Here is a 56371-nt window from a genome sequence, read left to right as displayed (position 1 = left end):
GCTCGCGGAATACGGCGAGCTGGGGGCGTACGGGGTGGTTTCGGTGAACAGGTCATCGACACCGTGCAGGTCGCCATACACTTCGTCGGTGGAAATGTGGTGGAAGCGGAACGCGCTTTTCTCGGGCTCGGCCAGTTTCGACCAGTAGCCACGGGCGGCTTCCAGCAGGCTGTAGGTGCCGACGATATTGGTCTGGATAAAATCCGACGGGCCGTCGATGGAGCGGTCCACATGGGACTCCGCTGCCAGGTGCATGATCGCATGGGGCTGGAAGCGGGCCAGCACCGCACTGACGGTGGCCTGGTCGACGATATCGGCCTGGACGAATTCATAACGGCTGTCGGTGGCGACGCTGGTCAGCGACTCCAGGTTGCCTGCATAGGTGAGCTTATCGAGGTTTAGCACCTCGTGCTCGGTATTGAGGATCAGGTGCCGAATCAGGGCGGAGCCAATAAAACCGGCACCGCCGGTGACTAGAATACGCATATCGGTGTGCCTTTATCCTTAGACGACGTTTGAGCAATGGAGCATAGCTTGTGGGCAGGCGCGGATCGGTGCAAGTGTGATCGCCTTTTGTGTGAATGCGCACAGCCTGCCTATTATCCGTGCACTTGCGTATCGACGTCACCAATGGCGATATAGGCACCCTATAAAAATTTCAGGGAGTCGTCGCATGTTGCTCGCCACGTTGATTCACCGCGCCAGTTTGCCCAGCCCGAATGTCTCGGTGCAGCAGGCGCTGAACCTGCTTGAAGAGCATTATGGCCTCTCTGGAACGCTGCAGGCACTGGGCAGCCAGCAGGACCTCAATTACCGCGTCGACAGCGATAAAGGCCGCTTTGTCCTGAAAATCTGTCATGGCGATTACGCCACGCTGGAGTTGCAGGCCCAGCATGCGGGCCTGGCTCACCTGGAGGGGCGTGCCGGCCTGCGGGTGCCGCGGGTGATTGCCGCGCGCAACGGCCAGGACCTGCTGTCCCTGGTGCTGGATGGCACGCCTGTGCACGTGCGTTTGCTGGAATACATCGAAGGCCAGTCGCTGACCGCTCTCAAGCACCTGGGCCGCGAGGTGGTGGCGGGCCTGGGGCGACTCTGCGGGGAAATGGACCTGGCCCTGGCCGACTTCCAGCACCCGGGCCTGGCGCGCACCCTGCAGTGGGATCCCCGGCATGCCGACGCGCTGATCGCGCATCTGCTGCCGGTGCTCGGGGATGCGAGCCGGCAAGCGCAGGTTCGCGAGGCCGGCGCGCAGGCCCGGCGACACCTGCAACCCCTGGTCGAGGCCTTGCCGGTGCAGGCCATTCACCTGGATATCACCGACGATAACGTGGTCTGGCGGCGTGACGCCCAGCGTCACTGGCAGCTGCAGGGCGTGATCGACTTCGGCGATCTGGTCCGGACCTGGCGCATCGCCGACCTGTCGGTGACCTGCGCGGCGCTGCTGCACCATGCCGAAGGCGATCCGTTGGTGATTCTGCCGGCGGTCCAGGCCTACCACGCGGTCAACCCGTTGCAGCGTGAAGAACTGCTGGCGCTCTGGCCGTTGATCGTGGCGCGGGCGGCGGTGCTGGTACTCAGCGGCGAACAGCAGGTCGGCATCGACCCGGGCAATACCTACAGCCGCGACAACCTGGCCCACGAATGGGAAATTTTCCAGGTGGCCACCTCGGTGCCGTTCGAACTGATGGAGGCGGCGATACTCACGGCCGTCGGCGAGCGCCTGGCGCCGATTGCCGACGAAGGCTTCGCCCCCTTGCTGCCGGGGCTGGTGGGTCGCCAGTTCGCGCTGATCGACCTGGGCGTGCTCAGTCCGCATTTCGAGGCGGGGAACTGGGAGCAGAGCGGCATCGACGAACGCCTGCTGGCCGAGGCGGCTGCGGCCCATGGCCTGGCGGCCAGCCGCTACGGACAATATCGCTTGTCCCGCACCCGGCCCGACAGCGCCGACGAGCCGGATACCTTTCCCTTGCACGTGGCCTTGCAGGTGCCGGCGGGTACCATCGTGGAGTCGCCGTTCGCCGGAACCCTGCGGGTCATGGCCGACGGCGCCCTGTTATTGGCCAGCGGGCAACTGAGTGTACGGCTCTGGGGCGTGAAAGCGTCCCTCAAGCCTGGCGCTGCCGTGGTCAAGGGGCAGGTGCTGGGCGAGGCCGAAGGCGCCCTGCGGGTGCAACTGTGCCGGTACGCCGAGCTCATCCCGCCGCTGTTCTGCACACCGTCGCGGGCCGCCGCCTGGCAGGCGTTGTGCCCGTCGCCGGCGACCTTGCTGGGACTGGCCTGCGATGCCGAGCCCGAACTGGACTCGGCGGACCTGCTGGCCCGCCGTGACGCCAGCTTCGCCCGCACGCAAAAGCACTACTACGTCGACCCGCCGCGCATCGAGCGCGGCTGGCGCAACCACCTGATCGACATGCAGGGCCGTTCCTACCTGGACATGCTCAACAACGTTGCGGTGCTGGGCCATGGCCATCCGCGCATGGCGGCCGAGGCGGCGCGGCAGTGGTCGCTGCTCAACACCAACTCGCGTTTTCACTATGCCGCCGTGGCCGAGTTTTCCGAGCGGCTGCTGGCCCTGGCGCCGGACTCCATGGACCGGGTGTTCCTGGTCAACAGCGGCACCGAGGCCAACGACCTGGCGATCCGCCTGGCCTGGGCCTACAGCGGCGGACGCGACATGCTCAGCGTGCTGGAGGCCTATCACGGCTGGTCGGTGGCGGCCGATGCGGTGTCGACCTCGATTGCCGACAACCCCAAGGCCCTGAGCAGCCGCCCGGACTGGGTGCACCCGGTGACCGCGCCGAATACCTATCGCGGGGCGTTCCGGGGCAGCGCCAGTGCGCCGGACTACGTGCGCAGCGTGGAGCACAACCTGGCCCGGCTGGCGGAAGAGAACCGCCAGCTGGCGGGCTTTATCTGCGAACCGGTGTATGGCAACGCCGGCGGCATCTCGCTGCCGCCGGGCTACTTGCAGCAGGTGTATGCGCTGGTCCGGGCCCGAGGCGGCGTGTGCATCGCCGATGAAGTCCAGGTCGGCTATGGACGCATGGGCAAGTTCTTCTGGGGCTTCGAGGAGCAAGGCGTGGTGCCGGACATCATCACCATGGCCAAGGGCATGGGCAACGGCCAGCCGCTGGGCGCGGTGATCACCCGCCGGGAGATCGCCGAGGCGCTGGAGGCCGAGGGCTATTTCTTCTCGTCCTCCGGCGGCAGTCCGGTCAGTTGCCGTATCGGTATCGCCGTGCTCGACGTGATGGCCGAGGAGAAGCTCTGGGAAAACGCCCAGGTGGTCGGCGGCTATTTCAAGGCGCGCCTGGAAGCGCTGATCGACCGGTATCCGCTGGTGGGGGCGGTGCACGGCTCCGGTTTCTACCTCGGCGCGGAACTGATCCGCGACCGCGAAACCCTGGAGCCGGCGACCGAGGAGACCGCGCTGCTGTGCGATCGTCTGCGCGAGCTGGGAATCTTCATGCAACCGACCGGCGACTACCTCAACATCCTCAAGATCAAGCCGCCGATGTGCACCACCCGCCGCAGCGTGGATTTCTTTGTCGATATGCTGTCCAAGGTGCTGGACGAAGGACTGTAAAACTCGATTCTTATCGGCAAAATAAACATAATAAATATCTATTTTTTACGTTTAACCTTTAAAAGCCGATTTTTATCGGCTATAAGGTCGCCATCGCCCCGGCCGGAGCCACTTCGCCCGGCCATTCTCAAGCTGTCATCGGGCGACGCCTAGAATCGACCTACAGCATTCGCCCAGGAGATGATCCATGAGTCGTATCGTTACCGTCGCCGCCACCCAGATGGCCTGTTCCTGGGACCTTGAAGCCAACCTCGAGACCGCCGAGAAGCTGGTGCGCGAAGCGGCTGCCAAGGGCGCGCAGATCATCCTGATCCAGGAACTGTTCGAAACCCCGTACTTCTGCCAGAAGCCGAACCCGGACTACCTGCAACTGGCCACCCCGGTGGAAGACAACGTCGCCATCAAGCACTTCCAGAAAGTCGCCAGGGAACTGCAAGTGGTGCTGCCGATCAGCTTCTTCGAACTGGCCGGCCGTGCGCGTTTCAACAGCATCGCGATCATCGACGCCGATGGCAGCAACCTCGGGATTTATCGTAAAAGCCACATCCCGGACGGCCCCGGCTACCACGAAAAGTACTACTTCAACCCGGGCGACACCGGTTTCAAGGTGTGGAACACCCGCTACGCGAAGATCGGCGTGGGCATCTGCTGGGACCAGTGGTTCCCCGAGTGCGCCCGCAGCATGGCCCTGCAGGGGGCGGAAATCCTGTTCTACCCGACCGCCATCGGCAGCGAACCGCATGACCGGACCATCTCGTCCCGCGACCACTGGCAGCGCGTGCAACAAGGCCACGCCGGCGCCAACCTGATGCCGCTGATCGCCAGCAACCGCATCGGCAACGAAGAGCAGGACGGCTACGACATCACCTTCTACGGCTCGTCCTTCATCGCCAACCAGTTCGGCGAGAAAGTCCAGGAACTCAACGAAACCGAGGAAGGGATCCTGGTCCATCGCTTCGACCTCGACGAACTGGAACACACCCGCAGTGCCTGGGGTTCGTTCCGCGACCGCCGGCCGAACCTGTACGGCGCACTGAAAACCCTCGACGGTTCCCTGGAGTCCTGATCGCCATGACCATTTTGAACAGCACGCCGCGCGCAGACGGCTTCCATATGCCCGCCGAGTGGGCGCCACAGACCCAGGCCTGGATGATCTGGCCCGAGCGCCCGGACAACTGGCGCCTGGGCGGCAAGCCGGCGCAAGCGGCCCATGCCGCCGTGGCCCGGGCCATTGCCCGTTTCGAACCGGTGACGGTGGCGGTGTCCGCCGCGCAGTACGAAAACGCCCGGGCCCGCCTGGACGTGCCGAATATCCGCCTGGTGGAAATGTCCAACGACGATGCCTGGGTGCGTGACACCGGTCCGACCTTTGTCATCAACGACCAGGGCGAAGTGCGCGGTGTCGATTGGGGCTTCAATGCCTGGGGCGGTTTCGACGGTGGCCTCTATGCACCGTGGAACCGTGACGAGCAAGTGGCCGGCAAGATCCTCGAAATCGAGCGCTGCCCGCGTTACCAGACCGAAGGCTTCGTGCTCGAAGGCGGCTCGATCCATGTCGATGGCGAAGGCACGGTGATCACCACCGAGGAGTGCCTGCTCAATCGCAACCGCAACCCGCACCTGACCCGCGAAGCCATCGAGCAGGTACTCGCCGAGCACCTGGCGGTGGACAAGGTGATCTGGCTGCCGGATGGCCTGTTCAACGACGAAACCGACGGCCATGTGGATAACTTCTGTTGCTACGTGCGCCCGGGCGAAGTCCTGCTGGCCTGGACCGACGATCCGGAGAACCCGAACTACCCACGTTGCCAGGCGGCCATGAAGGTGCTGGAAAGCAGCCGTGACGCCAAGGGGCGCCCTTTTGTGGTGCACAAAATGCCGATTCCGGGGCCGTTGTATGCCACCGAAGAGGAGTGCGCAGGGGTGGACGCTGTGGCGGGCAGCCAGGAACGCAACCCATCGGTGCGGCTGGCCGGCTCCTATGTGAACTTCCTGATCGTCAACGGTGGCATCATCGCGCCGAGCTTCGATGACCCGCTGGACAGTGTGGCCAAGGAGATCCTGCAGAGCGTTTTCCCACAGCATGAAGTGGTCATGGTGCCAGGGCGCGAGTTGTTACTGGGCGGCGGTAATATCCATTGCCTTACACAACAACAACCTGCGCCCCACAAAGGTTGAGTGAAGTTGTAACAAAAGATGTGTCGCTACAAATGATGGCACTTTTGCATCGGTGTTGAGCGATCCCTTATCAAACCCGCAGCCCTTATGGACTGCGGGTTTTTTTTGGTTTTTCGGGCGGTGAACTGGCACTTTGGCATAGCTCTTGTATCGGGTTCATCTATATGACGAAGCGTCTTTGTACAGTGCGACGTTCTGTCATAAACCTTGAGTAAGTTAGCCGCTCATGAACCAGGAGAGCGCCAGATGAACGTAGCCAGTGAGCGGGTTTCGCACCCTCTGTCGGTGACGAGCGAGTCGCTTCAAATCCTGGCCCAATGGTTGAAAAGCAATGGAACGCGTACGACCCGTGGTCAGGATCCTCGTCGGATGATTACCGACCGTTACCCCGCGGGCCTGTTCAGCGAAGCTGAACTGGAGGCCTTGCTCGGGGTTCTGCAGGGGTAAAAGGACTTTGGACAAAAACGCCGTTGACCGAAGAGATTCGGGCAACGGCGTTTTTTTTGGGGGCGATTTCTGCGGGGCAGGGGGCGGCAGGCCCCGGGTTCGCTGATTCGACCGATTTATGCAACAAACCAGGAGCCATTCTGGCGTTTTTCGAGGGAGCACGGGCGACTAGTCTGAAGGCATCGATTCATGATCCCTTCCGGAGACTTCCATGGCTGCCTCAACCGTCCTTCACTATATCTACGATCCGCTGTGCGGCTGGTGTTATGGCGCCAAACCGCTGATCCAGGCCGCCCGCCAGGTGCTGCCCGTGGTCCTGCATGGCGGGGGAATGATGGCGGGTAACAACCGCCAGTTCGTGTCCTCGAACCTGCGCGACTACGTCATGCCCCACGACCGACGAATTGCCGAGTACACCGGCCAGCCGTTTGGCCAGGCCTATTTCGAGGGGTTGTTGCGTGATTCGTCGGCGATCTTCGATTCCACGCCACCCACCCGCGCGGTCCTTGCCGCCGAACAGTTGCAAGGGCGCGGGCTGGAGCTGCTCGGGCGACTGCAGACGGCGCACTACGTCGAGGGACGGCGCCTGGCCGATGTGGAGGTCCTGCTGGCGCTGGCCGTTGAGCTGGGCTTCGAACCTGAAGCGTTCAAGGCCGCCTTTGAACTGAACAGCGATGCGCTGGCGGCGGACCACTTCAAGCAAAGCCGCGCCTTGTTGTCCCGGGTCGGCGGCCAGGGCTTCCCGACCCTGGCGCTGGAGCAGGATGGCCGTTTCAGTCTGATCGATATCGGTCCCTACCTGGGCAAGCCCGAAGTCTTCGTCGCCTGGCTCAGCCAATCGGTGTCCCCCGCTAGCCACGACGCCGTGGGACCGTCCTGTGGTCTGGATGGCTGTTCGCCCTGAAAAAGGCCGAACCATGGGGCGCTTCGATATCGCCTGGCGACAAAGGGCGGTCGCTGGTGGATATGCCTTTTTTCGAGATTGACCCGCTAATTGCTTCTATTCTCTGATGTTTCACGAAATTGACATAATAGTCGTGTCGCGGATAGGATTCGCCCCACGCCTGTGGCTACACGCCATACACCTAAAATAATAAAAGGCCCGCTGCGATCCTTGCAGGCGGGCCTTTTTGCTTTTGCGTAAAGCACCCATACACAACGTTTCAGCTCGAAGCCGCAGGGCGTTTCATCCAGCGATTTAAGGAAAAAAACATGTTGAATAAACGGATCGGTCTGCTCGCATTGGGCATTCTCGGCGCTACCCAGGCCATGGCCAGTGATCAATCGGACTCCAAGGGTTTCGTTGATGACAGCCACCTGAACGTCCTGCTGCGTAACGCCTACATCAATCGTGATTACAAAAACGGCAACCCGGACAAGATCGAATGGGGCCAGGCGGCCATCGGTACTTTCCAGTCCGGCTTCACCCAAGGCACCGTAGGTGTGGGCGTTGATGCTTTCGGCCTGTACGCCCTGCGTCTGGACGGTGGCCGCGGCGAAACCGGCGCGCAAGGCATCGACTTCTTCAAGAAGGACAACAACGGCAACCCTGCCAAGGACCTGGCCAAGGGCGGCGCCGCGGTGAAATTCCGCCTGTCCAACACCGTGCTGACCTACGGTGACCAGATGCCGGCCCTGCCGCTGCTGAACTACGACAACTCCCGCCTGCTGCCGGAAAGCTACACCGGTACCTTGATCACCTCCAAGGAGATCGAAGGCCTGGAGCTGAACGCCGGTCACTTCACCGCCGAGTCGCGCAAGAGCGCCGAAGGTCGTGACAGCGGTGGCCTGAAAGGCATCGACATCCTGGGTGGTAGCTACCAGTTCACCAAGCAGTTCAAGGCGGCGCTGTATGCCTCCGACGTCGACGAGGTGCTGAAGAAACAGTACCTGAACCTGAACTATGTGTTCCCGATCGCGTCCGACCAGTCCCTGACCCTGGACTTCAACGGCTACCGTACCCAGCTGGACCGGGGCTACGCGCTGGAGCAGAACGCCCAAGGTCGTGACAACCGGATCTGGAGCCTGGCCGCTACCTATGCACTGGGCGCTCACTCCTTCACCGTTGCGCACCAGAGCAGCACCGGTTCCAGCTTGCTGGGCTATCCGTACGGCGGCTACCAGAAGGGTCAGGATCGCGTCGGTGACGGCGGCAACACCATCAACCTGGCGAACTCCTACTGGTCGGACTTCAACGCTGCCGACGAGCGTTCCTGGCAGCTGGGCTACGGCCTGGACTTCGGCGCCTTCGGCGTTCCGGGCCTGACCTACAACGTGGCCTACGTGCGTGGCGACAACATCACCACTTCGACCAGCACCGGCGGTACCGAGCGCGAGTTCTTCAACCAGGTCAAGTACGTGGTCCAGAGCGGCCCGGCGAAAGACCTGAGCGTGAAGCTGCGTAGCTCGATCCTGCGTGTCTCGAATAAATCCAGCGAGTACAACGTGAGCGGCAACGAAGTGCGTGTGTACGTCGACTACCCGATCAACGTGTTCTGATCGAGCGACACCGCTGTAGCCACCTGATCCCAGGTGAAAAAACGCCCCGACTGGTTCGGGGCGTTTTTGTTTTCCGGGATTGTTGACGACCCACCACCCCGGAAACATTGCGTTTCGTGCATAAGGTACTAGCTTTATGCCTGCACGGATTGCAGCTGTTGGATACCCATGCCCTTGTGCCTGTTTCCCGCCTCTTTCCTGCGCCCAACCCACGACGTTCACGGTTGATCCACAGGAGCAACACCATGACAGGCATGCACAAGGGCAGGTCCCGTTATCCGTATTCACTGGGGCTGCTGGCCCTGGCGGTGATGGGGTCTGCCACCGCGGCACAGGCAGTGGAAGCCTCCAGGCTGTTCAGCAACCCGCCCTCCCTGGAACAACAGGCACCGACCGCCAAGGTCGTGGAAGGCACGCTGTTGCTCAAATCCAACGCCGCCGTCGAAGCCCCCCAGGCCCATGTCGGGCGTGAACGGCAGTTGGACCTGACCATCAAATACACCCAGAACCAGATTCTCGACCCGGCCACCGGCAAGGGCTTTCCGGTATCGCTGCGCAGTTACGTCGGTACCGACGTCAACCCCAAGACGCCTTTCATCGCACCGACCATCGACGTCACCCCGGGCGACACCGTGCGCATCACCCTCAACAACCAGTTGCCCGCCGACCCCAGTTGCACCGCCCACGACAGCAAGCCGGACGTACCGCACTGCTTCAACGGCACCAACCTGCATTCCCACGGGTTGTGGGTCAGCCCCACGGGTAACAGCGACAATGTGCTGCTGTCGATCAACCCCGGCGTCAGCTTCCAGTACGAATACAACATCCCGGCCGACCACCCGGCGGGCACCTTCTGGTACCACCCGCATCGCCATGGTTCCACCGCGATCCAGGTCGCCAGCGGCATGGCCGGCGCGCTGATCATTCATGGCGACCGCAAGCCGACCCGCGACGCCAATGGCGATATCGACACCCTGCTCAAGGGCGCCGACGGCAAGCCCTTCAAGGAGCGCTTGTTGGTGTTCCAGCAGATTCCCTACGCGTGCAAGGACGCCGCCGGCAACTTCCGCTACAAGATCGTCGAGGGCAAGAAAGTCATCGACTGGACCTGCAACAAGGGTGAAGTGGGGGTCGTCGAGTCGTTCGATCAACTGCAGCCTTCCAGCTGGTCCCAGTCAGGGCGCTACACCAGCGTCAACGGCCTGGTGCAGCCGATCTTCGATGGCGCGCAGCCCGGCCAGGTCGAGCGCTGGCGCCTGGTCCACGCGGGGATCCGCGACACCATCCGGCCACTGTTCCGCAAACTCAAGGACAGCGCGAAGTCGGACAGCGACAAGGGCATCACGGCCCTGGCCTCGGCCAACTTCATTGAACAGCAATGCACGGGTGAGCCGGTCAACTATCAGGTGATCGCCTCCGACGGCCTGACCATGGAGCAGGCCCAGAGTCGTCAGGTCATCACCATGCAGCCGGGTTATCGCAACGACCTGCTGATCGTCTTTCCCGAGCCCGGTCGCTACTGCGTAACCGATGAGCCCTCCACGGCTTCGGGCGGTGTCAGCCAGCAGGCCAGCGGTCGTCAACTGCTCGGTTTTGTCGATGTGGGGCCCGGGGCGAAAGTGGCGGACACCAAGGCGCGCCTGACCCAGGAACTGGTGGCTGCCGCCGAACGCAACATGCCGGCGGACATCAAGGCCACCGTGATAGCCGACCTGAAGAAGGACCTGCGGCTGGACAAGTTCATCCCCCACCCGAGTATTGCCGCCAGCGAAATCAAGGGTGAACAGAAACTGGTGTTCCTGATCGATACCAAGGACCCGAACAACGTCAAGTTCGCCGTGGGCACCACCAAGGAAAATGCCGTGCCCTATCAGCCGGGGGTGATCGACCGCCATCTGAAGCTGGGCGACGCCGAAACCTGGATCCTGCAATCGGCCTTTGCCAGTCACCCGTTCCATATTCACGTCAACCCGTTCCAGATCGAGAAAATCATCGGCCCGGATGGCGTCGATCTCAGCGAGCCCGGCGCGGTGGACAAGACCGACAATAACGACGCGCAATACGCCGGCATGAAAGGCGTGTGGAAAGACACGCTGTTCGTCAAAGGCAAAGTCGATGGCAGCGGCGTCTACACCCTGTATGTGCGTACCCGCTACCAGCGCTACATCGGCGAGTTCGTGCTGCACTGCCACATCCTCGACCACGAGGACCAGGGCATGATGCAGAACGTGAGCATCGAACTGCCGGATGGGGTGGGGGGGACGACGATGGGGGCACATCACTGAGGCTATCCTGACGGCTATAGGCCCGCAAATCCCGGCGGGCCTGTAGCCGTGCGCTCACCCGAGGCGGCCCTAAGGCTGCAAGCGCCGCACCACCCAGCCATCGGGCGTGCGGTCGTATCGCAGCCGTTCGTGCAGCCGGTCCTGGCCGTTGCCCCAGAATTCCACTGACTCCAGCCGCAACTCGAATACGCAGTAACCTTCGGGGCGCGGCAAGGGGCCTTGGCGGCCCGACAACGCCTTGGCCCTGGCGCGCAGCGCTTCGACATCGCTCAGGTCTTCGCTCTGGCGGGACACCGCCGACATCGGGTGGGTCACATGGGGACGTCCTCGCCACGCGGCATCGGCGCGGGCATCGCTGAGTCGTTCGGCACGACCATTGAGCACGATCTGCTGGCTGGTCTCGCGCCAGTACAGCACACCAGATGCCCAGGGGTTCTCGGCCAGTTCGCGACCTTTCTGGCTGCCGGCATGGGTGCTGAACACCAGCCCGGTGTCCGACACTTCGCCGATCACCACGACCCGGGTCGAAGGCCGTCCGCGGGCATCCGCCGTTGCCAGTGCCAGGGCCTTGGACTCGCGCACGCCATAGCGGCGGGCGCGTTCCAGCCAGTTGTTCAGCACGACAAAGGGATTGGCGGGCGGCGTGGCGAACTCCGGAAACGGGGCCTCGATGGTGCCTGTAAGGGATTCCGACAGCAGGTGTGCGCTCATTGGGAGCCTCCGATGGCCTGGGTATTCATATGAAAGTGGTGCCTTGGGCGAAGGCCACGCCATTGCCCGACACCTGCACCGTGGTGACCGTCTCGCCATAGCCCTCGGCCCTGGCGAACATCCGCGACGGGCGACCGATTTCCACACCCTGGAGGATTTCGATCTGTTGGCCGTAGTCGACCTGGGCATGGCGGATCAGGTGAATCGCCAAGGGCCCCGCGGCCGAGCCGGTGGCCGCGTCCTCGACCACCCCATAGGCCGGCGAGAACATCCTGCTGCGCCAGTGCCGGCCGGAACCGGCGAAGCAGTTGATGGCCATGTCATGAAAATTCCCCAACGCGCGATGATCGGGGCGCAACGCCGACAGCGCCGCGACACTTTCCAGGCCGACGAACACATGTCGCGGACCGTTGCGGTAGATCTCCACCGGAAAGGTCGAGCCGCCGATCCCCAGGGCCCGGAGCAGTTGCGGCGTGCGCTCGAACGTCTCCCAGGTCGGAATCGGCTGCTGCATGCTGCAGGCCACTACCCGGCCATTCTGGCGTTCCAGCTCGAAGGGGATGGTGCCCATCGCGGTTTCCAGCTCCAGCCGGTCCTTGTCGGTTTCGGCGCCCAGGGCAATGGCGGTGCCCAGCAGCGGATGGCCGGCGAACGGCAGTTCGTTGACCGGGGTGAAGATCCGGATATGCGCGTCACCGCCGTGGCGCGGGGTCAGGACGAAGGTCACTTCGGACAGGTTCATCTCCCGGGCGATCTGTTGCATGCGCTGGGCGGGAAGGTCATCGCTGTCAAAGAACACCGCGACCGGGTTGCCTTCCATCGGGACGCTGGCGAAAGCGTCGATCACTACATACCTGTGCATGGTTTGCTCCATTGTGTTCAAGGGGGTCGCGGTGGGTCACGCCGACAGGGCGTGGCGCATCAGGTCGGCGATGATGCGCGGCCCTTCCTGGGTCAGCACCGACTCGGGGTGAAACTGCATGGAGGCGAAATGCGGCCCGCGCAGCGCATGGACCTCGCCGGTTTCCAGGTCGCGGCTGACCTGCACCAGCCCGAGGCCGTCGACCTCGATGCGGTCCTCGCGGCTCTGGGCGGCGAAGGTGTTGTAGAACCCCACCCGCTCGCGGGCGCCGAACAGGTCGATCTGCTTCTGCACGCCCTGGTTGGGGATGGCCCGGCGCTGTAGGTCCAGGCCCAGGCAGCGGCTGAGCACCTGGTGACTCAGGCACACGGCGAGGAACGGCCGTTGCTCGTCCAGCAGCGAACGGATGGCCACGTGCAGGTGGTCGATCTTCGGTTGCTCGATCGCAGTCGGATTGCCTGGCCCCGGACCCATGATGACGATGTCGTAGCCGTCGAAGGCATAGGCGTCGTTGTAGTTGTGCACACTCACCGCGAGCCCGAGGGCGCGCAGTTGCATGGCGATCATCGAGGTGAAGGTGTCCTCGGCATCGACGATCAGTACGCGACGTCCCGACAGATCCGCCTGCGACTGCTGGCGTTCCAGGGCATCGCTCAGCCAGAAGTCGGCGATCAGCGTATTGCGACTGGCCAGGGCGGCGCGCACCTGGATATTCGAACCGAAACGGGCGGGCGCCTGGTTCTTCAACGCCGCGATCAACCCGGCAGCCTTGGCCCGGGTTTCGGCGGCCTCGGCCTGGGGATCGGAATGACGGACGATGGTCGAGCCGACGCTGATCTTCAACCGGCCTTCGCGGTCGATATCGGCGGTGCGGATCAGAATCGCCGAATCCAGCGTGCGCTCGCCTTTTGCGTCGCTGCCGATCAAGGCGGCGATGCCGCTGTAATAGGCGCGGCCCTTGGGCTCGTGACGGCGGATCACCCGGCAGGCACTTTCCAGCGGGCTGCCGGTGACGGTGGGGGCGAACAGGGTTTCGCGCAGGATGTCGCGCACATCGCGGCGGGTGTGGCCTTCGATGAAGTACTCGGTGTGGGCCAGATGGGCCATTTCCTTGAGATAGGGGCCGAGTACATGGCCGCCGTCCTCGCAGATCCGCGCCATCATCTTCAGCTCTTCATCCACCACCATGTACAGCTCGTCGGCCTCCTTGCGGTCGGCGAGAAACTGCATCACTTCGGTGAGGTTGGGACCTGTCGGCGGATAGCGGTAGGTGCCGCTGATGGGGTTCATCACCGCCAGGCCGTCCTTGAGGCTGATATGCCGCTCGGGCGACGCGCCGACGAAAGTGCGTTCGCCGGTGTGGATGATGAAGGTCCAGTAGACGCCCTTTTCCCGTTCCAGCAGATGGCGGAAAAAGGCCAGGGCACGGGCGATTCCGTACTCGCCGATATCGGCCATGAAGGTGCGCTTGATCACGAAGTTGGCGCCTTCGCCGGCACCGATCTCGTCGGCGATCACCTGGCTGACAATCTCCGAATAGGCCGTGTCACTGAGGTCGAAGCGCTCGTTGAGCAAGGCAATGGGCACCTCGGGCAGCTTTTCCAGCAGGGTCTCGAGGCGCATCCGTGCCTGTTCGGCCACCTGGAGGGCGATCAGGGGGGCCTGGTCGTCGACCGCCTCGAAGCCGCGCTCGGCGATCTGCCGATAGGGCACGATCACCAGCGTTTCCAGCCGGGCTTCACCGGCCACGGGCTCGCGCAATTCGATCTGGGTCAGCGACGGCGGCAGCGAGACCTCGCCGAGCAGTACGTCAACCTGGCCCGGACCATTGGATTCCGGGCGGTACAACAGGGCGAAGGGGGGCGGGTCCGCACGCAGGACCTGGGTGACAAGACGCTCGGCGGCCAGGTTCATGGCAGCACCTCCTCGGTGGTGACGACCATCGCGCAACGGCTGGCGGCGTACTCCAGCGCCATCCAGTGATGCTCCTTGCTGAAATCGGCGATGGCGTCGGCCACCAGGAACGGCTGGATATCGTTCGAGTAGGCATCCACCGTGGAGATCAACACCCCGACATGGGCGTACACCCCGCAGAGGATCAACTGGTCGCGCTCATGGGCGCGCATGCGCTCCAACAGGTCCGAGTTGAAAAACGCACTGTAGCGCCACTTGGTCAGCAGCCAGTCGCCGGGCGCCGGCTTGAGCGCGTCGACCACCTCGCGGTCGGCGGGGCTGGCCTGCATGCCGGCGCCCCAGAAGTCCTTGAGCAGGCCGCGTTGGGCTTCGGTCATGCTCCCGGGCTGGGCGGTGTAGGCCACGGGAATGCCCTGGCCGGCGCACCATTGGCGGATGCGCGCGGCATTGCCGACCACCTCTTCACGCAGGGGCGCGGGCAGGGGACGGAGAAAGTAGCGCTGCATATCGTGGATCAGCAGCACGGCGCGCTGCGGATCGATCCGCCAGCGGGCCAGATTGGCCGGCAGATCGTTCGCGGTGGGCAGTGCATAGGGGGAAATCGCGGGAATACCGGTCATTGCAACAGACTCCTGTCAAAAGGTTGCATGGGAAGCGGCGGGTGGGTTCTTCCAGGCCAGCACGGTGGTGATCGCCTGCCAGGGTGTCAGCCGCGGGTCGCACAGGCTGGTGTAATGCAGGCTGACCTGGTCGAGCGCGGCGGCGTCGGAGGCGCACTCGGTGACATCGTCCGGAGTGGTCTCCAGGTGCAGGCCGCCGGCAACCCCGCCGGCTGAAAGCACCGCATGCTTGAAGGCGCTGACCTCCCGGGCGATGGTCTCGACCATGCGGGTCTTGTTGCCGCAGGGCGCGAGGATGGTGTTGCCGTGCATCGGGTCGCTCAGCCAGATGACCTTGTGCCCCGTGGCGCGGACCGCCTCCACCAGCGGCGGCAGGCGCTCGGCGACCTTCTCGGCGCCCATCCGGGCAATCAGTGTCAGGCGGCCGGGTTCGCGGGCCGGGTCCAGGCGTTCGCACAGGCTCAGCAATTGCGCGGGCGTCATGTCGGGACCGACCTTGCAGGCCACCGGGTTCAGCACCTCGGCCAGCAGGGCGACATGGGCACCGTCCACCTGGCGGGTGCGTTCGCCGATCCACGGCCAGTGGGTCGAACCGAGAAAGGTCCGGCCCTGTGCGTCGTGGCGCAGCATCGGCAGTTCATAGTCGAGCAGCAGCATCTCGTGGCTGGTCCAGACCGGCGAGCCGCCGGGCGCACCTTCGGCGAGCCGGTCCTGCCAGCCCAGGTGTTCCATGATCTCGCGGGCGGCCTGGTAGCCTTTGAGCAGACGCTGCGGGTCGGGCCGACGGCTGTCCGAATGGGGGGCGTGGCCGTTGACCATGTCGCCGCGATACGCCGGCAATTCGAGCTCGCCAATCCGCTCGCTGGGTTTGGAGCGGGGCTTGGCGTACTGGCCGGCGATCCGTCCGACCCGGATCACCGGTTGCTGGGTGACCAGGCCGAAGGTCCCGGCGAGGATCTCCAGCACCGCGGCCTTGCGGGCCACGGCGGCGGGCTGGTTGTCGTTGATGTCCTCGGCGCAGTCACCGGACTGGATAACCTTGCCGTCACCTTCGGCGACCCGCGCCAGGAGCGCTCGCAGGGCCAGGATGTCCTGTGCCCTGATCAAGGACTGGCTGTCTCTCAGGTGTTGCTGTACGTCCCTCAGGCGTGAGAGATCGCTCCACTGGGGTTGTTGCAGTGCTTCACAACCCAGAACCCGTCGCACAATCGTTTCCATGATGAGACCCCTGGCGCCTTGCCGTTTTAAGTGGGTATGCCTTCGCGTTTGATTTCGGGCACCGGGATATTCAGGGCCCGGAGCTGTTGGAACACGTTCATGAACTCGCGGTTTTGCTTGATCTTGCCGTTCTCGAGGGAGAAGGAATGGAGGAAGTGGTTCTCGTAGTAGCCGTCCGGGTAGCCGGGAAACAGGATCTGCCCGTGGCCTTCGCACTCGACCCAGAAGTGGTTCGGGTCATCGGTTTCGAAGATGCGGATGTCATACCATTCCCAGTCCGGGAAGCACTTCAGCGACCAGACCGCGTGCTCGGCCAGCTTGTCCTTGCCGCGAATGACAATCGGCGCGCCGGTGTCGGTGGTCCACAGGCCGCCGCTGCCATCTTCGGTAAACAGCTCGTGGCGGCGCAGGCGGGCCTGGCCCTTGGTGTGCATGTACTGCTCGACCACCTGGCGGTTCTTGCGGCGAAGCTCGGTGCTGTTTGCGAACCCATCGTGTTGGTCTGGATTGGACATGGTCTTGCCTCTCTTGTGGATTAAGCGGGTAGGCCGGCGCGGCGAATGGTCGGCACGGGAATGCCGAGGGCGCGCAGTTGCTGGAAGGGGTTCATGAACTCGCGGTTGCGTTTGATCCGGCCGTTCTCGAGTTCGAAGGAATGGATGTAGTGGTTCTCGCAATAGCCCTTGGGGTAGCCGGGCAGGTTGACGGTGCCGCGCCCGTCGCTTTCGACCCAGAAGTGATTCGGGTCGGCGGTTTCGAAGATCCGGATGTTGTGCCACTGCCAGTCCGGGAAGCACTGGTCCAGCCAGACGCCCAGGGCCGCCAGCATGGCGTGGCCGTGGAAGACCAGCGGGGTGGCGTTGGCGGTGTTCCAGGAGCCGCCGCTGCCGTCCTCGGTGAACAGTTCGTGTCGGCGAAGGCGCGCGGCGCCGTGGCTGTGCATGTACTGCTCGACGGTGGCGCGGTTCTTGCGCCGCAGTTCCGGGGCGTCGGCAAATCCTGTCTGGATCGCGGTAGTGGGCATGCTCATGTTCCTTTGGGCACGTTCAAGTAGCCGGGTGGTTCGGTACTGAAAGACACTTTCATGACGGCGAACTATCAAGGCGTTTTTATATAACTGACCTGTTCCTGGAGAACTGGGGTTAAGGGGTAAACGCTATGTAATAAATAATACCGTTCGGTCACAGGGTGACTGTGCGTTGCTGTTGAAGCGAACTTGTCGGAGGGGATTTATACAGGGGGGCGATTGGAAAAGTTAAGCTACCAGATTTCGTAGGTGTGAAGCCTTTACGCCCGGCTTAACCTTCGCGCGCCCTTGGGATAGGGCTCTAGACGTACGGTTTCAGCGGCAAGTGAACGGTGTCACAGTTGCAGATAGCCACTAACTAAATTTAAAAGAGGTTGCTCTATAGTTAGTTCGAATGGTTATGGTTTTTTTACGGATGCCCCCATTGACAGGATGATCAGCTGGACTAGGATGACAAGCCGATTCTCATCTTGGATAGCTAAAATGGACTTAGCACAGCTTTGGGTCTGGGATATTTATTTCTATTCGCTTTTTGCGAAAGCCATGAACATGGAGGATTTTACTGGCATCGCATTGAACGCCATCACTGATCTGAAATTCGATTTCTATGCCTATGGCATGTGTAGCCTCACGCCGTTCATGCGGCCGAAAACCCACCTCTACAGCAACTACCCGGTGGAGTGGGTGGAGCGTTACCAAACCATGAACTACGCGGTGATCGACCCCACGGTGAAGCACAGCCGGCTGTCCTCGACGCCGATCTTGTGGAGCGACGACATCTTCAAGGGCAGCCCTGGCCTGTGGTCGGAGGCCAACGACTCGCACTTGCGCCATGGGCTGGCCCAGCCGTCGTTCAACGCACGCGGTCGCGTGGGGTTGCTGAGCCTGGCGCGTAAGGACAAGAAGATCAGCGCCGAGGAGTTTACGGAACTGGCACCCATCACCAAGGCTTTTGCCGATGCGGCCTATGCCAAGTTGTCGGAACTGGAGGGCGCGTTGGTGCAGGACAATGAAGTCGCGTTTACCGAGCGGGAAAGCGAAGTCTTGCGCTGGACGGCGGATGGCAAGACGTCAGAAGAGATCGGCGTGATCATGGGCGTATGCACTGATACGGTTAATTACCATCACAAGAATATCCAGCGCAAGATCGGCGCCAGTAACCGGGTGCAGGCGGTGACCTATGCTGTTGCCCTGGGTTATATATGAGCCAGGCTCGATCTTTGTTGTGGAACAGGTTTGTCAGGCCTGTTCTGCAACAGGGTGTCTGGACTATCAGGCGATTTGTTTTAGCGCCTCGGGCACGAAGAACGCTGGCGCAAGACTGCTGAAGTGACGTTTACGCTCCGTCGGCAGTTGTATCGCGACAATCTGTTCATCCTGGTGCCGGATCATCTCGCCGAGGCGTTCATAATGGACGCCGTTTTTCCGGTAGTAGCGCTCCATGATCTTGCTGACAATCCCCACGATATATTCGGCGCCTGCGTGATGCGCGGTTTCCAGGCACTTCCAGAACAAGGGCATGGCCAACTCCGGGGTTGAGGTGGTGAAGCGCGTCATTTCCCAGATCAAGGCACTGGCCGGCACGCCTTCGGCGCAGGTGTGGCTGAACACCCCGTCGAGCAGGTTGGGCGCGGTGGTGGGAATCAGCCGGGCACAGCCGATCAGCTCGCGGGTCGGGTTGAGCGCCAGCAGGTAGCGGGCCTGGGCGTGGTCATAGGCGTCCCATTCACAACCCGGCGCATCCGGGGAAGGGGCAATTGCCAACCCAGCTTCTCGACGAACTGCTGATAGCGGTATTGGCCGAATGACAACCGCAGGCTGTCGCTCATTGAGGACAGGGTGTGCTCTTCCATGTGCATAGGGGGCTTCTCTATCGATAAAGGACGGCGGGCGTCGATTTATATAGAGCAAGCGCTGGGGGTTTGGCACCTACCAGATCTGGTAGGGGGCTACATAGCCCCCAAGGCAAAATCCGAGGGATCGAACCGATCGCTCGTGTCCATCCGAATATTTCGCAGGCTCACTGTTTCCAGGTGTGACGCGTATAGAGGTTCCGAAAAATAGCTGATCAGGACGGAGCGACGGCGCGCGCCGAGTGGGTTCAGACTGCCGGCATGCACCAGATCGGCATCAAATACCAGGATGTCGCCCGCAAAGCCTGAAAGCTGCACGGAACGGGACTCGTCATTGACGTCGAATGGCGGCTCTCCCTGCCCAGGGCGATGGCTGCCGGGAACGATACGTGTTGCGCCGTTCTCGGGGCCATAATCGTCGAAATAGGCCAGGGCGTTCACTGTGTCGCCAGGCCGTTGGGCCGACAAGTCGCGGTGCAGCTGCTGATGCCCGCCACCGGCAAGGGGCTCGCGGCCCTCCACCTGCGAGAGGAAGAACCGTTCTCCGATCAACTCACCCACCACCGCCAGCACCTCCGGCAGACGACACACAGCCTGAACCTTCGAATCAGAGTCCAACAGCGAATGACGCCAGTCCATGCCACGCGGCACCGGCCATTGGCTCGACGGCTTCACGCCCGCATCGAACGCGGCGCGAAGGTCACCCAGCCACTCGGCCGGGATTGCGCGACGGAGCACCACATAGCCGTCTCGATGGAGTTGTTCGCGGTCAGTCATAGCTTCCTCGACCAGAAAAAGGACCGGTTGATTTTCTGCTTTTGTGGGAGCTAAGCCTAGGCTGGCATCTCAGCAAAAAAATCTGCACGCCTGATAACCCCTGGTACCTAGCGGTACGTCATTGCGCCGAAAAAATCTAACTCCATCTTATTGTTTCTACGATATTTAGGGATTTATCGCCGGAGTCTTCCTGCTGCCGGCCCTGGCTTGGCCGTCGGCGAACTAAACTGGTTCTACCTCTGAGGCAGATGTCTCCAGAGAGGTCAGGAGGTGTCAGATGGCCATTAATGATACTTATCGAGAAATTGAACAGACCCTTGGTGTGGTACCGGAGTGGATCAAGCAGATGCCGGCAGGCGGAGCGAGCGGATTCTGGGGGGTGGCCCGGGACTTTTGGCTGGCAGATACCAAAATCCCTAATAAGTACAAGGAGCTGATTGGTCTGGCGGTGTCCGGGGCGACCCGCTGCAAGTATTGCGCCCTGTTCCATACCGAAGCCGCGCGCTTGTTTGGCGCGAGCGACGAGGAAATTTCCGAAGCCAGCTTGATGGGGGCGGTGACCATGATGGGCAGCACCTTTATCAACGCCCAGCAGATCGACTACGAGCAATTCCGGCAGGAAACACTGAGTATCGTCCGGTATGTCAAAGATCACTCGCAACCCAAGGCCGCATAAGCCGTTGCGCGAACCCGCCCTTCGCCAGCTGACGAAGGATCAGTTGATTGCAATCACCAGCGATGGTCCTAGGACCACCGCTCGGTGGCAAGCGGCCGTGATGCGCGCCATCGGCGAACTCATGCAGTACGGCGATACCGCCCGCGAAGAGAACCAGGACCTGCGCATTCCTTTCGCCAAGGCGCTTCATGACCTCTATGCGGGCCGCAAGTCCGACGCCGAGCTGACGGAAATGGTGTTGCTGATGCTGGAGGTGGAAACCGCCCCTTTGCTCGGCAACGAGCCCCGGGCGGGAGCGGTATCCGGGAACGATGCCCCCTGATCTACGCTGGGATGACAGGTTTTCCGTCTGTCCAAGCCCCCTGGCCCACCCTCTCTGTGAATCGGTGCCGCAGGTCTCCTGACGCGCACTATACTTTTATGAAATTTGCCCTGGGGATAGAGGCAATTTTCCAACAGGCTTGGGAGGTGGATGAGTCAGTGACGTAACGCTGCGGTTTGGCGCCGTTGCGTTCGCATGACTACAGGGCAACAGGCGCAGGATGAAGAGAAAATGGCGATAGCAATCATCTTAGTTCTAGTCGTCGTTGCCTCAGTCCTGTTCCACCTGTTCGCTCCCTGGCATCTGACTCCGGCCGCCTCCAACTGGGGATCGATAGACACCACACTGCTGATCACCCTGATCATTACCGGAATCTTTTTCATCGCCATCACGGTATTCATGGCGATCGCGGTGTTTCGATTCCGTCACCGGGCAGGTTCCCGGGCGGTCTACCAGCCGGAAAACAAGAAGCTGGAAGGGTGGCTGATCATCGTCACCTCGCTGGGCATCATCGGCATGCTGGCGCCCGGCCTGATCGTCTACAACGATTTCATCCAGGTCCCGAAAGATGCTATCGAGCTCGAAGTGGTCTCCCAGCAGTGGCAATGGTCCTTTCGCTTTCCCGGCCACGACGGGAAGTTCGGCAAGTCGGATGTCAAATGGGTCGACGCTACCAATCCCTTCGGTATTGACCGCAATGATCCCGCGGGACAGGACGATATACTCGTCCTGAACAATGAAGTCCGGCTGCCCATCAATCGGCCGGTAAAAGTCCTGCTGCGTTCCAAAGATGTCATACACAACTTCTATGTTCCGCAGATGCGCGCCAACATGGACATGGTGCCGGGCATGGTGCCTTACTTCTGGTTTACCCCGACCAAACTCGGCAAGTTCGAAGTCCTTTGCCTGGAGTACTGTGGCCTGGGTCATTACAACATGCGGGGTCATCTGATCGTCGAGGAACAGGAGGCTTTCGATCGATGGCTCGCCAGCCAACCGACGTTTGCCCAGACCCTGGCGAGCGCCGCCACGCCCAGCCGGGACAGCCTGCTGGAAAAAGGCCGGCAGCTGGTCGAAAGCCATGGCTGCCGCGCCTGCCATAGCCAGGATGGCAGCGCCAGCCTGGGCCCGAGCTGGAAGGACTTGTATGGCCGCACGGAACAGCTGGCCGATGGCAGCCGTGTTCAGGTCGACGAGACCTACCTCAAGTCGGCGATCCTCGAGCCCACGGCCAGACGGGTCCAAGGCTACCCGCCGGTGATGGTGGCCTATACTTTCACCCAAGATGAGCTGGGCGCCGTGGTGGCCTTCATCAAATCGCTGAGTGCGGCGGGGCAGAAGGAGCAAGTCCCGGCGAGCGAAGCGGCAGGCACCGGTGATGATCGGGTGGCACAGGGACAGCGGCTGGCCGGGTCGATGGGTTGCCTTGCCTGCCACAGTCTGGATGGCAGCCAGGCTGTCGGCCCAAGCTGGCAGGGCTTGTACGGCAAGATGGAAACCCTGGTGGATGGCGCTCAGGTCAAGGTCGACGAGGCCTATCTGAGGGAGTGCGTTCTCACGCCTGCTGCCAGGAGAGTCAAGGGTTATCCCCCGGTCATGCCGGTCTTTACCCCCAGTGACAAGGAACTGGATGCTCTGGTCGCCTTCATCAAGTCGAAAAGCAATGTCGACGCTGATACCGGCAAGGTGGAACCAGGCAAGTCGCCGCAATAAATAGCCGGAAACACTCCCACGCTCGTTCGGAGGATGTTTTGATGGCTTATGTGGAGCACGCGGAAACAGCGGTCCTGCACGAACCGAAGAGCTTTATCACGCGCTATATCTGGAGCCAGGACCACAAGGTCATCGCCCTCCAGTATTCCCTGACGGCCATGTTCGTGGGCGTCATCGCCCTGGTGCTGTCCGACCTGATGCGCATGCAGATCGGGTTTCCCGGCAGCCTCTCATTCATGGATGCCGGCACCTACTATCAGGCCGTGACCATGCACGGCATGATCATGGTGATCTACCTGTTGACGGCCCTGTTCCTGGGCGGCTTCGGCAACTATCTGATTCCGCTGATGGTGGGCGCCCGTGACATGGTCTTCCCCTATGTCAACATGCTCAGCTACTGGTTCTACCTGGTCTCGGTGCTGGTACTGCTCTCCAGCTTCTTCGTCACGGGCGGGCCCACCGGGGCGGGCTGGACACTCTATCCGCCGCAATCCATGACCCAGGGCACCCCGGGTTCCACAGCGGGCATCGTGTTGATGATGGTGTCGCTGGCGATCTTCATCGTGGCCGCCACCATGGGCGGGCTGAACTACGTGACCACCGTGCTGCAGGCACGCACCCACGGCATGACCTTGTTCCGCATGCCGCTCGCCGTCTGGGGCATCTTCATGGCCTCGGTCATGGCGCTGCTGGCCTTCCCCGCCTTGTTCGTCAGCGCGGTGATGGTGCTGTTCGACAAGTTGCTGGGGACGAGCTTCTTCATGCCGGGAATCATCTCGATGGGGCAGCAGCTCGCGCATCAGGGCGGTAGCCCGATACTGTTCCAGCACCTGTTCTGGTTCTTCGGCCATCCGGAGGTCTACATCGTCGCCCTCCCGGCGTTCGGCCTGGTCTCCGACCTGATCAGCACCCATGCGCGCAAGAACATTTTCGGCTACCGCATGATGGTGTGGGCCATTATCGCCATCGGCGTGTTGAGCTTCGTGGTCTGGGCGCACCACATGTACGTCAGTGGGATGAACCCGTACTTCGGCTTTTTTTTCGCGGTGACCACCTTGGTCATCGCGGTGCCGACCGCGCTGAAAGTCTACAACTGGGTGCTGACCCTATGGCATGGCGACATTCACCTGACGGTGCCGATGCTGTTTGCCCTGGCCTTTATCCTCACCTTCCTGGTCGGTGGCCTGACCGGGTTGTTTCTCGGCAACGTGATCGTGGATATCCCGCTGTCGGACACCTACTTCGTCGTGGCCCACTTCCATATGGTCATGGGCGTCGCGCCGATACTGGTGGTCTTCGGCTCGATCTATCATTGGTTTCCGAAGATCACCGGGCGCCTGCTGAACGACACCCTGGGCAAGCTGCATTTCTGGGTCACCTTCCTGGGGACCTACTGCATCTACTTCCCCATGCATTACCTGGGTTTGCTGGGTATGCCGCGCCGCTACTACAGCTATCCGAACTACGAGTTCATCCCGCAGTCGGCGCAGCAGTTGAATGCGTTCATCACCATTACCGCACTGATTGTCGGCGTGTTCCAGTTGCTGTTCCTCTTCAACCTGTTCTGGAGTGCCTTCAAGGGCAAACCGGCAGGTGGAAACCCCTGGGGCGCGGCCAGCCTGGAATGGCAGACACCGAACACCCCGCCGGTACACGGCAACTGGGGCGAGAAATTGCCGGTCGTGCATCGTTGGGCCTATGACTACAGCGTGCCCGGGATAGAGCAGGACTTCGTTCCACAGACGGTCTCCGCCGAAGCGCTGGAACAGATGAGGCAGCGCACCGCGCAGGCCAGGACGGCGGGCGAAGGACCATGAACAGGCCACTATTGAAAGACACCGCAGGCGGCGACAGCGGAGGTCGCTGGCACCAGCCCCCCGACGACACCCGGGCGCCGGATGGCATCGACCGGGCGAAAACCGCCAAAGTGGGCCTGCGGGTGTTTTTGGGTGTGGTGACCTCGCTGTTCTTTCTCTTGCTGCTGGCCTTCATTACGCGCTCACAAGTGGCGGACTGGCAGCCTCTGACCGAGCCGCTGGCGCCGCTGGCCAGTGCCAGGCCGCTCTGGCTGAACACGATCCTGCTGACGCTGGGCAGTGTCAGCCTGCAGTGGGCGCGGGTGGCCGCCCGGCGCGGTGCCTTGAATGGGGCCACCCTCGGCTTCGCCTTGGGCGGCGTTTTTGCGATCGCCTTTCTGGGGGGACAACTCTGGGTCTGGAAGCAGTTCGTCGACTGGGGCTATTTCGTCTCCGGCAATCCGGCTAACAGCTTCTTCTACCTGTTGACCGGCGTACACGGGCTGCACCTGTTGGGAGGCCTGGTGGCCTGGGGTCGAGTCGGCGCCCGGTTCCTGCGACGTGTTCCGCTGCCGCAACTGGCGCCCGTCGTGGAGCTCTGCGCCATCTACTGGCACTACCTGCTGGGCGTCTGGATCGTCCTCTTCGCCCTGCTGACCAGCACGCCGGAAACCTATGAAAACATCGCCGCATTCTGCGGTCTGAGGTGAAGCCATGGCATCGCCCCCAGCAGGTCCGGAAGACCCCGGCCTGTCCTTACCGCTGACCCCACCCGATACGCTGGTACCGGGATGGCAGGGCATCGCCAACGACTGGTCCTCGGATCGGGACGCGTTCAAGCACGTCCCCTGGGGCAAGGCGATGATGTGGATCTTCCTGCTCAGCGACACCTTCATCTTCAGCTGTTTCCTGACCGGCTACATGTCGGTACGCATCAGCACCACCGTCCCCTGGCCGAACCCCAGCCACGTGTTTGCCTTGACCATCGGCGGGGCTGAAATCCCGCTGATCCTGATCGCGATCATGACCTTCGTGCTGATCAGCAGCAGCGGCACCATGGCCATGGCGGTGAATTTCGCCTATCGCCGTGTACGCACTAAATGCGCTGCCCTGATGCTGGCGACCGCGGCCTTCGGTGTGACCTTCGTCAGCATGCAGGCGTTCGAGTGGAGCAAGCTGATTGCCGAAGGCGTTCGCCCATGGGCGAACCCCATGGGGGCCGCGCAATTTGGCGCGAGTTTTTTCATGATCACCGGTTTCCACGGGCTGCACGTGTCAGCCGGCGTCATTTACCTCTCCATCGTGGCATTCAAGGTCTTGCGCGGAGACTACGAGCGCTCCGGAAACTATCAGATCGTCGAGATAGCCGGGCTGTACTGGCACTTCGTGGACCTGGTGTGGGTGTTCATCTTCGCGTTGTTCTATTTATGGTGAGTCGGTAGAGGAGTGCTGGCGATGGCGCATGCACAAGGTCAACAACATCCACTCAGCCTGTACCTGAAGATCTGGGGATTGTTGTTCGTACTCAGTACCCTGTCCTATCTGGTCGATTATTTTCACTTCCAGGGCTACTTCAGGTGGTCGCTGATTCTGGTGCTGATGTTGTTGAAGGCCGGCCTGATCGTCTCCGTCTTCATGCACATGGCCTGGGAACGTCTGGCGATGGTCTACGCCATACTGGTGCCGCCCTTGTGCCTGCTGGTGCTGGTAGGCCTGATGGTGGCAGAGGCGGACTACGTGTTTTTCACCCGGGGAGTGTTCCTCGGGCCATGACAGGTTTCCGCCTCCGGCGTACTCGAACGGCGTCCTATATCGTTCGCTTGAACTGATGCCATCGATACAGCCAGGCCACTATCCAATGGGGGGCCGCTGGGCCGCTACCGGCCGCTTGCAGCTGTGGGTGATGTTGGATGACCCGATCCAGGGTCGACTCCTGATTGGGTTCAACATCGACGAAGAAAATATACTCGCCTTCTTTTATCCGCTCTTTCAGCTTGCGGAAGTGGGCATTGGGCACCTGGATACCAAAAAAGCCGCCTTCCCAGATAGAGAACCCCAGTATCACGATGGTCAGAAAGACGAACGGCATCCAGCCTGCCGCGGTTTCGGTCCAGCCTGCCAGATAGGCTCCCCCCAGCACCAGGGCGGCTAGCGGTACGCCAATGACTGCGCCGATCTCGCCAGAACGGACAACATCCTGCTTCATGAATGAGTTCACATCATGCAGGTGATGCTGTTCCACAGCGGCATCCCGATCGCTGAGCACATGAATCTGTTCGGTACTGATACCACTGGTTTCCAGTTCGCTTTCAACGGTTTCCAGGTCGTCGAGATTATCGCTGATGTAAAAGTGTCGGTTCATGAGTCACCTCCTACCGGCTATCCGCAGGGGTCCCCTTTTTCTGCAGTCGTTATCTGAAATTCCAGATCGTTATCCTGTCTCTCTGGATAACCTTGCACGCTCACTGTCACGCAAAAAGTATAGCACCCGCCTTTGCAAGGCCTTGGCCGCCCGGAGGCTGTAGCGGTTCCTTGTCGGTTGTCTAGAATCTAATAAGAGGTCGGGTCGTCCCCAAAGCGACTACCCCAGGAGGTTTCTCGCCATGAACACCTTAACCATCAAAAGCTGGTGCAAAGCCAGCAGCGATCAACGGTCCATCCCGATGGGGGAGATCCATTTCCACGTCAATGACGACGACCATTTGCGTATGGAGGAGGCCGAAGAACATCTGCAGCAGACCCACGAGCCTGAAGTGATGATCGATGTGGATATGACCACCATGGAGTTGATCACGCCTGAGGAATGCGGCCCGCTGTCTGATTGCCAATTGCGCGTCTATTTGAGCGCAGGCGACCAACGCGGTCAGTTCCACCTGGTCGGGCATCGGGCGAGCGACGGCAGTCTGATCTATACCAATGCGGTGATGATCGATCAGTTGGGTTGATTCCCCGGGGAAGGGGAAATGTGCTTTCGCAGGGGCAGCGGATCGAGCGCTGCTCCTTTGGTATAGGCGGCCAGCACTTCTTCGCGGGCCGCGATGCGCTGCAGATAATCGGCGACGCGGGGCAATCCGCGGATATCCACGTTCAACTGGGCGTGGATGCGCAGCCAGGGATAGATGGCCATGTCGGCAATCGAGTAGGCCGGACAGATGAAATCGCGTCCCGCCAATGCTTTTTCCACCGTGTTGAACAGGCGTTCGGTCTGTGCCTGGTAGCGGGATCTTGCGTACTGATGGTCTTCGCCATTCTGGTGAATGAAGTGATAGTTCTGCCCCGCCATCGGCCCCAGGCTGCTGATCTGCCAGGCCAGCCAGTGGAGCACCGCATAGCGTTCGGGCCCCGCCGACGGCAGGAACCGCGCGTGTGTTTCAGCCAGGTATTGAAGAATGGCACCGGACTCGGGCAGGGTCAGTGCCTGCTCGTGGTCTACCAGCAGCGGAATTTTTCCATGGGGGGTCAATCGGGCGAAATCCGGCTGGTGTTGCTCGCCCTTCGACAGGTTTATCCGTCGGATTTGATAAGGAACGCCAAGTGCCTCCAGCATGATCAGTATCTTGTGACCATTGGCCGTAGGCGCGAAATAGAGTGTGTACATGGCAGCGGCTCGCACAAGCCAGGAATGGCAGGCTGGAAGTCGGCGCGGTCGAGCCGCGCCTGCGCTCAGGCAATCGGGTAACGTTTGAACAGATCGGTCTGTTCCAGGCGCGCCGCATGGGCCTTGAGGGCCGGGAAGTCGTCGGCCTTGACGACGTCGGGAATCATCAATTGCATGAACGACCAGGCCACGGCGCTGGTGAGGGCGGCCTGATCGGGCCGCTCGCCTTGTGCCGGTTGCGTCGCCAGTTGCTTGTCCAGTTCAGCGCAGGCCGCCAGCAGTTGTCGGGTGACACGTTCAACCCAGGGCTGGTGCAGCTTCTCCGCCGGACGCAGGTTATGTTCATAGACGATCTGGACGGTTTTCTCGCACGCCGCCAGCGCCAATCCCACCGTGCACAAGGCGTTGGCCAATGCCTGCGGTTGCTGCGGCAACAGCTTGGCAGCGGGTGCGCCGAGGGTTTCGAAGTAGTCGATGATCAGCGTCGAGTCCATCAGCACGGAACCGTCGTCGAGCAACAGGCTCGGGGCCTTGACGACCGGATTGATCCTGGAGAACGCCTCGAAGGTGCTGAACACCGACAGCGGATCATGTTCGAATTTCACCCCCAAAAGATCCAGGGAAATGGCCACCCGGCGAACGTAGGGTGAATCCAGCATACCGATAAGCTTCATCCATCACTCTCCTTGGTTGATATTGATCTGCAGTGCCAATGTCCGGCGCATCAGTCCTTCTGCGGGTCAAAAACTTCACTCTCTCTTACAATAGAGAGAAGCGTCAGGCTGTAGTATCAGTATTTTTTATCGTAAACAGTAAGAATAGGTTACATGTCGAATATTCCTCCGATCACCTGTCTGCGCAGTTTCGAAGCGGTTGCAAGGCTGGGCAGCGTCACTGCTGCCGCCAAGGAACTGCATGTCACCCATTCGGCCATCAGCCAGCAGATCAAAGTGCTGGAAGAGATGATCGCGGTCACCTTGTTCGTCCGTGAGGGACGGGGCTTGCGGGTCAGCGAAGACGGGCGTTTGTACGCCTTGCAGATCCGTGAGGCGCTGGGCGGGATCGCCGAAGCCACGCGGCTGATCAAGACCCAGCCCAAATCCACGGAGCTGGTGGTCGCTGTCCTGCCATCGTTCGGGTTCAGTTGGCTGGTGCCACGCCTGCCCCGGTTCCAGCGCTTGCAACCGCACATCAGCATTCGCCTGCAGGCGAGTCTGGCGGTATCGAACCTGACTCGAGAATCTGTCGACGTCGGTATCCGCATGGGCAAGGGCGAGTGGGACGGGGTGGAGCAGCGTCTGCTGTTCCACGATGAGACGGTCGTGGTGGCTGCTCCGCATTTCAATGGCGGGGTGCTGCCGCGGACCCCCGAAGAGATCGTCGAGAGCAACATCATCTTCAACATGGAATCGTGGCGGCCATGGTGCCAGGCGGCGGGGCTGGATATCGACGTTCCACGCATAGGCCTTTGCAGCAACGACTCCAACCTGGTGCTGCAGGCTGTACGCCTTGGCCAAGGCATTGCGCTGGAGCGCCGCAGCCTTGTGCACGATGCGATCCAGCGGGGAGAACTCGTGCAACTTTCCGAATTCACGGCCCCTTACCCATATCCTTACTGGCTGGTGCTGCCCAACCGGGAACGTTCGGAAGCCAAGCAGCGGGAATTTTCCAGTTGGCTGGTCGGTGAAGTCGATGACTACCTGAATGAACTGAACTCTGGAAAAAACGAAACGGAGTGAAGCATGCCCCATGACAGGGACCGCTCCACCGGGGTGGTATGCAAGCTGACTTCGTCACCGTTCAGTTCGGCTACTTCGAGCAATTTCGACACGTAGGTCAGCGCGTTCTGAGCGTTGACGCCTGGCTGGATGGCAAAAATCATGGGCCTGAGAGGGGCATTTCAACGTTTGCTGAAAGAGCCGATTTTCAAGATGCAGGTGGGCATACAACGCTGCCAGATTTTTATACACGTTCGGCTGAGGTAGGCGGGCATGATAATGCGCCGTGTCGGTGTGTGCCCTGCGGGCCGTTAGTGATCGGCTCGCTCAGGGTTATCTGATGCAGATAGCTACTTGTGCCCTGCGCGGAGATCAGCGCTGCTCAACCAGGACGAGAATTGGCCTGCCGAAAAAACTCATATTTCCCACGCACTTCAGGCATGGGAGAATATTGCGTGCGCCAAACGCCAGGGCTACTGTTCAAGTGTCGCTGCAAATTCAGCGATACGGGCTTGGACACCCGGGGAAATACAGGGCGCACAGCGCCGCGAAAGCGGCTTTTTTGTATTCGCTTTTTATGGCGAGCTGTGTGCGGGACACTTTCGAGTGTGCCGGGTTACCTGTTTTCCCGGTTGTCCAACCTGCGCACAGTTCGCCACCCATTCGCTTGGACACGAACGTGGTGAACTCCTTTCACAAACAGGAGATTCAACATGGACAAGAAGCTCATTCCCGATCCGCCAGTCGTTCGTAAAGCTCCCAGTGCCGCGGAGAAGGGTATATACCTGCGCAAAGTCGCTGATGACCTCGGCAGCAAGGTGGAGCCGGAGCCATCTAGCGCGCCCCGTTTACTCGATACCCTCGCTTTTACTTCCCCCAAGCCCGTCATCCCCGAAGATCCGTGCAAGCCCACGCTGTTTGCCATCCAACCGGGCGTGACTGCCCTAGATGCGCTGGCCTACGTGTCGCGATTGCTCGAAACGGCAGAGCTCAATGGCGACGAAATTAGCTTGCATACCAATCCGGTTGAGCGGGCGCTGTTCTGGGGAATGCTGCATTCGGTCGAAGTAGCTCGTGCGGTGGTGGATGCCCTACTTGAGGGGGCGTCCCCGTCGTATCAGACATCGTCAGTTTTGGATGGTCATCCGATTGATTGAGGTGGTATTGGCTGTGGCTGAGGTTGTAGTCAGCAGGTTGGACAGCTTGCCATACGCATGAAGCGAAATTCGATACGCCGAAAACGCCAAAGCCCTGCATTGCGGGACTTTGGCGGCACCTGACGTACGGTAGCGCTCGGCGGGGCTAGATCTTCCGCGGGTATGGAATTCGGTGGAAATTTCGTCATACCTCAAACGGTAAATAAATCAGCTAGTTATGGTTGGTTCTCTGTGGAATCAAATCCGGAGGCGCGACAATGGCATAAAATTGCGCACTCCGGTTTCTCTAGGATTCTGCTATATCCGTTCGGTAAGGGCGCAAGTCGTGATTTGGCTGATCTTTCATGTCGCTCAAGGTAAGCGTCTTGGCTGGGAACCATTTGGAGTCTAGAGTGGATGTGCTGGCGACTTGCCGGTCTCAACGGGTGAGAAACATGGAGCGCTATAAAAATCTTAGTGGTCAGTCAAACGTAGTGGCATATGAACTGGGCCAAGGGGCGATTACCGTACAGTTCGCCTCGGGAACCAATAGGACCTACGTATATGACTCCAATCGCCCCGGACCAGTGGTGGTCGCGGAATTACAGCGACTTGCGGTGGCAGGGCGCGGACTCAATAGCTATATCTCAAGTGTGGTTAAGTCTAATTTTTCTCGTAAATATTGAATCGGGTAAAAGGGGGTGAATTTATTTTCCGATTAAATAAATTCGCCCCCTTTTGCAAGGACTTGGATGATTGGATGGCATCATGGCAAATTTTCCAAGGTCCAACTCCACAAATTCGATCCGATCTCCAGGCCGAAGGCTGGGATTGGCGCGTATCTGAGCCGGGATAATGCCTTGACCTCTGGAATTAACGTTACTGTCATCATGGTGCCTGCCTAGCGTGAGTTGGCTCCACACCTACAGTAAAGATGACTATCTCAGACTTCGTATCCAGCTAGAAAGCTAACAGATGGGTCGCATCCATGTTCATTGCAAGGGGCGACAGGCTAAGACCATACACCGGCCTTCAGTCAGGCTCAGGATATAGGAGTTGGCACTCAGATTTATCATAAAAACTATGAAGGAAGACTCATGCCGAAATTGGGGCGTAATACATCCTTACACCGATGAGCCTCAGCATTTTTCGGCTCCGCCTGTAACCAGAAATTCACTTTTCCGAAAATCGAATCGAGATAGAACGGATCAGTGATCTTCTGTTGTGAGACATGTGACAGAAAGCCGTATTTCTCAATATAGAAAACGTCTTGCTTAATAGCCCTTTTAAGATCTCTGGTGACTTTCAAACTCACGCCGGCTACCGACAAACCGGTGACAATTTTCTTATTTTTATCAATCATCAATCTGGTTTTCGAGTCATTCACCGTCAAACCGTACTGTGTTACGATTGAGGTAATTAATTGAGGCAGGTTTTTTGATATGTAACCACCAGAAAAGGTCATATCATCTGCGTACCGCGTGTAGTTCAGATTGTTTTTTTTGGCGAGTCTAGAAAGTCTTTCGTCGAGCCGGTATAGCAGAATGTTTGTGAGGTATGGACTTGTTGAAGATCCTTGTACTAACTTTCCTCTATTGCAGCACAATGCAGCTAGCAAATGAGATACGCCTTTCGAGTATCCTAAATCAGAAAAGAGATTAATGACCCAGCTAATCCCGATGGAAGGAAAGAAGTCTTTCAAGTCCATTTTTAGCAGTGTTGTGCAGTTGAGGTGAGGGCTTGCGTTGGTGAAAATTGAACGCCCTGGTACGTAACCGTGCGCATTTTCATGGACAGTGCAGTTCAGCAGTATGTTCTTGTATATCCAATCCTGGCATTGGAGAAGGCTTGGATAAGGCGCATTAATTATACGCTCTCCACCGGATCGTTTCTTTATTGTGAACGCTCTGTAGAAACTTGAGCTTCCGTGAATCATGGCTGACATGGTTTTAGAATCTATCCCCATCAGCAAGGATAGATGTTCAAGTTCAAAAATCACTGGAGCGCCAGAACTTGCAAGTGCCTTTACTTGATCAAGATAACGTTCAATCAACTCAGGCGAGATACCACGACTTAAGAAAAATTGCTTCCATTCACTGATTTTCTTCATGAAAAACCCACAGATGACTACCTTCTAGACTCGCGCTCGAAACCGCGAGGCGTGCGAAAGTGGGCGAAGCCCGCTTTTGTGCGCCTTGCGGTTTGCGGAAACGCGAAGCGTTGTAGCATTGCATCCGCCGGTATGCTTCACCGCCGGTGGATGCAATATCGGTTATCGACCACCTTAACCTAGGGAGCGACTTCACTCCATCGTACTAGCCTCTGTGGGCAGGAGCGAGAATACTACAAGGCCAAAAAAAAGCAACTCGCGCTCTGCTGCCCATCAGGCGTCCAGTAAAAAAACATTGGGCACGTAAAATTCGTTGATCCCAATTTTACGTCCTCGCATTTTTTGAGGGACTTGGCGCCAAGTTTTAGAACCGCCGAGTACTCGACCTGACCCCGCCAGGAATATAGTTCGCCCCGTCTGAGTTAGATGAATCAAAGAGTCATGTTCGGCTACCAGTTTTCTCGCGGCTAAAGAGCTAAAGACCTTGAAAAAAACTGCCCCAGACAGTTTGCTCCGCTGGAGTATTGTATACGGCTGCAAGCCAGATCGCGACTCGTGCAATATCCGCATTATTACAAAGTCGGCGCGGAGAAAATTGGGGCTGGTATATTTAATCATGCATCCCTCATCGCTCTATGAAGCATAGTTGGCCGTATCTCTTGTCTACTATTAAACGGCCACCAGAAAACTGGAAGCACGCTATTTGGCGTGTTGGACGCTTCGCGACAATATGCTGCTTGGGCTCCGTTATATCCTAGACTAGGCATTACTATCCCTTCGTGTTCTTGAGATAGTCCGACCTCTAGGTTTGTCATCAGAGAGCGGTACTCGGCTGCGATTTCATCAGGGAAAAAGCCATCAATCGCTTTTTTTATTATTGTCTGGGCTGAAATATCAATACCAGCATTTCTCACTGCATCTAGCCCATGCTCAGTAGAAACTAAAACTTTAAAGGAAATAGAAAATCCGTCCACTTTGCCATGAGTAAAAACTCTGCAAAGTTCATTGTATCTGCTAATTACCGTCTGGCCCGAACCTACAAAATCATCAACAACATAAAGCCTTTTTCTGCCAGTTTTTTTGTAATTTTTATAAGCTGAACCAAATGCGTTAACTCCGCTAAAACTCAGCCATCCCTTTTGAGTAAATACATATTTGAGATTATACGTTATCTCCTGAGAGCTATCAGGTCCAGAGTCTGCCGCCATGGCCACTATCTGTGCATCATCCCCATAGCCATCCTCACTCATTATCTCCTCGGCAAGCGCGCCAAGCTTTTCACTATATTCTTGCCTAGACATATAGTAAAAGTTGTCGATTATCTTTAGTAGCATCTCTCGAGAGTTTGTACATTTGCACTCTTCGTAGAGCATGTGACTAAGCTCTGCTACTTTTGCGCCAACCCACGGCTGACGAGCAATTAGATTTATTACAGTGTTGAAATTTTCTTTGTTATCCATATGTCAGATTCTGTAAATCTTAGAGCTCGCTAGCCATGCTTCCGCTTGGCACCACCCTTGCCTCATGAATGTAACTGCACTCTAGGTATTTAATCAATACCCAATCTTGGCATGACGGCACTAGCGACAGGAGCGTTGACAGCCGCGATCCTTCAGAAATTTTTAAGCAGTGGAGGAAGGATTCATCCTCTGACGCTATCCAGTATCTCGTGGAGCGATGTCGATGGAAAATCTGAACCAGCATGAGGGCATCGGCAGTCCTCGGAATGACGAAATTTCTGCTCCGCATCAGCCAACCCTTTCCGCTCCAGGCAAGACCTACAAACCGAGCTGCCGCTCAAAACTTCGAACGTCGCGCTCCACTGGAGAATTTCTGCTCTGCTTTCATGGCGCTAGCTCTCCGACTTCGAGAAAAGGTGACCGATTTATTTTCTGACTTTGTCGAATCCACCGCTCTCACCGATAGCCCACGCCACCCCTATCTGTCAGCTCATACCCGAAAGCTGGCTACAGGCCTTGCCTCACTCTGCACTTGGGAAACATCGAACAGCCCCAGAACTGCTGCCCTGCCTTCGGACCAGCGTTCACGGTGCGGATCACCAGGGTGCTGCCGCATTTCGGGCATTGCCGCTCGGCTGTTGGGTCGCTACGGCGTTTCAGGTTTTGCACGTGTTCGCGGTGGGTAGCGAGGGATGGAGTGCGCCGGCTGGTTTGTAGGGCATGCATGAGGACGTCGACCTCGGTCTCCGTGAATACCCTCTGCTGGAATGACTTGATGTAGCGGATAAAGCCAATGCCCTGGGTGACGTTGGCCGGCATCTGAGTCTTGAAGGTGCTGCCACCGACGAAGGTGATGACCGAATGCAGGTGCTTGGAGTCAGCGCCAAGGGTGGCTTCCAGGGCTTTGAGGTGTTTGTAGTTTTGCCGCAGCGGGTTCTGGAACTTGAACGTGCGTTTGTAGAGCTTCTGCGTCCACTGTGGCTGCTGCTCGCTGCCAAAGATCCAGCCGCTCATGTTCTTCGTTTCCAGCACGAAGATGCCGTAAGGCGAGAGGAAGACGTGGTCGATCTGCGTTGTGCCGTCAGATGTGTTCAGGGTGACGTTGTGCAGGCGGCGGTAGGTCTGCTTATCCAGTTGCCAATGGGCGAACAGACGCACCCGGAGTTCGCCGATCTGACCCTTGGCCCAAGGCGACTTGAGTAGGCCGAACAGCAGTATCAGCGGGATCAACCAGCCAAACGTGCTCCAGACCTGCGCGATGATGGGGGTGAGGTTCATAGCCATCACTCTGTTTGAGCCATCGAGGCAGGCGGGAAAATCACTTCTTTGGTGTCGAGGTTTTTGATGCTCGATTGCACCTTGATCTCAATAGAAAAGGGGACGTATTTATTTACTGCCTTGGGGACTCTCTCTTGTCTGGTATTCAAGCTTTGATTTGCCGAACGGCCATGAGCGCAGCTTCGCGAGTGGGAAGCTTGTGATCGTCATTTGGGGAGGTCGTAAAACCCTCGAGGCGCAAGCTGGCCGCGAAGTTGGATTTACGGTGTTTAGCGAAATAGGCTTTTTTTGCTTGAAAGCTCAGCTTTTCCACGTCTGCTCTCCACGGATGTGTGCCTGAGAACATGGCTTATTCAATCGCCTGCTTGGGGCTTCTTAAGCCATGCTCGCCCTGATAGGGCCAACGGGTTGTGTCCAATGCATCGTCGCGATCATTAACCCTGTAGAGCACCCGTGGTGTTGACACCAAGACTCGAAACCGGGACAGGGTTGATCACCCAGGTCTACAAACCGTTGGTCAGCACCATCAGGTCCTGAACGAGAACGCCTTGCGCTTCAAGCTGCCGAGAAACGCTTGTGCTTATCCGAGGAGCAAGTGCTACATATTCCACGGTCCAGGATGCAAAACGCGGTTGGGCATTCAAGAACCTTGCCGTAGCTGTCTTCAATGGAGTGATGGATGCCAGTAGCTTGCTCTCATTGCGCTTGCAGGTGCCGAAGCGAATGCGCCGTTCATCACCGCAAATGGCGACCAGATCAATTTCGACGTCGCTGCGATCCCAATAGCCCTGGATTCGCTCGGTAAGAGGAAAATCACCGAGCCCTCTGCGGCTGCGCTCTTCATAAAGTTGCCCGACCAGGTCCTCCAGGGCAGAGCCCTCTACTTGCATCAGGCGTTCGTCGGCCTGTTGCAGCAGTTTTTCAATTGGGCGGAAAGCGACAGCCGATACCGGTTGCTGCAATGCCGACAGCCAAGCCTGAAGAAAATTGTCGTGGATGTAATAGCGGCCAGAACGCGCGCGCGGGGCAGCGAAGATCGGCAGGCGACGCTCGATCATCTGATAGCGTTCCGACAGGATTTTCAGATAACCGCCCACCTGCTTGACCTCGCCGGGTCCTGAAATCTCAGCCATGGCCGCTTCGATATCGGCGTTGGTGCAACCTGGGTGCTGCGCCAAGTATTGCAGCAGCATGTCGTAACGACCGCGAAGCTCACGTAAAAACCAGCTGTCGGCTTCGTTGCGCAAGGGGGACGAACTGGAGAAAAACAGTTTGCGCAACACCTCTTGGCGATCGGCGGCCAGTACGCCTTGCTCATAGGCGTCGCGATAGAACTTGGGAACCCCTTCAAACAAGCTCCAGAGGAACAATAGTCGCTCAGGCTGGGTGTCCGCATGGGCTTGGAGGACCTCAAGGATTGAGCTGATATCCAGATGTCCGAGTTCTAGTGAGTCAGTTGTCCGATTGAACAGCGGCGCTGCACGATCTTCGAGCAGCGCGGTCATCTCGGCGTGCAGTGACCCCAGCACAATCAACCCGCCAGAAACGCTCTCAGACTTGGCGGCGAGCCGGTCGACAACAGCCTGCAGCAGGGAACAGAAGTCGAACAGGCGCTTTCGATTGAAATACTGAAACTCGTCCAGTGCTATCACGTATCCGTCTTCAGCAAGGCGCCCGATCAGTTCGGCCAGGTCACCCAGGCTGTGCACTCGTTCATTGATGCCGAAGGTACTGAGGTAACCATTACAAGCTGCCACCACGCCCGTTGGGTCGGAGTCAGGGATCTGGATATATAGCGTCTTGTTAATACCCGCTGCTTGCAGCGCTTGCTGGATCAGCGCGGTTTTACCAATTCGCCGTCGTCCGGAAATTTGTAAAAAGAACCAGCGCTTGCGCTCAAGCACCTGCTGCATCTGCTGCAGTTCGAGGTGCCGTCCGTAGAACGACCAGGGTTTTGACTGAGCCATCGGATCACAACCTTGAATAAGGTAAAAAGTTTTAGGTTAGATTCAGATCAGCCAGAAAGCCTGGAAATGACGCAGCTGAACAGTCATCGAAACTCTAATATAAAAACTTTTACCTTAACTTGAAAGGTTTAGAAAAGCCTTGTCACACAAGGTCTTCAGCCAGGAATAAATGTTTCTTTTCAGACAAAAATACACACGATTAGAGCTTGCTTACCGTGGGCAAGTCAGACTTGGCGGGACTGTTGGGGGCATGCTGCATTCGGTGGAGGTGACTGGTGCGGAGAGTGCCATTCGGCGCCACGCTTTGATTTTTTTCAAAATGTGGTTCGTACCAAGGGCAATGCTGTGGTCTTCGTTGGTCCGGATGACGCACGTCTACACCCCAGAAACAACAAAGCCCCCGCATTTCTGCGAGGGCTTCGTTTTGTATGGTGCCGGCACCAGGAATCGAACCCGGGACCTACTGATTACAAGTCAGTTGCTCTACCATCTGAGCTATACCGGCGTGCTAGGGCGACGATTATAGCGATTGAGGGGGTTCTGTAAACCCCTGATATCTGACTATTTTTGCAGAGCCTGCCGCAGAGGGATCCGCCTGTGACGACAATCCCGGGCATTGTCCTGGCCGGTCGATCGCGCTTGCAGGATAACCGCCTGCCGTGTCACCGGATTCAAGCGGATACCCTGTTCCCCTTACAGGCCGCGATACAGCCCCAGCTCCTGTCAAACCCCGCTTTTTATCGCTTTGATCAACGCCTCACTCAACACCTGCGCCGGCCCCACTTGCACGCTCTGGGTGTAGAACGGCGGCAGGTTTTGCGCCAACTCCGACAGCGCCTGCGCCGTGGTGTCTCCTGGCAGCAGCACATATTGCAGGTTCGACGGGTAGCTCTGTGGCACCGGCCCTTCCATGGTCGAGCCGTAGGCGCCCAAGGTCATCACGGCTTGTGCCGTGGTCGGGTCCGGCGCATAGAGGAACACGAAGGTGCCGTATTTCGGATGGGTGAGGTATTGCTCGGCCTCGGCACGCACGGCGGGGTCCTTGTCGTTCATCAAGGTCCAGCGCATCACCGCGTAACCACGGGTGGTCTCCATGAAGGCGGTGCGGATCGGCGATTGGCTTTCGTTGCCGCCCAGGCACACCAGCAGGTTGCCGAACGGATCGAGCAACGCTACCGAGTTGAACACACCCGCCTGTTGCGCGGTCTTGAGCAGCGGCGGGGCCAGTTCAGGGCCAGGGTCGCGTGGATTGGGCGCGGTGACGCTCAGCGCGTACGGGCTCAGGGCCAGCAGCGCCTTGCGCACCGGGCTGTTGGGCGGCAGGGTGGCGGGGTTCTTCAAGTGCGCGGGGTCGACGCCGCTGTTGTTGCTGGCTGCACGTACGGTATTGACGCTCGCGTCGAAGATCGAGGCGGTCAGGTAATACGCCGCGGAATCGATGCTTTGGCCGCCAAATACCGGTGTCTTGGAGCCCTGGTAAGCGCGGTCGACCGGAGGTTTGACGGCGTAATAGGCCCAGGTTTTTTCCGCCTGCTGACGAAGCTTCGGCGGCAGGGAAGGGAAGTTGAACTCGCTGTTGTAGTTGATCCCGGCATAGCTGTCGATGGCGCTGACCGCGACGTTGAAGCCGGCGGTGAGCAAGGAGCCGGCGCACATCGCGCAAGGGTCCAGGGTCGTCACGACGGTCAGTTGCGCGGGCGGCGGCAGTTTGAGTTCGGCGGCGTTGGCGTAGTACCAGTCCACCAGTTGCCGCTCACCGTGGGCCGTCGGGTCGTGGGGTAGGAAATAGGGCTTGGCACTACCCGGAAATGGCATCAGCACGTTGTTGTGCATGGCGGCGATCACTGTGCCGGTGGCGTTGTCGATGATGGCGCCACCGACGGCGAAGGTCTGTTGCAGTGCGGCAAGTATGGATTGGTTGGCGACGAGATCTACGGCTTCCTGTGCGCTCTTCACTGTGCTCATTTTGCTCCGCTCCTTGCTGTCCTTTTCACCGGAAGATTCCGGCGTTTTCAGACGATAGTTCAGGGCGTTTCAAACACAAGGGCGGAGGAACGCCTTGGCGTTGATGGCCGGCGGTTATGTGCTTTCGCTAGAACGCTTATGCACAACGAATTGGTCGATGAAACAAATAATCAGCTAATTTGTGGAGCGGTTCTCATTTGTTCGCAACTCGCTGTTTTTCAGGTGTTTTTATTGGATGAGTGAAAAGTGACCAGTCGCGCTTTTGCTCGGCAGAGGCCGTTTTCAGCGGTTGTCGGCTAAAAGCATCAACAGAGTTATCCACAGGCTGTGGGATGTCATGTGACCGTTAGTCGCGCTCTGCCAGCAGCATCAGGTTGCGTGGGGTCACTGGGCTTTCGCAGAACTGGCCGAGGCGAACGCCGTAACCCTGTTCTTCGAGAAACAGCGCGCGGTCGAGCACCAGCCAGAGTTCCAGCGGGCGGCGGAACAGCCCACGGACCAGTTCCAGGTTGCGCACCTGTGCCAGGCGTTGCCAGCCCGCGGCCTCCAGTTCTGCCCAATTCTGCTCGCCCACTGTGGATAACGCCTTGAGCGCGGCCAGGTCGCGGCAGTAGTCGGCGAAGGGCTTGTCGAGCCAGGCGCTGGGCAGCGAGGGCGTGGGCAGGTAGTCGTCGGTTTGCCGCAGACGGCGTTGCAGCAGGTCGAACGCCAGGCGGCGGGCCATGGAGCTGTTGCGCTGGCGACGCACCCGGGCGCCGGCGGTGACGGTTTCGCTCAGGGGCAGGGCGAGGTCGTCCAGTGATAGAGGCAGGGCCGAGGCTTTGGCGGCGGTGGACAGAGGCTGGTAGTCGGCAGTGCTGATGCGGTTGTAGCAGCAGGGGGCAATCGCCAGTTGCCGGCAGCCGGCGCCGCTGGCGAGTTGTATCAGGCGCACGTGCAGGTCGCCGCAGGCGTGGAGGGCCACCGGGGTGTGGTCGGCGCTCAGGCGGGCGGCGGCATCAACGGCCAGGACATCTTGTTGGAGGTGGGTGACCGGTAGGCGATGGTGCTGGCTGAGCTGCTGGCCGCTGGCGATCAGGGCCGGGTCGTATTCCAGGCAGGTCAGGTGTTGGCCGGGTTGCAGCAGGCGGCGGCCGAGATGGCCTTTGCCGGAGCACCAGTCGAGCCAGTGGGTGGGCGATTGGGCGAAGTCGAGGCGGGCGGCGAAGGCTTCGATCTGTTGCCATTTTCGCCCGGGGACGTCGACGTTCAGACGCTGATGGGCAGGGGGCAGGGCGCCGTCGGGGAGTGTTCCGATTGCGGCCAGCGCCGCGGACTCGGCAGCCAGCGCGGGAAAGGGCGCGGGGGCGGCGAGGTGCTCCGGGTGGTTGTGGCTGGCTTCGGCGTCGTCGAGGCTGCGTTGGCGTAGCCAGGTGGCGAGTTCCGGATGTTGGGTTTCCCATGGCAGGCGCAGGTGGGTGAAGGGGCGCGGGCGCCAGAGGTGCTGGTGCGCCGACAGGAATGCGTCCAGGGCCTTGAAGCGGGTTTGGAGGGCGGGGCCTTGGAGGATTGCAGGCATTTGGGGTTCCGAGTTGGCGTCTTCGCGGATGAACGCCAATGTAAAGCAGCCATGGAACCTGTGGGAGCCGGCTTGCTGGCGATGACGGTGGTGAATGTTACACCGCAATCGCCAGCAAGCCGGCTCCTACAAGGGACCGCGTTCAGTCTGTTGGTCCGCAGGGGATTTTAAGTCCTCTGCGCAAACACGTTTAGCGCCCCTGACAGGCATCCACCCGCATCCAGCGCTCCAACTGCTTGAACGCCTGCACCAGCAGGAACGAGATCACCAGGTAGAACACCCCGGCGGTGAAGAACATATCCACCGTCAGGTAGTTGCGCGCAATGATGGTCCGGGTCATGCCGGTCAGTTCCAGCAGGGTCACGGTACTCGCCAGCGAGCTGGCCTTGAGCATCAGGATCACTTCGTTGCTGTAGGCCGGCAGGCCGATCCGCGCCGCGCGGGGCAGGACGATGTAGAACAGCGCCTTGGCCCGCGACATGCCCAGGGCCCGGGCCGCTTCGATCTCGCCCGGCGGGATGGCCTGGATCGCGCCTCGCAGGATTTCGGCGATGTACGCGGTGGTGTGCAAGGTCATGGTGGCCGTCGCACACCAGAACGGATCGCGCAGGTAAGGCCACATGAAGCTGTCGCGAATCACGTCGAATTGCGCCAGGCCGTAATACACCAGGAACAACTGGACCAGCAGCGGCGTACCCCGGAAAAAGAAGATATAGCCATAGGGCAGCGCCCGCACATACCAGAGCTTCGAAGCCCGGGCGATGCCCAGCGGCACGGCCAGGAGCAAGCCCAGCACCACGGCAATGCCCACCAGTTCCAGGGTCAGGACCGCGCCCTGGTAGAACTTCGGCAGCCATTTGAAGATGACTTCCCATTCCATTATGTGGTCCTCACAAAACCGCGAGCGGCGCGTTTTTCCAGGAAATGCATGCCGGTCATGGCCAGGATGGTCAGGCCCAGGTACATGAAGGCCGCCACCAGGTAGAAGGTGAACGGCAGCTTGCTGAACAGCACGGCGTTCTGCGCCTGGCGCATGATTTCTTCCAGGCTGATGACCGAGACCAGAGCGGTGTCCTTCATCAGGATCATGAACAGGTTGCCCAGCCCCGGCAGGGCGATGCGCCACATCTGCGGCATGATCAGCCGGCTGAAGATCCGCACCTTGGACATGCCCAGTGCGACCCCCGCTTCCCGGTGACCCTTGGGAATCGCCAGGATCGCGCCGCGAAACACTTCCGTGGCGTAGGCGCCAAAGCACAGGCCCAGGGCAATCACCCCGGCGGCGAATGGGTTCAAGGCCAGCTCGGGATTACCGAAAGCCTCGCCCAGGGCGCTCATCAGGTTGACGGTGCCGTAGTACATCAGCAGCACCCAGAGCAGTTCCGGTACGCCACGGACCAGGGTCGAATAGGTGCTCCCCAGCCATTGCAGCGGTTTGTACGGTGAAGTCTTGGTCAAGGCGCCGAGCAGCCCGAGCACCAGTCCCAGACACAGGGCGCAGAGCGCAAGCTTGACGGTCATCAGCGCGCCGGCGGCGAGCGCCGGGCCGAATCCATAGAGGTCGATATTCATGGGCAGAGGCAGGCTTTACCAGGGACAGCCGGCACCTGGCGTCGAGGTGCCGGCCATCGGGGCAGGTCAGAGGATGCTGAACGGGAAGTACTTGTCGTTGATCTTCTTGTAAGTACCGTCGGCGATGATTTCCTTCAGCGCGGCGTTCAGCTTCTCACGCAGTTCGTTGTCTTTCTTGCGCACGGCGATCCCGATCTTGTCGCTTTCTTCCACCGGGTCGCCCTTGAACTCGTAAGGCTTGCCGGCGTCGCTCTTCAGCCATTCGTAGTTGACGTACTTGTCCGCCAGGATGGCATCCAGGCGCCCAGCCTGCAGGTCGAGGTAGGCGTTTTCCTGGGTGTCGTAGAGCTTGATGGTGACGTCGTCGCCCAGGTGGTCTTCCAGCCAGCTGCCGGCCAAGGTCGAGCGCTGCGCGCCGATGATCTTGCCCTTGAGCGAGGCCTTGTCGGTCTTGAACTCGGTGTCTTTCTTCGCCGCGATGAATTGCAGCTTGTTGGAGTAGTACGGGTCGGTGAAGTCGACGGCCTGCTTGCGTTCCTCGGTGATCGACATCGAGGAGATCAGGAAGTCGAACTTCTTGGTCTGCAGGGCCGGAATGATCCCGTCCCAGTCGGACGTCACGACGGTGCATTCGACCTTCATCTTGGCGCACAGGGCGTCGCCGATGTCCTTGTCGAAGCCCACGACCTGGCCGCTGGCATCCTTGTTGTTGAACGGAGGGTAGGCGGCCTCGATGCCCATTTTCAGGGTTTCGGCGAAGGCACTGGCGCTGAAGGCCATGGAGACGGCAGCGGCCAGGAGGAATTTCTTGCAGGTCTGCATACGTGTAGCTCCGTTAGCGGTTGCTGGACATGAATTGTTTGCAGCGCGCCGACAGCGGGTTCTCGAACACCTGCTGCGGGGTCCCTTGTTCTTCCACCAGGCCCTGGTGCAGGAACACCACTTCACTGGACACCTGGCGGGCAAAGCCCATTTCATGGGTGACCAGCAGCATGGTGCGGCCCTCTTCGGCCAGGGCGCGGATCACGTTGAGGACTTCCTGGACCATTTCCGGGTCGAGGGCCGAGGTCGGCTCGTCGAACAGGATGACCTTGGGCTGCATGGCCAGGGTGCGGGCGATGGCCGCGCGCTGTTGCTGGCCGCCGGACAACTGGGACGGGTAGGCGTGGCGCTTGTCGGCGATACCGACCTTGGCCAGCAGGGCCTCGGCCACTTCGATGGCCTCGGCCTTGCTCTGGCCGAGCACCCGGCGCGGGGCCTCGATGATGTTGTCGAGGATGCTCATGTGCGGCCAGAGGTTGAAGTTCTGGAATACGAAGCCGATTTCGCTGCGCAGGCGGTTGATCTGCTTGCCGTCTGCGGCCACCAGCTCGCCGTTCTTCGCGGCCTTGAGCTTGAGTTCTTCGCCGTTGACCAGGATCTGGCCCTGGTTCGGGTTCTCCAGCAGGTTGATGCAGCGCAGGAAGGTGGACTTGCCGGAACCGGAGGAACCCAGGATCGAGATCACATCACCGTCGCGGGCGGTCAGCGAGATGCCTTTCAGGACCTCGAGCTCGCCGTAACGTTTGTGCAGGTTGCGGATTTCCAGCGCGGGCGTGGCCTCAGCCATGTGCGGTCCTCATGGTGTTCTGTCGTGCTCCTGCTAGCGGCGGCCTTCCTGGCGAGCGCCAAGCTAGCATAGGGAAAAGCCGGTACAGGGCGGATGGGTGACAGGTTGTCGCATCGGCACAGCAGTCTGTCGCCCCGCCAACAACCGAACACCCGTTTGATCCGTATGCCTGACCAGGCAGTCGCTTGAAAAAAGGCGCGATGGTGCCAGCTTTGGCCAGGGGTGGGAAGGGTAAACCCGCTAAGTGGGCATAGGCTCGCCCTGAAATGGGGCGTTACGTTATTTTTTGAGTGTTTCTGGTGCGACAAGTGGGTCGAAATCTGGGTGTCTCGGTAACGACTTGGCAAATAGCCATTAATCTCAAAGGGTTACGATTTCGCGCTGCGCAGGCTTCCAGGCCGCGGAAACCGGGGTTGTGTAACATTTTGGCGCAATTATTGCGTAAAAAATAAAATACGCCCCCGTTGGATTCCTTCGACAAGGTTTCCGATGTGTAGGGCGCGCTCTTCACTGCAAAGGTAGTCTCAATGAGCAGTACGCATACTTCCAACAATCTGGAGCAAGGGCTCAAGCCGCGGCATGTGACCATGCTGTCCATTGCCGGGGTGATCGGGGCCGGGCTGTTCGTCGGTTCCGGACACGCGATCGCCGAAGCCGGCCCCGCCGTACTGATGGCCTACGCCGCAGCCGGGACCCTGGTGGTACTGGTGATGCGCATGCTGGCCGAAATGGCCGTGGCCTCGCCGGACACCGGTTCGTTCTCGACCTACGCCGACCGTGCCATCGGGCACTGGGCCGGTTTCACCATCGGCTGGCTGTACTGGTGGTTCTGGGTGCTGGTGGTCCCGCTGGAGGCCAACGCCGCCGCGACCATCCTGCATGCCTGGTTCCCCAATGTGGCGATCTGGGCCTTTACCCTGATCATTACCTTGTTGCTGACCGCGACCAACCTGTTCAGCGTGAAGAACTACGGCGAGTTCGAGTTCTGGTTCGCGCTGATCAAGGTGATCGCGATCATCGGCTTTATCGTGCTGGGTGTGCTGGCGATCTTCGGCCTGCTGCCGACCAGCCAGGTCAGCGGTGTGTCGCATCTGGTGGACACCGTGGGCTTCATGCCTCACGGCCTGGGCGCGGTGCTGGCGGCCATGCTGACAACCATGTTCTCGTTCATGGGCACGGAAATCGTCACCATCGCCGCCGCCGAATCGAAAGATCCGGGCAAGCAGATCTCCAAGGCCACCAACTCGGTGATCTGGCGGATCGGCTTGTTCTACCTGGTGTCGATCTTTATCGTGGTGGCGCTGGTGCCGTGGAATGATCCGAGCCTGGCGGCAGTCGGTTCCTACCAGACCGTGCTCGATCGCATGGGCATTCCCAATGCCAAGCTGATCGTTGACCTGGTGGTGCTGGTGGCGGTGACCAGTTGCCTGAACTCGGCGCTGTATACCGCCTCGCGGATGCTCTTCTCCCTCGGCAAGCGCGGCGATGCGCCGGCGGTGGCCAAGCGCACCAATGCCAGCGGCACGCCTTACTGGGCGGTGATGATGTCGACGGCGGCGGCCTTCCTGGCGGTGTTCGCCAACTACTTCGCGCCGGCAGCGGTGTTCGAGTTCCTGTTGGCCAGCTCCGGTGCCATTGCGCTGCTGGTGTACCTGGTGATTGCAGTGTCGCAACTGCGCATGCGTCGTCAGCGCATGGCCAAGGGCGAGAAGATCGACTTCAAGATGTGGCTGTTCCCGGGGCTGACCTGGGCGGTGATCGTGTTCATCGTCGCGGTGTTGACCGTGATGCTGTGCCAGGAAGCCCATCGCGTCGAGATCCTCGCCACGGGCCTGCTCAGTGTGCTGGTGGTGGCCGCCGGTTTGCTGGTGGCGCGCCGTCGGCGGCTCGAGAAGGCTGGGCGGGTGGTGTTGAACTGACCCGCCGTGGCGGCTAGCCGGCGGCTTTCTGCAGCGCCTGCGACGCCGCCACATAGTCGGCCTGAAAGGACGGGCTTTCGATCCAGGCCAGGGCCGCCTCCTCGGTGGCCTCGGTGGACCACTGACGGTACTCGATCAGTGCCGAGAGGATGAAGTCCGTCGCCCCTTCCTCGCCTTCCTGTTCCAGTACCAGCTCCAGCAGCGGGTCCTCCAGGAACACGCCGCACATGGCCTGCTGGCTGCTGTGCTCGGCGTCGCGCATTCTCTTGAACAGGTCGGTCAGGTCGACCGCGGTGAAGTCGATGCGGTCGTCGTCCACCGGCAGCGACTCGGCCGGCTCGCTGGCGCGCCGGGTCCGGTTCTGCTTGGCCTTGGCTTTCGCCCGTTGCGCGCGTTTGTCTTGCTTGTTCTGGGATGCCATGGACTCGGGTGCTTTCACAAAGAGGTAAGCGAGGAATTATCCCCGTGAACCGCCACAATGCCAATCTTCCCCGGTGTTCCGGCCATCAGCTCGCCCTTCTGCAGCCAGTTCAGCGCAATCGGCCAGAGCTTTTCCTGGTACTGGCTACGGAAGAAGGCGAAATGCCCTACCTCTGACTCATCGATATCTTCAGGTGCAAGGCGCAGGTGAGTACGAGCGCTGGCGCTGAAGTACGCCAGCAGCCGTTCGATGGCGGCGACCGTGCCGAACGGATCGTCGGTCAGGCTGACGGCGAGGATCTGCGCCTTGACCCGGGAAAACGGCAGCGCCGCCAGCTTGCGTCCGCTGGGGCGTTTTTCGTAGCGCGCGGTCGGCGTGCTCCAGTCGCGCACCACGCCAGCAGGGGTGTCCTCCAGCCAGCCGAGGCGCTTGCCGGGGAAATAGCCGTAGAGGCTGGTCAGCAGCGGCATGATCAGGTGCCACTTGCCGAACATCTTCCAGCGGGTGGCGGGCGCATAGTCGCGCCAGTAGGCGAATTGCGCGCCGACGGTGACCACGCGGCGGATCAACTGGCCCGAAGCCGCCAGCCCGACCGCGCAGCCACCGAAGCTGTGGGCGACGACATCGATGGGCTGGCCGGGATAGTCGCGTGCGGCCCGTTGCAGCATGGCTTCGAAATCCAGCGCGCCCCAGTCGGTCCAGGAGGCGTTGAGCCCGCGCAGCGTGGCCGGACGCGATTCGCCGATGCCGCGATAGTCGTAGGTGATGACGTCCAGGCCATGGTCGAAGAGGTAGTCGGCAAAGCGCGAGTAATGGCGGCAGCGCACCGAGGTGGCGGCGTTGATGATCACTACGGCGCGCGTGCGGCCTGTGTCAGCGTGGCGCCAGGCGAACCCGCCCAGCGCGAATCCGTCGGCGGCTCGCTCAATGAAGGGCTCGGCGCGGGTGGCCGTGGGCGAGAGGCATGGCTGGCTGCTGATCGAACTCATTGGACGGCTCTCCTGGCATTGAATATGTCTGGTCCTTGAACGTTATGGGTGCCCCGATACAGCGCTTGCAGCTGGGCAAATTGATCGCAGATACTGCCGCTGCCATCGGTGCACGAGACACTCACCTTCGGGTAGCAGCTGTTTCAACAAGGGAATGCCATGTTCCAGATAGACCGCAACAGCAAGACGCTGCTGGTCGACCAGATCAGAAACGCGATCATTGCCCGCATTGAATCCTTTCAGTGGGTCCAGGGAGGGCGGCTCCCTTCTGTCCGTGCGTTGGCCAGGCAACTGGGTGTCAGTATCTTCACGGTGAGCAGCGCCTATGAAGACCTGGTGGCGCAACACATCATCGAGTCGCGACCGGGTGCGGGCTATTTCATCCTGGCCTGCAGCTCGGTCGGTCCGCTCAAGGACACCGACACCCTGGCGCCGCCTTCCGGCGAACACTCGGGGTTTCTCTTCCGCGCGCTGGACCCGGCGCAATTCGATATTCCAGTCAGTTCAGGCTACCTGCCACCGGCCTGGCTGGCCGACGCGGTCCCGGCTTCCGTAACCGGGCGGCTGATTCGTAACACACTTTCCTGCGGCACTCCAGCGCCCGCCGCCGGTAGCCAGGATTTGCGCGCGGTGATTGCGCGCAAGTTGCGAGAAGTCCATATCGACGCTTCCAGCAGCCAGATCGTGGTCACCATGGGCGCGACCCATGGGTTTGCGCTGTTGCGCAATATTCTCTTGAGCCCCGGGGACTACCTGCTGGTCGAGGACCCCAGCTACCTTTTGCTGCAACTGAAGCTGATCAAGGATCGCGACTTCAAGATCATCACTGTCCCACGGCTGGATGACGGTCCGGACCTGGCGGCGATGGAAGCGATGCTGATCAAGTATCGACCGAAACTGTTCCTGACCCAGACCCTGGTCCATAACCCCATCGGCGGTAGTACGTCGCCGGCGAAGGGCTTCAAGCTGCTGTCGCTGTCCCGCCAATATGATTTTCATATCATCGAGGATGATACGTTCGGCGCGCTGGCGTCCCGGCAGACGCTGCGGCTCGCCAGTCTGGATGGCCTCGACCGGACGTTCTATATCAGCAGTTTCAGCAAGGTGCTGAGCCCGGCGCTGCGCCTGGGTTATGTGGCGGCCCCGCCGGCCTTTGTCGAGCGGCTGGTCGAACAGAAAATGTACAACTTGCTGTGCGGTTCGGCGATAGACGAAACCATCGTCACCTACACGCTGGAGTCCGGTCGTTACCAGCGTCACCTGGACGCGCTGGGCCAGCGGGTCATGCAGGAGCGCTCAAGGGCGCGGGAATGGCTGGGGGCTGCCGGCGTGGTGTTTGACGAGCACGGCGCGGATGGCCTGTTTCTCTGGGGACGCCTACCCGAGCATGTGAATATCCCGAACCTGGTGGAGCAGGCCCATCAGGCGGGCATATTGCTGGCGCCAGGTTCCCTGTTCAGCAATACCGGCGAGTATGACCAGTACATCCGCTTCAATGTCGGCCACTGCAATCATCCCGGGTTCAAGCGCTTTCTCCGGGCGCATCTCGGGCTTGCCCACTTCCGAGTCGTTGAGGGTCAGTCTGATGTTATCGACCCAGTTGAGCGACCTGCGGTCACGGTGTGAGCCATACAGCGGGCTCGGCATAAAGGGGTTTCAGTGCAGATCCCATGGTTTTCGTCGGCATGGATAACGCCCACTCACTTTTTTTCGGCCTTGAACCGCAGGCAGGTGCAGTCCAGCGTCCATTGGCCGTCACTGCCCAGAAAATCGGCAGCCAGCTCGTCGGTCACTTCATTTAAAAAACCATCCTGCAATTCGGCGGGCAGCAGGGCCAGGTAGCGGCCACCGAACCGCTGTAGCCATTGGGCAATCGAGCAATCAAGGGGCATCGGGCGTTCGAACCAATGAATGGCACTCACGTGGAAGCCTACGTTTTCCAGTACCCGCTGATAGGCCCCGGCCGTAGGCAGATAAAGCTGATCGGCGACTTCAAAGTCGAGGGATCTGCGCGCCAGTGAATCGCGCAGCGTGCGCCGGAGGATTTTCTGGTGCCCGGCCCCGGCGAGTTCGCCGACAAACCGTCCCCCCGGTTTCAGGGCTTCGTAGATCCCGATGGCTACCTGGTCCGAGCGCCGCATCCAGTGCAAGGCGTCATAGCTCAGTATCGCGTCGAACTCCTGGTAGAAGTACAGCTGCTCGGCGTTGCCGAGGTGTACCTCCAGCCCTCTGGCCCGGGCTGCCGAAACCAGGCTGGGGTCGCTGTCGAACCCCACCACCTTGCATCCGCAGCGCTGGAGTTGCTCGCTCAGGTAGCCATTGCCACTGCCGATATCCAGGAGCAGCTCCCCGGCCTTGGGGGCCAGCAGTTCGAAGACGGCCCTGGCGGGGTGGTTGCTCAAACAGATGTCACCGCCATCCTGCAACGCCCCCCTTTGCTGTGACTCACCGCTCGGACAAAAAGATGTCGAAGAAGTCATGTTTGAGATTCCATTCAGGGAGGCGGTGGCACGGCCGCCGGACAGGGGCTCAGGTGCGTTTGGATAACCAGACCAAGACAATGACGATAGCGCAGACCAATGGGGTCAGCCAGTTCCAGGATTCGCCCATCAACCAGATCGAGAAGCCGAAGGTAAAGAACGGTTGCAGCAACTGCAGCTGGCTGATCCGCTGGATGCCACCCAGCGCGAGCGCACGGTTCCAGGAGAAGAAGCCCAGCAGCGAGTTGATCAGCGCCAGGAACAGCAGGGCGGCGACGCCGGTGCCCGGCAGCTGGGCGAGGGTGCGGCTGTCGTAGAGCCACAGGCTGGCCGGCAGCAGCACCGGCAGGCTGATGACCAGTGTCCAGCACATCACTTGCCAGCCCGGCAGTTCCTTGGACAGCGCGCCGCCCTGGGCATAGCCGAAGCCGGCCAGCGCGACGGCACCGAGCAGGGCCAGGTCGCCCAGGTAGATGTCCGAGACATTCGACTTGAACACCGTGTAGGACATGACCACCAGGAAGCCCAGGCAGGAGATCGCCCAGAACGCCTTGGACGGGCGCGTGCCGGTGATCAGGGTGCCGAAGATCGCCGTGGCGAGCGGCAAGGCGGCCAGGACCACGCCGCCGTGGCTGACGGGCACATATTGCATGCCCAGCGCGGTGAGGATCGGGAAGCCGTAGACGATCCCGGTGGAGGTCAGCAGCATGCGCTTGATCTGCGAACGGGTGGGCCGCTTGGCGCGGCCAATCAGCAAGAAGGGAATCGCGGCAAAGGCTGCGATCACCGAGCGGAAGATCCCGACCTGGACGGCGCTCAGGTCGCCTGCGAGCATTTTGGCCGCGGGCAGGGTCATGGCAAAGGCCGCTACCGAGATCAGGCCCAGGAAGTAGGCTTGCAGGTCTTGACTCTTGGTCTCTGGAAAACTGGCTGTGTTGGTTTGCGTCATGCTGACGATTCCTTCTGGTGACGGGAGGCATCCGGGGGGTGGCCAGATACCCGTGAAAATGTGCTTCAGGGGGTGGCGGTGTCATTGGCGCTGGCCTTCAACCACAGGCGCAGTTCCGTCTTGAGGAGATCGCCGTAGCTGTTCCTGAACAGCCTGCTGTGCAGCTCCGTCGGGTACACGGGAGCGTCCCCATAGATGATGGTCTTGATACCTTCACCGTCATGGCCCTGCTGGCGGGCCTGCTCGACCATGCCGGTGAACATGGCGGGGGCGACGAACAGCGTGATAGTGCCGAAACCGCTGGCCAGCCCGAACAGCTCGTCGGGGTTGAAGTCGCGCGATTCGGGGACGACATGGCGCGCGGCCCGGCGCACATGGATCAGGTTGTAGAGCCCGGCACAGTGAGACATCGGCGCCGCGTACACCGCCGCATCATCGACGCCGATCGGATCGATGTCGTGCGACATGGCCGTCAGGTTGCCGTGGCTCAGCATCACCCCTTGGGAGCGACCCGTGCTATCGGAGGTGTAGAACAGCCAGGCCAGGTCGTCGGCAAGGCGCGGGCAAGGCGTGTCCGGCGGCGAAGTGATCGACGCGAGTGCTCCCATGTCCTCTCGGTCCAGTTCTCGACAGGCCTGGGGCAGGGCCCCTGGCGCGAACACCTGGCCGCCATCGGTGAAAATCAGCCGGGCTTGCGCGTTGTCGACGATCCAGGCGGCCTCGACGGCGTGCAGCTTGCAGTTGATCGGAACCGCCACGGCGCCGGCCCACCAGATGGCGTAGAGCAGCTCGAGGTATTCACAACAGTTCTTCATGAACAGCGCGACCCGATCGCCGGGGGCAATGCCGTGCTCGTCGATCAGGTAGGCGGCCCGGTGCCGGACCAAGGCGACAAAGGCCCCATAGTTGGCAACTTGCCGCTGCCCCTCGAACAGGGCCGGACGCTCCGGGTAGCGAAGGCCGGCTTCGTCCAGCCAGTTGGCGATATTCATGCTCTGCTCCTGCGTGCCGGAAGGGCAGGTGCAGACTAATCAGCCGGATGGGGTAGGTACCGGTACGGTTGGGAGCGAGCGCAACGAACTGTATGGTTTGCCGACCATGACAGTTGTCGGGCTGGCTTTCAGGAGGCGATTGCGCAAAGCAAGGGAGACCAGATGAGCGGGCCGGGGCGGGGGCGGGTGAGGAGATCTGCCGCAGCGAAGATGACGAAAGAAGGGGGATAAAAATTCGGGCAACAAAAAACCCGCACTAGGCGGGTTTTTTGGGCGTTCAGATGATTTTGACACCACCTGAAACTGAAGAGTGGTGCCCAGAGACGGAATCGAACCGCCGACACGGGGATTTTCAATCCCCTGCTCTACCGACTGAGCTATCTGGGCAACGGGGCGCATTAAACGGGTTTTTCGAGGGGTCGTCAAGCACGATTTCAAAAAAAATTTAATTATTACCGTCGCTTACGACCCAAAGCTGTTCCAGCCGTGATTATTCGGCCGGTGGAACGTAGCCTTCGGCCTTGGCGTATTCCTCGCCGGAAAAGAACTTGTCCATCTCGCCCTGGATGTATTTGCGGTCTTCGCTGTTCATCATGTTCAGGCGTTTTTCGTTGATCAGCAGGGTCTGGTGCTTCAACCAGTCGCCCCAGGCTTTCTGCGAAACATGTTCGAAAATGTCCTGGCCCTTGGCACCCGGGTACGGAGGGCGATCGAGGCCTGGCAGTTCTTCGTGGTACTTGCGGCACATTACGGTGCGGGTCATGACGACTCTCCTGCATTCAAAACGTCGGCTGCCCGTTTGAGCAGCTTTTTCACCGGGGCGGCAAGGCCCAGGCGCGGCGGGGTGGCGAGGTTATACCAGAGCCAGTCGGCCTCGGCCACGTGATGGGCATTCGCCTCGACCTGCACCAGCCACGGTTCGATGGCCAGCTGGAAGTGGCTGAAGGTGTGGGTCAGGTTCGGCAGCGCCTGCTGCCGGCCCAGTTCCAGCGAATGCTGAAACGCCAGGTGCGGCAGGTCGTCGAGGTCATCCAGTTCCGGCAGGCTCCACAAGCCGCCCCAGAGGCCGCTGGAGGGGCGACGGTAAAGCAGGATGGCGCCGTCGCGGTTGGCGAGCAGCGGCATCAGGGTGCGCTTTTGCGGCACGCTCTTGCGTGGCTTGGGAATCGGGTAGCGGGTTTCCAGGCCGAGCACGTGCGCTTCGCAGCCGGTTTTCAGCGGGCAGAGCAGGCAACTGGGCTTGCTGCGGGTGCACAAGGTGGCGCCCAGGTCCATCATCGCCTGGGTGTAGTGGTTCACCCGGGCATGGGGGGTGAAGCGCTCGGCGTTGGCCCAGAGCTGCTTGGCCACTTTCGGTTCGCCCGGGTAGCCCTCCTGGGCCGTGTAGCGCGCCAGCACGCGCTTGACGTTGCCGTCGAGGATCGCCGCGCGCAGGCCCATGCTGATACTGGCGATGGCGCCGGCGGTGGACAGGCCGATGCCCGGCAGCTCGGTGAGCTTCTCGACATCGCGGGGGAATTCGCCGCCATGCTCGGCGACGATGATCTTCGCGGTCTTCTGCAGGTTGCGCGCCCGGGTGTAGTAGCCCAGGCCGGTCCACAGGTGCAGCACTTCGTCTTCCGGCGCGGCGGCCAGGGCCTCGACCGTCGGCAGCGAGGCCATGAAGCGGTCGAAGTAGTTCAGCACGGTGCTGACCTGGGTCTGCTGCAACATGATCTCCGATACCCACACCCGATACGGCGTGATGCCCTGTTGCCAGGGCAGGTCGTGGCGGCCATGGCGGTCGTACCAATCCAGCACGGCGCTGGAAAACTGCTCGGCTCTCATCGTTTGAACAGCCCCTTGAGTGCGTCTTTGAGTTCGGGACTGACCTTGTCGCCGAGCTTCTCTTCAAGTTTGTCGCTCAGCTTGTTGCCGGCCAGGTGCGAGGCCACCTGGCCGAGGCGGTCCTTGTCGATACGACAGGCCTTGGCGCCCAGTTCCAGCGGGCCACGGCAGCGCAGCGGCCATTCGATCCCGGCGAAGCGTTCGTTGACCTGGCAGGCCGGGTCCGGCATGTCGCTCTTGTCGCCTTCGACGACGATGCCGATGCGATAGTCCATGCCCAGCACGCGCAGGTCGATATCGCCGTTGCCATTGACGCTCAGGCCCGGGATACGGACTTTCAGGTCCGGGTTGCTGGCCACGCCGTTGTGCAGGCTCAGGCTGCCCTTGAGCTCCTGGAACGGGGTGTCCTTGCCGCGCGGTTCGCTGCTCAGGGTCTTGCGGTTGAGGGTGGCGATGCCGGTGCACAGTTGCTGTTCGAGGTTGGCATTGAGCAGCACGCCGTCGTTGAGGGCGAAGCTGGCGCTGCCGTTGAGGCTGTCGACCAGGGCCTTCTGGCTGTTGCCGGTGCTGGTGACGTCGCTGCCGAGGGTCAGCGCGCCCTTGACCGGCGGCTTCTGTCCCTGGGCTTGCAGGATGCGTTCGACCGGCACCCGGTTCAGCCGCGTTTGCAGGCTCAGGTGCGGTACGTCAGGGCGCACGTCGAGGCTGCCCTTGGCGCTGAAGCTGCCGCTGTAGAGCTCGCCGCGCAGCTCGCCCAGGGTCAGCACGCCACCCTGGCCGGTGACCTTGAGGGCGGCGTTGTCGATCGGCAGCTTCTTCAGGGTCAGCTGGTTGAAGCCGAGCTCGGCGTCCACGTCCAGGCTGCGCAGGCGTTCGATGGGCAGCAGCTTGTCGTTGCTCCAGGCGCCGCGGGTCGGCGATTCCGGCAGTGGCGAGTTACTGGCGATGGCGTTGGCTTCGCTGCTCAGCACTTCGGCCTGGCGGACTTTCGAGGCGCTGTCGGCGTCGGCCGATTTCGCCGGCAGGTAGCGATCGGCGTCGAAGGTGTCGCCCTTGAGTTGAACGCGCAGGGATTGCTTGGCGAAGTCCTCGACGGCGACGCGGCCGCTGAAGTTGCTGTCGTCGAGTTTCAGGTTGAGGTCGTCCAGCGCCAGGCTGGTGGGCGTGCCGGTGAGGCGGGTCACCAGCTCGACCTTGCTCAGGCTGCCGTCGGCCACGGACGGCAGGGGCTGGCCGATGCTGTCGAGGAACTTCATCAGGTCCAGTTGGGCAATCGACAGCATGCCGTTGAGTTGCGGGGTCTTGTTCAGGTCGTTGACCTTCAGTTCGCCGAGGGCGCGCAACTGGTTGGCCGACAATTTCAGGCCGGTCCACTCGGCGACGTTCGCCGCCATGTCCACCAGCAACTGGCCCTGGGCGGAGAAGGTCAGCGACTTGCCTTGCAGCGGATCGCCCGACAGTTCGCCCGAGAAGCGCATGTCTTCGAACTGGTAGCGCTTGAGCGCGCGGTCGAAGCGCAGGTTGCCGTTGAGTTCGGTGCGGGCGCGCAGGACCGGCTGGTTGGTGCCGAAGAAGGCGGTGAATTTGACCGGGATTTCCTTGCCGTCATGCACCGCGCCGGTGCTCAGCTGGATGCTTTCCGAAGTGATCTGGCGACCGGTCTTTTCATCGTTGAATTCGATCCGGGCGTTGTTGACGGTCAGGCTGTCGATGTCCAGGCGGATCGGCTGCGATGGCTTTTCCTCCTCGGCGGCACTGGTCGGCTCGGCGCGCTTGTCGGTCTGCGCGGTCACGCTGGCGGGCACCGCGCTAGGGGCTGGGTGGCCGATGTCCTGCCAGTTGCCGTGGCCGTCCTTGTCGCGGTTGAGCCGCAGGTTCAGGCCTTCGACGCGGACATCGCTCATCTGCACTTCGCGACGCAGCAGCGGCAGTACGCGCACGGACAGGCCGAGCATCTGCAGGTCGGCAAACGGCTGGGTCGGGGTGGTCAGGGTCGCCACGCTGGCATCGTGCAGTTCCAGGCCCAGCCAGGGGAAAAGGCTCCAGCCGATGTCGCCATTGAGGGTCAGCTCAATGTGGGCCTTGTCGCGGGCTATCTGGCGAATCTCGTCCTTGTAGTCGTTGGGATTGAACAGGTGGGTCAGGGCGAAGCCTGCTGCCACGATGATCAGCAACAACCCGAGAAGCCCCAGACCCAGGATTTTGCCGAATGCTTTCATGGGCGAGTCCTTGCAGTCAGTGGAATTTGAATTTAGCCCGCGAGTATAGCGTCACGGGGCTGGCGGCAGGGCGCAGATACTCCCTAGAGCGGGTCCAGGGCAATCCGCAGCTTGGCCGCC

At 60.5% G+C, this 56371-nt stretch carries 52 protein-coding genes, 2 tRNA genes and 2 pseudogenes (2 of these 56 cut by a window edge); 20 read left to right on the top strand and 36 right to left on the bottom strand.

The genetic code is table 11. The features are described from left to right. Nucleotides 1-486: the 5' end (the start) of a dTDP-glucose 4,6-dehydratase gene (gene rfbB, locus NUH87_RS15915; RefSeq protein ID WP_338521534.1), read on the bottom strand. The gene continues 597 nt to the left of window position 1, outside the view; the window shows 486 of its 1083 coding nt (coding positions 1-486); the start codon lies at nucleotides 484-486; the stop codon falls past the left edge of the window. 187 nt (nucleotides 487-673) lie between these two features. On the opposite strand from rfbB, the gene NUH87_RS15910 reads away from it, so the two are divergent. From NUH87_RS15910 to NUH87_RS15880, 7 genes are all read left to right on the top strand, one after another. Then, on the top strand, nucleotides 674-3586 hold the full coding sequence (locus tag NUH87_RS15910; protein ID WP_338521532.1) for an aminotransferase: 2913 nt from the start codon (nucleotides 674-676) through the stop codon (nucleotides 3584-3586). A 187-nt stretch (nucleotides 3587-3773) separates the two neighbouring features. Then, a complete protein-coding gene (gene aguB, locus NUH87_RS15905) occupies nucleotides 3774-4652 on the top strand; it encodes an N-carbamoylputrescine amidase (protein ID WP_338521530.1) in 879 nt (292 codons plus the stop codon). A 5-nt stretch (nucleotides 4653-4657) separates the two neighbouring features. Further along, entirely contained in the window at nucleotides 4658-5764 is a 1107-nt protein-coding gene (aguA, locus tag NUH87_RS15900) for an agmatine deiminase (protein ID WP_338521528.1), read from the top strand. Nucleotides 5765-6010: 246 nt separating this feature from the next. After that, nucleotides 6011-6211 carry a hypothetical protein gene (locus NUH87_RS15895; RefSeq protein WP_040072121.1) on the top strand — a complete coding sequence of 67 codons (201 nt, stop codon included), beginning with the start codon at nucleotides 6011-6013 and terminating at the stop codon, nucleotides 6209-6211. A 211-nt stretch (nucleotides 6212-6422) separates the two neighbouring features. Beyond that, a complete protein-coding gene (locus NUH87_RS15890) occupies nucleotides 6423-7115 on the top strand; it encodes a DsbA family protein (RefSeq protein WP_338521525.1) in 693 nt (230 codons plus the stop codon). A 308-nt stretch (nucleotides 7116-7423) separates the two neighbouring features. Continuing rightward, on the top strand, nucleotides 7424-8710 hold the full coding sequence (locus tag NUH87_RS15885) for an OprD family porin (RefSeq protein WP_338521523.1): 1287 nt from the start codon (nucleotides 7424-7426) through the stop codon (nucleotides 8708-8710). A gap of 245 nt (nucleotides 8711-8955) precedes the next feature. Beyond that, nucleotides 8956-10995: a multicopper oxidase family protein gene (locus NUH87_RS15880; protein WP_338521521.1), complete on the top strand. Its 2040-nt coding sequence runs from the start codon at nucleotides 8956-8958 to the stop codon at nucleotides 10993-10995. A 69-nt stretch (nucleotides 10996-11064) separates the two neighbouring features. On the opposite strand, the gene phzG is transcribed toward NUH87_RS15880, so the two are convergent. Genes phzG through NUH87_RS15845 form a run of 7 tightly spaced genes read right to left on the bottom strand, consistent with a single transcriptional unit; the run spans nucleotide 11065 to nucleotide 17344 of the window. Continuing rightward, entirely contained in the window at nucleotides 11065-11706 is a 642-nt protein-coding gene (phzG, locus tag NUH87_RS15875; protein WP_338521519.1) for a phenazine biosynthesis FMN-dependent oxidase PhzG, read from the bottom strand. Between the two features lie 25 nt (nucleotides 11707-11731). Further along, nucleotides 11732-12568: a PhzF family phenazine biosynthesis protein gene (locus NUH87_RS15870; RefSeq protein ID WP_338521517.1), complete on the bottom strand. Its 837-nt coding sequence runs from the start codon at nucleotides 12566-12568 to the stop codon at nucleotides 11732-11734. 36 nt (nucleotides 12569-12604) lie between these two features. After that, on the bottom strand, nucleotides 12605-14482 hold the full coding sequence (locus NUH87_RS15865) for an anthranilate synthase family protein (protein ID WP_338521515.1): 1878 nt from the start codon (nucleotides 14480-14482) through the stop codon (nucleotides 12605-12607). Further along, complete coding sequence (locus NUH87_RS15860; protein WP_338521513.1) at nucleotides 14479-15102, bottom strand: isochorismatase family protein; 624 nt, start codon at nucleotides 15100-15102, stop codon at nucleotides 14479-14481. Before NUH87_RS15860 ends, NUH87_RS15865 begins: the two co-directional genes overlap by 4 nt. Before the next feature lie 15 nt (nucleotides 15103-15117). Then, nucleotides 15118-16320: a 3-deoxy-7-phosphoheptulonate synthase gene (locus NUH87_RS15855; RefSeq protein ID WP_338521511.1), complete on the bottom strand. Its 1203-nt coding sequence runs from the start codon at nucleotides 16318-16320 to the stop codon at nucleotides 15118-15120. Between the two features lie 26 nt (nucleotides 16321-16346). After that, nucleotides 16347-16835: a PhzA/PhzB family protein gene (locus tag NUH87_RS15850; protein WP_040072132.1), complete on the bottom strand. Its 489-nt coding sequence runs from the start codon at nucleotides 16833-16835 to the stop codon at nucleotides 16347-16349. 20 nt (nucleotides 16836-16855) lie between these two features. Next, entirely contained in the window at nucleotides 16856-17344 is a 489-nt protein-coding gene (locus tag NUH87_RS15845) for a PhzA/PhzB family protein (protein WP_040072133.1), read from the bottom strand. Between the two features lie 552 nt (nucleotides 17345-17896). On the opposite strand from NUH87_RS15845, the gene NUH87_RS15840 reads away from it, so the two are divergent. Next, nucleotides 17897-18553, top strand: coding sequence for an autoinducer binding domain-containing protein (locus NUH87_RS15840; protein WP_209437223.1), 657 nt, complete (start codon nucleotides 17897-17899; stop codon nucleotides 18551-18553). Nucleotides 18554-18619: 66 nt separating this feature from the next. Here the strand turns inward: NUH87_RS15840 and NUH87_RS15835 are convergent, their stop codons facing one another. Continuing rightward, a complete protein-coding gene (locus tag NUH87_RS15835) occupies nucleotides 18620-19111 on the bottom strand; it encodes an acyl-homoserine-lactone synthase (RefSeq protein ID WP_338521507.1) in 492 nt (163 codons plus the stop codon). A gap of 185 nt (nucleotides 19112-19296) precedes the next feature. Beyond that, on the bottom strand, nucleotides 19297-19977 hold the full coding sequence (locus tag NUH87_RS15830) for a phytanoyl-CoA dioxygenase family protein (protein ID WP_338521505.1): 681 nt from the start codon (nucleotides 19975-19977) through the stop codon (nucleotides 19297-19299). 277 nt (nucleotides 19978-20254) lie between these two features. On the opposite strand from NUH87_RS15830, the gene NUH87_RS15825 reads away from it, so the two are divergent. The 7 genes from NUH87_RS15825 (at nucleotide 20255) to NUH87_RS15795 (ending at nucleotide 26257) form a co-directional block, all read left to right on the top strand. After that, nucleotides 20255-20653: a carboxymuconolactone decarboxylase family protein gene (locus tag NUH87_RS15825; protein ID WP_338521503.1), complete on the top strand. Its 399-nt coding sequence runs from the start codon at nucleotides 20255-20257 to the stop codon at nucleotides 20651-20653. After that, nucleotides 20619-20975 (top strand): hypothetical protein, encoded by a 357-nt coding sequence (locus NUH87_RS15820; protein ID WP_338521501.1) that lies wholly within the window; start codon nucleotides 20619-20621, stop codon nucleotides 20973-20975. Before NUH87_RS15825 ends, NUH87_RS15820 begins: the two co-directional genes overlap by 35 nt. 231 nt (nucleotides 20976-21206) lie before the next feature. Next, nucleotides 21207-22688 carry a cytochrome c oxidase subunit II gene (locus tag NUH87_RS15815; RefSeq protein ID WP_338521499.1) on the top strand — a complete coding sequence of 494 codons (1482 nt, stop codon included), beginning with the start codon at nucleotides 21207-21209 and terminating at the stop codon, nucleotides 22686-22688. Between the two features lie 41 nt (nucleotides 22689-22729). Continuing rightward, complete coding sequence (locus NUH87_RS15810) at nucleotides 22730-24505, top strand: cytochrome c oxidase subunit I (protein WP_338521497.1); 1776 nt, start codon at nucleotides 22730-22732, stop codon at nucleotides 24503-24505. Further along, entirely contained in the window at nucleotides 24502-25194 is a 693-nt protein-coding gene (locus tag NUH87_RS15805; protein WP_338521495.1) for a cytochrome c oxidase subunit 3, read from the top strand. Before NUH87_RS15810 ends, NUH87_RS15805 begins: the two co-directional genes overlap by 4 nt. Before the next feature lie 4 nt (nucleotides 25195-25198). Further along, a complete protein-coding gene (locus tag NUH87_RS15800) occupies nucleotides 25199-25918 on the top strand; it encodes a heme-copper oxidase subunit III family protein (RefSeq protein WP_338521493.1) in 720 nt (239 codons plus the stop codon). A gap of 21 nt (nucleotides 25919-25939) precedes the next feature. Next, nucleotides 25940-26257, top strand: a complete 318-nt coding sequence (locus tag NUH87_RS15795) for a cytochrome C oxidase subunit IV family protein (protein ID WP_040072143.1) — start codon at nucleotides 25940-25942, stop codon at nucleotides 26255-26257. A gap of 34 nt (nucleotides 26258-26291) precedes the next feature. Here the strand turns inward: NUH87_RS15795 and NUH87_RS15790 are convergent, their stop codons facing one another. Next, entirely contained in the window at nucleotides 26292-26846 is a 555-nt protein-coding gene (locus NUH87_RS15790; protein ID WP_338521490.1) for a magnesium transporter, read from the bottom strand. 241 nt (nucleotides 26847-27087) lie between these two features. On the opposite strand from NUH87_RS15790, the gene NUH87_RS15785 reads away from it, so the two are divergent. Beyond that, nucleotides 27088-27429, top strand: coding sequence for a hypothetical protein (locus tag NUH87_RS15785; protein ID WP_040072145.1), 342 nt, complete (start codon nucleotides 27088-27090; stop codon nucleotides 27427-27429). Here the strand turns inward: NUH87_RS15785 and NUH87_RS15780 are convergent. Together NUH87_RS15780 and NUH87_RS15775 are read right to left on the bottom strand one after the other, a co-directional pair. Beyond that, complete coding sequence (locus NUH87_RS15780; protein ID WP_338521487.1) at nucleotides 27417-28082, bottom strand: glutathione S-transferase family protein; 666 nt, start codon at nucleotides 28080-28082, stop codon at nucleotides 27417-27419. The genes NUH87_RS15785 and NUH87_RS15780 overlap by 13 nt on opposite strands. A gap of 65 nt (nucleotides 28083-28147) precedes the next feature. Further along, nucleotides 28148-28756, bottom strand: coding sequence for a glutathione S-transferase (locus tag NUH87_RS15775; protein WP_338521485.1), 609 nt, complete (start codon nucleotides 28754-28756; stop codon nucleotides 28148-28150). A gap of 153 nt (nucleotides 28757-28909) precedes the next feature. Between NUH87_RS15775 and NUH87_RS15770 the strand changes: the two genes are divergently transcribed. Next, nucleotides 28910-29821: a LysR substrate-binding domain-containing protein gene (locus NUH87_RS15770; RefSeq protein WP_338521483.1), complete on the top strand. Its 912-nt coding sequence runs from the start codon at nucleotides 28910-28912 to the stop codon at nucleotides 29819-29821. Here the strand turns inward: NUH87_RS15770 and NUH87_RS15765 are convergent. Continuing rightward, nucleotides 29779-29976: pseudogene (locus NUH87_RS15765) on the bottom strand (hypothetical protein); the annotation flags it as partial. The gene NUH87_RS15770 and the pseudogene NUH87_RS15765 overlap by 43 nt on opposite strands. A gap of 537 nt (nucleotides 29977-30513) precedes the next feature. On the opposite strand from NUH87_RS15765, the gene NUH87_RS15760 reads away from it, so the two are divergent. Then, a complete protein-coding gene (locus NUH87_RS15760; protein WP_338521481.1) occupies nucleotides 30514-30957 on the top strand; it encodes a hypothetical protein in 444 nt (147 codons plus the stop codon). A 1060-nt stretch (nucleotides 30958-32017) separates the two neighbouring features. Here NUH87_RS15760 and NUH87_RS15755 read toward each other — a convergent pair. The 12 genes from NUH87_RS15755 to NUH87_RS15700 form a co-directional block, all read right to left on the bottom strand. Further along, the gene (locus NUH87_RS15755; protein ID WP_338521479.1) at nucleotides 32018-33046 is read right to left on the bottom strand and encodes a reverse transcriptase family protein; all 1029 of its coding nucleotides are present in this window, start codon (nucleotides 33044-33046) and stop codon (nucleotides 32018-32020) included. A 614-nt stretch (nucleotides 33047-33660) separates the two neighbouring features. Beyond that, complete coding sequence (locus NUH87_RS15750; protein WP_338521477.1) at nucleotides 33661-34506, bottom strand: phosphoribosyltransferase-like protein; 846 nt, start codon at nucleotides 34504-34506, stop codon at nucleotides 33661-33663. 507 nt (nucleotides 34507-35013) lie between these two features. Further along, nucleotides 35014-35784, bottom strand: a complete 771-nt coding sequence (locus tag NUH87_RS15745; protein WP_338521475.1) for a nuclease-related domain-containing protein — start codon at nucleotides 35782-35784, stop codon at nucleotides 35014-35016. 145 nt (nucleotides 35785-35929) lie between these two features. Then, on the bottom strand, nucleotides 35930-36097 hold the full coding sequence (locus tag NUH87_RS15740; RefSeq protein WP_090234743.1) for a YhfG family protein: 168 nt from the start codon (nucleotides 36095-36097) through the stop codon (nucleotides 35930-35932). Nucleotides 36098-36287: 190 nt separating this feature from the next. Beyond that, a complete protein-coding gene (locus NUH87_RS15735) occupies nucleotides 36288-37751 on the bottom strand; it encodes an ATP-binding protein (protein WP_338521472.1) in 1464 nt (487 codons plus the stop codon). A 429-nt stretch (nucleotides 37752-38180) separates the two neighbouring features. Next, nucleotides 38181-38256, bottom strand: a tRNA-Thr gene (locus tag NUH87_RS15730). A 218-nt stretch (nucleotides 38257-38474) separates the two neighbouring features. Then, the gene (locus NUH87_RS15725; RefSeq protein WP_338521470.1) at nucleotides 38475-39716 is read right to left on the bottom strand and encodes a nucleoside deaminase; all 1242 of its coding nucleotides are present in this window, start codon (nucleotides 39714-39716) and stop codon (nucleotides 38475-38477) included. A 346-nt stretch (nucleotides 39717-40062) separates the two neighbouring features. Beyond that, a complete protein-coding gene (locus tag NUH87_RS15720; RefSeq protein WP_338521468.1) occupies nucleotides 40063-41274 on the bottom strand; it encodes a methyltransferase in 1212 nt (403 codons plus the stop codon). Nucleotides 41275-41464: 190 nt separating this feature from the next. After that, a complete protein-coding gene (locus tag NUH87_RS15715) occupies nucleotides 41465-42154 on the bottom strand; it encodes an ABC transporter permease (protein WP_338521466.1) in 690 nt (229 codons plus the stop codon). Then, nucleotides 42154-42846: an ABC transporter permease subunit gene (locus NUH87_RS15710; protein ID WP_338521464.1), complete on the bottom strand. Its 693-nt coding sequence runs from the start codon at nucleotides 42844-42846 to the stop codon at nucleotides 42154-42156. The genes NUH87_RS15715 and NUH87_RS15710 overlap by 1 nt, the downstream gene beginning before the upstream one ends. A 66-nt stretch (nucleotides 42847-42912) precedes the next feature. Next, a complete protein-coding gene (locus NUH87_RS15705; protein ID WP_338521462.1) occupies nucleotides 42913-43668 on the bottom strand; it encodes an ABC transporter substrate-binding protein in 756 nt (251 codons plus the stop codon). Nucleotides 43669-43681: 13 nt separating this feature from the next. Continuing rightward, nucleotides 43682-44455 carry an ABC transporter ATP-binding protein gene (locus NUH87_RS15700; protein WP_040063480.1) on the bottom strand — a complete coding sequence of 258 codons (774 nt, stop codon included), beginning with the start codon at nucleotides 44453-44455 and terminating at the stop codon, nucleotides 43682-43684. A gap of 527 nt (nucleotides 44456-44982) precedes the next feature. Here NUH87_RS15700 and gabP point away from each other — a divergent pair. Then, nucleotides 44983-46374: a GABA permease gene (gene gabP / locus NUH87_RS15695; RefSeq protein ID WP_338521459.1), complete on the top strand. Its 1392-nt coding sequence runs from the start codon at nucleotides 44983-44985 to the stop codon at nucleotides 46372-46374. Nucleotides 46375-46387: 13 nt separating this feature from the next. On the opposite strand, the gene NUH87_RS15690 is transcribed toward gabP, so the two are convergent. Beyond that, entirely contained in the window at nucleotides 46388-46795 is a 408-nt protein-coding gene (locus NUH87_RS15690; RefSeq protein ID WP_338521457.1) for a hypothetical protein, read from the bottom strand. A gap of 14 nt (nucleotides 46796-46809) precedes the next feature. Beyond that, complete coding sequence (locus tag NUH87_RS15685; protein ID WP_338521455.1) at nucleotides 46810-47784, bottom strand: alpha/beta fold hydrolase; 975 nt, start codon at nucleotides 47782-47784, stop codon at nucleotides 46810-46812. Between the two features lie 159 nt (nucleotides 47785-47943). On the opposite strand from NUH87_RS15685, the gene NUH87_RS15680 reads away from it, so the two are divergent. After that, nucleotides 47944-49410 carry a PLP-dependent aminotransferase family protein gene (locus tag NUH87_RS15680; RefSeq protein ID WP_338521454.1) on the top strand — a complete coding sequence of 489 codons (1467 nt, stop codon included), beginning with the start codon at nucleotides 47944-47946 and terminating at the stop codon, nucleotides 49408-49410. A gap of 74 nt (nucleotides 49411-49484) precedes the next feature. On the opposite strand, the gene NUH87_RS15675 is transcribed toward NUH87_RS15680, so the two are convergent. The 8 genes and pseudogenes from NUH87_RS15675 to NUH87_RS15640 all read right to left on the bottom strand — a co-directional run. Continuing rightward, complete coding sequence (locus NUH87_RS15675) at nucleotides 49485-50186, bottom strand: class I SAM-dependent methyltransferase (RefSeq protein WP_338521452.1); 702 nt, start codon at nucleotides 50184-50186, stop codon at nucleotides 49485-49487. A gap of 127 nt (nucleotides 50187-50313) precedes the next feature. After that, on the bottom strand, nucleotides 50314-51213 hold the full coding sequence (locus NUH87_RS15670; RefSeq protein ID WP_338521450.1) for a DMT family transporter: 900 nt from the start codon (nucleotides 51211-51213) through the stop codon (nucleotides 50314-50316). 161 nt (nucleotides 51214-51374) lie between these two features. Next, nucleotides 51375-52205 (bottom strand): annotated as a pseudogene (locus tag NUH87_RS15665) (AMP-binding protein); the annotation flags it as partial. A gap of 311 nt (nucleotides 52206-52516) precedes the next feature. Beyond that, nucleotides 52517-52592: transfer RNA gene (locus tag NUH87_RS15660), tRNA-Phe, on the bottom strand. 103 nt (nucleotides 52593-52695) lie between these two features. Then, the gene (locus NUH87_RS15655; RefSeq protein WP_040063486.1) at nucleotides 52696-52968 is read right to left on the bottom strand and encodes an oxidative damage protection protein; all 273 of its coding nucleotides are present in this window, start codon (nucleotides 52966-52968) and stop codon (nucleotides 52696-52698) included. Next, entirely contained in the window at nucleotides 52965-54032 is a 1068-nt protein-coding gene (gene mutY / locus NUH87_RS15650) for an A/G-specific adenine glycosylase (RefSeq protein WP_338521447.1), read from the bottom strand. The genes NUH87_RS15655 and mutY overlap by 4 nt, the downstream gene beginning before the upstream one ends. Continuing rightward, nucleotides 54029-56251, bottom strand: a complete 2223-nt coding sequence (locus tag NUH87_RS15645; RefSeq protein ID WP_338521445.1) for an AsmA family protein — start codon at nucleotides 56249-56251, stop codon at nucleotides 54029-54031. The genes mutY and NUH87_RS15645 overlap by 4 nt, the downstream gene beginning before the upstream one ends. Before the next feature lie 83 nt (nucleotides 56252-56334). Next, nucleotides 56335-56371, bottom strand: the end of a protein-coding gene (locus NUH87_RS15640; protein WP_338521443.1) for an acetyl-CoA sensor PanZ family protein. It continues 362 nt past the right edge of the window; only the last 37 of its 399 coding nucleotides appear in the window; the start codon falls outside the window, past its right edge; its stop codon occupies nucleotides 56335-56337.

This window comes from Pseudomonas batumici (genome assembly GCF_036585405.1).
In the GTDB taxonomy this organism is placed as follows: domain Bacteria; phylum Pseudomonadota; class Gammaproteobacteria; order Pseudomonadales; family Pseudomonadaceae; genus Aquipseudomonas; species Aquipseudomonas batumici.
Note: the sequence above shows the minus strand (reverse complement) of the source record. Positions and strands in the feature narration are given on the sequence as shown.

What these genes read in the sequence shown, in the direction of transcription:
- aguA (WP_338521528.1), top strand. Translation starts at nt 4,658, where the DNA reads ATGACCATTTTGAACAGCACGCCGCGCGCAGACGGCTTCCATATGCCC.
- NUH87_RS15830 (WP_338521505.1), bottom strand. Translation starts at nt 19,977, where the DNA reads ATGACTGACCGCGAACAACTCCATCGAGACGGCTATGTGGTGCTCCGT.
- NUH87_RS15715 (WP_338521466.1), bottom strand. Translation starts at nt 42,154, where the DNA reads ATGGAATGGGAAGTCATCTTCAAATGGCTGCCGAAGTTCTACCAGGGC.
- NUH87_RS15725 (WP_338521470.1), bottom strand. Translation starts at nt 39,716, where the DNA reads ATGAGCACAGTGAAGAGCGCACAGGAAGCCGTAGATCTCGTCGCCAAC.
- NUH87_RS15700 (WP_040063480.1), bottom strand. Translation starts at nt 44,455, where the DNA reads ATGGCTGAGGCCACGCCCGCGCTGGAAATCCGCAACCTGCACAAACGT.
- NUH87_RS15840 (WP_209437223.1), top strand. Translation starts at nt 17,897, where the DNA reads ATGGAGGATTTTACTGGCATCGCATTGAACGCCATCACTGATCTGAAA.
- NUH87_RS15685 (WP_338521455.1), bottom strand. Translation starts at nt 47,784, where the DNA reads ATGAGTTCGATCAGCAGCCAGCCATGCCTCTCGCCCACGGCCACCCGC.
- NUH87_RS15880 (WP_338521521.1), top strand. Translation starts at nt 8,956, where the DNA reads ATGACAGGCATGCACAAGGGCAGGTCCCGTTATCCGTATTCACTGGGG.
- NUH87_RS15815 (WP_338521499.1), top strand. Translation starts at nt 21,207, where the DNA reads ATGGCGATAGCAATCATCTTAGTTCTAGTCGTCGTTGCCTCAGTCCTG.
- NUH87_RS15855 (WP_338521511.1), bottom strand. Translation starts at nt 16,320, where the DNA reads ATGGAAACGATTGTGCGACGGGTTCTGGGTTGTGAAGCACTGCAACAA.
- NUH87_RS15865 (WP_338521515.1), bottom strand. Translation starts at nt 14,482, where the DNA reads ATGAACCTGGCCGCCGAGCGTCTTGTCACCCAGGTCCTGCGTGCGGAC.
- NUH87_RS15750 (WP_338521477.1), bottom strand. Translation starts at nt 34,506, where the DNA reads ATGGATAACAAAGAAAATTTCAACACTGTAATAAATCTAATTGCTCGT.
- NUH87_RS15705 (WP_338521462.1), bottom strand. Translation starts at nt 43,668, where the DNA reads ATGCAGACCTGCAAGAAATTCCTCCTGGCCGCTGCCGTCTCCATGGCC.
- NUH87_RS15790 (WP_338521490.1), bottom strand. Translation starts at nt 26,846, where the DNA reads ATGAACCGACACTTTTACATCAGCGATAATCTCGACGACCTGGAAACC.
- phzG (WP_338521519.1), bottom strand. Translation starts at nt 11,706, where the DNA reads ATGAGCGCACACCTGCTGTCGGAATCCCTTACAGGCACCATCGAGGCC.
- NUH87_RS15860 (WP_338521513.1), bottom strand. Translation starts at nt 15,102, where the DNA reads ATGACCGGTATTCCCGCGATTTCCCCCTATGCACTGCCCACCGCGAAC.
- NUH87_RS15890 (WP_338521525.1), top strand. Translation starts at nt 6,423, where the DNA reads ATGGCTGCCTCAACCGTCCTTCACTATATCTACGATCCGCTGTGCGGC.
- NUH87_RS15845 (WP_040072133.1), bottom strand. Translation starts at nt 17,344, where the DNA reads ATGCCCACTACCGCGATCCAGACAGGATTTGCCGACGCCCCGGAACTG.
- NUH87_RS15810 (WP_338521497.1), top strand. Translation starts at nt 22,730, where the DNA reads ATGGCTTATGTGGAGCACGCGGAAACAGCGGTCCTGCACGAACCGAAG.
- NUH87_RS15755 (WP_338521479.1), bottom strand. Translation starts at nt 33,046, where the DNA reads ATGAAGAAAATCAGTGAATGGAAGCAATTTTTCTTAAGTCGTGGTATC.
- NUH87_RS15680 (WP_338521454.1), top strand. Translation starts at nt 47,944, where the DNA reads ATGTTCCAGATAGACCGCAACAGCAAGACGCTGCTGGTCGACCAGATC.
- NUH87_RS15770 (WP_338521483.1), top strand. Translation starts at nt 28,910, where the DNA reads ATGTCGAATATTCCTCCGATCACCTGTCTGCGCAGTTTCGAAGCGGTT.
- NUH87_RS15800 (WP_338521493.1), top strand. Translation starts at nt 25,199, where the DNA reads ATGGCATCGCCCCCAGCAGGTCCGGAAGACCCCGGCCTGTCCTTACCG.
- aguB (WP_338521530.1), top strand. Translation starts at nt 3,774, where the DNA reads ATGAGTCGTATCGTTACCGTCGCCGCCACCCAGATGGCCTGTTCCTGG.
- NUH87_RS15645 (WP_338521445.1), bottom strand. Translation starts at nt 56,251, where the DNA reads ATGAAAGCATTCGGCAAAATCCTGGGTCTGGGGCTTCTCGGGTTGTTG.
- NUH87_RS15780 (WP_338521487.1), bottom strand. Translation starts at nt 28,082, where the DNA reads ATGTACACACTCTATTTCGCGCCTACGGCCAATGGTCACAAGATACTG.
- NUH87_RS15870 (WP_338521517.1), bottom strand. Translation starts at nt 12,568, where the DNA reads ATGCACAGGTATGTAGTGATCGACGCTTTCGCCAGCGTCCCGATGGAA.
- NUH87_RS15760 (WP_338521481.1), top strand. Translation starts at nt 30,514, where the DNA reads ATGGACAAGAAGCTCATTCCCGATCCGCCAGTCGTTCGTAAAGCTCCC.
- NUH87_RS15820 (WP_338521501.1), top strand. Translation starts at nt 20,619, where the DNA reads ATGTCAAAGATCACTCGCAACCCAAGGCCGCATAAGCCGTTGCGCGAA.
- NUH87_RS15795 (WP_040072143.1), top strand. Translation starts at nt 25,940, where the DNA reads ATGGCGCATGCACAAGGTCAACAACATCCACTCAGCCTGTACCTGAAG.
- NUH87_RS15655 (WP_040063486.1), bottom strand. Translation starts at nt 52,968, where the DNA reads ATGACCCGCACCGTAATGTGCCGCAAGTACCACGAAGAACTGCCAGGC.
- NUH87_RS15690 (WP_338521457.1), bottom strand. Translation starts at nt 46,795, where the DNA reads ATGGCATCCCAGAACAAGCAAGACAAACGCGCGCAACGGGCGAAAGCC.
- NUH87_RS15720 (WP_338521468.1), bottom strand. Translation starts at nt 41,274, where the DNA reads ATGCCTGCAATCCTCCAAGGCCCCGCCCTCCAAACCCGCTTCAAGGCC.
- NUH87_RS15825 (WP_338521503.1), top strand. Translation starts at nt 20,255, where the DNA reads ATGGCCATTAATGATACTTATCGAGAAATTGAACAGACCCTTGGTGTG.
- NUH87_RS15735 (WP_338521472.1), bottom strand. Translation starts at nt 37,751, where the DNA reads ATGGCTCAGTCAAAACCCTGGTCGTTCTACGGACGGCACCTCGAACTG.
- NUH87_RS15775 (WP_338521485.1), bottom strand. Translation starts at nt 28,756, where the DNA reads ATGAAGCTTATCGGTATGCTGGATTCACCCTACGTTCGCCGGGTGGCC.
- NUH87_RS15745 (WP_338521475.1), bottom strand. Translation starts at nt 35,784, where the DNA reads ATGAACCTCACCCCCATCATCGCGCAGGTCTGGAGCACGTTTGGCTGG.
- NUH87_RS15805 (WP_338521495.1), top strand. Translation starts at nt 24,502, where the DNA reads ATGAACAGGCCACTATTGAAAGACACCGCAGGCGGCGACAGCGGAGGT.
- gabP (WP_338521459.1), top strand. Translation starts at nt 44,983, where the DNA reads ATGAGCAGTACGCATACTTCCAACAATCTGGAGCAAGGGCTCAAGCCG.
- NUH87_RS15785 (WP_040072145.1), top strand. Translation starts at nt 27,088, where the DNA reads ATGAACACCTTAACCATCAAAAGCTGGTGCAAAGCCAGCAGCGATCAA.
- NUH87_RS15885 (WP_338521523.1), top strand. Translation starts at nt 7,424, where the DNA reads ATGTTGAATAAACGGATCGGTCTGCTCGCATTGGGCATTCTCGGCGCT.
- NUH87_RS15895 (WP_040072121.1), top strand. Translation starts at nt 6,011, where the DNA reads ATGAACGTAGCCAGTGAGCGGGTTTCGCACCCTCTGTCGGTGACGAGC.
- NUH87_RS15670 (WP_338521450.1), bottom strand. Translation starts at nt 51,213, where the DNA reads ATGACGCAAACCAACACAGCCAGTTTTCCAGAGACCAAGAGTCAAGAC.
- NUH87_RS15850 (WP_040072132.1), bottom strand. Translation starts at nt 16,835, where the DNA reads ATGTCCAATCCAGACCAACACGATGGGTTCGCAAACAGCACCGAGCTT.
- mutY (WP_338521447.1), bottom strand. Translation starts at nt 54,032, where the DNA reads ATGAGAGCCGAGCAGTTTTCCAGCGCCGTGCTGGATTGGTACGACCGC.
- NUH87_RS15710 (WP_338521464.1), bottom strand. Translation starts at nt 42,846, where the DNA reads ATGAATATCGACCTCTATGGATTCGGCCCGGCGCTCGCCGCCGGCGCG.
- NUH87_RS15910 (WP_338521532.1), top strand. Translation starts at nt 674, where the DNA reads ATGTTGCTCGCCACGTTGATTCACCGCGCCAGTTTGCCCAGCCCGAAT.